This window comes from Collinsella sp. TM05-37 (genome assembly GCF_003436455.1).
GTDB lineage: Bacteria > Actinomycetota > Coriobacteriia > Coriobacteriales > Coriobacteriaceae > Collinsella.
Genome location: NZ_QSPN01000019.1, coordinates 1 through 41,538, shown reverse-complemented (window position 1 = coordinate 41,538; position 41,538 = coordinate 1). Strand labels below are relative to the sequence as shown.

At 59.0% G+C, this 41,538-nt stretch carries 32 protein-coding genes; 28 read left to right on the top strand and 4 right to left on the bottom strand.

The window, feature by feature from the left end; translation table 11 throughout:
* Positions 1 to 174 precede the first annotated feature (174 nt).
* The 3 genes from coaE to uvrB are packed head-to-tail and all read left to right on the top strand — an operon-like array spanning position 175 to position 3,682.
* On the top strand, positions 175 to 816 hold the full coding sequence (coaE, locus tag DXD48_RS08840) for a dephospho-CoA kinase (RefSeq protein ID WP_117564883.1): 642 nt from the start codon (positions 175 to 177) through the stop codon (positions 814 to 816).
* Entirely contained in the window at positions 809 to 1,390 is a 582-nt protein-coding gene (locus DXD48_RS08835) for a lytic transglycosylase domain-containing protein (protein ID WP_089573603.1), read from the top strand. Before coaE ends, DXD48_RS08835 begins: the two co-directional genes overlap by 8 nt.
* A 51-nt stretch (positions 1,391 to 1,441) precedes the next feature.
* Positions 1,442 to 3,682, top strand: coding sequence for an excinuclease ABC subunit UvrB (uvrB, locus tag DXD48_RS08830; RefSeq protein ID WP_089573604.1), 2,241 nt, complete (start codon positions 1,442 to 1,444; stop codon positions 3,680 to 3,682).
* A gap of 65 nt (positions 3,683 to 3,747) precedes the next feature.
* Here uvrB and DXD48_RS08825 read toward each other — a convergent pair whose 3' ends face one another.
* The 4 genes from DXD48_RS08825 to DXD48_RS08810 form a co-directional block, all read right to left on the bottom strand.
* Entirely contained in the window at positions 3,748 to 5,388 is a 1,641-nt protein-coding gene (locus DXD48_RS08825; protein ID WP_117564882.1) for an NAD(P)/FAD-dependent oxidoreductase, read from the bottom strand.
* Positions 5,389 to 5,468: 80 nt separating this feature from the next.
* Positions 5,469 to 6,740, bottom strand: coding sequence for an NAD(P)/FAD-dependent oxidoreductase (locus DXD48_RS08820; RefSeq protein ID WP_117564881.1), 1,272 nt, complete (start codon positions 6,738 to 6,740; stop codon positions 5,469 to 5,471).
* Entirely contained in the window at positions 6,741 to 7,571 is an 831-nt protein-coding gene (locus tag DXD48_RS08815) for an Mrp/NBP35 family ATP-binding protein (RefSeq protein WP_022094864.1), read from the bottom strand.
* A 145-nt stretch (positions 7,572 to 7,716) separates the two neighbouring features.
* Complete coding sequence (locus DXD48_RS08810; RefSeq protein WP_158548973.1) at positions 7,717 to 9,870, bottom strand: LTA synthase family protein; 2,154 nt, start codon at positions 9,868 to 9,870, stop codon at positions 7,717 to 7,719.
* Between the two features lie 193 nt (positions 9,871 to 10,063).
* On the opposite strand from DXD48_RS08810, the gene uvrA reads away from it, so the two are divergent.
* The 25 genes from uvrA (at position 10,064) to DXD48_RS08685 (ending at position 41,415) form a co-directional block, all read left to right on the top strand.
* Entirely contained in the window at positions 10,064 to 12,943 is a 2,880-nt protein-coding gene (gene uvrA / locus DXD48_RS08805) for an excinuclease ABC subunit UvrA (RefSeq protein WP_117564879.1), read from the top strand.
* A 132-nt stretch (positions 12,944 to 13,075) separates the two neighbouring features.
* Entirely contained in the window at positions 13,076 to 13,576 is a 501-nt protein-coding gene (gene ybaK, locus DXD48_RS08800; RefSeq protein ID WP_089573609.1) for a Cys-tRNA(Pro) deacylase, read from the top strand.
* 105 nt (positions 13,577 to 13,681) lie between these two features.
* Positions 13,682 to 15,262 (top strand): murein biosynthesis integral membrane protein MurJ, encoded by a 1,581-nt coding sequence (gene murJ, locus DXD48_RS08795; RefSeq protein ID WP_117564878.1) that lies wholly within the window; start codon positions 13,682 to 13,684, stop codon positions 15,260 to 15,262.
* A 6-nt stretch (positions 15,263 to 15,268) separates the two neighbouring features.
* Entirely contained in the window at positions 15,269 to 17,209 is a 1,941-nt protein-coding gene (gene uvrC, locus DXD48_RS08790) for an excinuclease ABC subunit UvrC (RefSeq protein WP_370446213.1), read from the top strand.
* A gap of 365 nt (positions 17,210 to 17,574) precedes the next feature.
* The gene (locus DXD48_RS08785; protein WP_117564876.1) at positions 17,575 to 19,188 is read left to right on the top strand and encodes an ABC transporter substrate-binding protein; all 1,614 of its coding nucleotides are present in this window, start codon (positions 17,575 to 17,577) and stop codon (positions 19,186 to 19,188) included.
* A gap of 157 nt (positions 19,189 to 19,345) precedes the next feature.
* Positions 19,346 to 20,302, top strand: coding sequence for an ABC transporter permease (locus DXD48_RS08780; RefSeq protein WP_055251823.1), 957 nt, complete (start codon positions 19,346 to 19,348; stop codon positions 20,300 to 20,302).
* 3 nt (positions 20,303 to 20,305) lie between these two features.
* Positions 20,306 to 22,321 (top strand): dipeptide/oligopeptide/nickel ABC transporter permease/ATP-binding protein, encoded by a 2,016-nt coding sequence (locus DXD48_RS08775; protein WP_035138893.1) that lies wholly within the window; start codon positions 20,306 to 20,308, stop codon positions 22,319 to 22,321.
* Entirely contained in the window at positions 22,322 to 23,149 is an 828-nt protein-coding gene (locus tag DXD48_RS08770) for an ABC transporter ATP-binding protein (RefSeq protein ID WP_089573612.1), read from the top strand.
* A gap of 80 nt (positions 23,150 to 23,229) precedes the next feature.
* Positions 23,230 to 24,207, top strand: coding sequence for an acetylxylan esterase (locus tag DXD48_RS08765; protein ID WP_117564875.1), 978 nt, complete (start codon positions 23,230 to 23,232; stop codon positions 24,205 to 24,207).
* Positions 24,200 to 25,051 carry an acetylxylan esterase gene (locus DXD48_RS08760; protein ID WP_117564874.1) on the top strand — a complete coding sequence of 284 codons (852 nt, stop codon included), beginning with the start codon at positions 24,200 to 24,202 and terminating at the stop codon, positions 25,049 to 25,051. The genes DXD48_RS08765 and DXD48_RS08760 overlap by 8 nt, the downstream gene beginning before the upstream one ends.
* A gap of 68 nt (positions 25,052 to 25,119) precedes the next feature.
* Positions 25,120 to 26,040 carry a dihydrodipicolinate synthase family protein gene (locus DXD48_RS08755; RefSeq protein WP_089573615.1) on the top strand — a complete coding sequence of 307 codons (921 nt, stop codon included), beginning with the start codon at positions 25,120 to 25,122 and terminating at the stop codon, positions 26,038 to 26,040.
* A 172-nt stretch (positions 26,041 to 26,212) separates the two neighbouring features.
* On the top strand, positions 26,213 to 27,178 hold the full coding sequence (locus tag DXD48_RS08750; protein ID WP_117564873.1) for an ROK family protein: 966 nt from the start codon (positions 26,213 to 26,215) through the stop codon (positions 27,176 to 27,178).
* A gap of 70 nt (positions 27,179 to 27,248) precedes the next feature.
* On the top strand, positions 27,249 to 27,935 hold the full coding sequence (locus DXD48_RS08745) for an N-acetylmannosamine-6-phosphate 2-epimerase (RefSeq protein ID WP_022094877.1): 687 nt from the start codon (positions 27,249 to 27,251) through the stop codon (positions 27,933 to 27,935).
* Positions 27,936 to 28,036: 101 nt separating this feature from the next.
* Complete coding sequence (gene rapZ / locus DXD48_RS08740) at positions 28,037 to 28,957, top strand: RNase adapter RapZ (RefSeq protein WP_022094878.1); 921 nt, start codon at positions 28,037 to 28,039, stop codon at positions 28,955 to 28,957.
* A 6-nt stretch (positions 28,958 to 28,963) separates the two neighbouring features.
* The gene (gene whiA / locus DXD48_RS08735; protein ID WP_117564872.1) at positions 28,964 to 29,893 is read left to right on the top strand and encodes a DNA-binding protein WhiA; all 930 of its coding nucleotides are present in this window, start codon (positions 28,964 to 28,966) and stop codon (positions 29,891 to 29,893) included.
* 193 nt (positions 29,894 to 30,086) lie between these two features.
* The gene (gene gap / locus DXD48_RS08730) at positions 30,087 to 31,112 is read left to right on the top strand and encodes a type I glyceraldehyde-3-phosphate dehydrogenase (RefSeq protein ID WP_099431436.1); all 1,026 of its coding nucleotides are present in this window, start codon (positions 30,087 to 30,089) and stop codon (positions 31,110 to 31,112) included.
* 140 nt (positions 31,113 to 31,252) lie between these two features.
* Entirely contained in the window at positions 31,253 to 32,443 is a 1,191-nt protein-coding gene (gene pgk, locus DXD48_RS08725) for a phosphoglycerate kinase (protein ID WP_117564871.1), read from the top strand.
* On the top strand, positions 32,436 to 33,203 hold the full coding sequence (tpiA, locus tag DXD48_RS08720) for a triose-phosphate isomerase (RefSeq protein WP_117564870.1): 768 nt from the start codon (positions 32,436 to 32,438) through the stop codon (positions 33,201 to 33,203). Before pgk ends, tpiA begins: the two co-directional genes overlap by 8 nt.
* Positions 33,204 to 33,208: 5 nt before the next feature.
* Positions 33,209 to 34,762, top strand: a complete 1,554-nt coding sequence (gpmI, locus tag DXD48_RS08715) for a 2,3-bisphosphoglycerate-independent phosphoglycerate mutase (protein ID WP_117564869.1) — start codon at positions 33,209 to 33,211, stop codon at positions 34,760 to 34,762.
* A 164-nt stretch (positions 34,763 to 34,926) separates the two neighbouring features.
* Positions 34,927 to 35,181, top strand: a complete 255-nt coding sequence (gene secG / locus DXD48_RS08710; RefSeq protein ID WP_006236144.1) for a preprotein translocase subunit SecG — start codon at positions 34,927 to 34,929, stop codon at positions 35,179 to 35,181.
* A 290-nt stretch (positions 35,182 to 35,471) separates the two neighbouring features.
* On the top strand, positions 35,472 to 37,148 hold the full coding sequence (locus DXD48_RS08705; RefSeq protein WP_117564868.1) for an ABC transporter substrate-binding protein: 1,677 nt from the start codon (positions 35,472 to 35,474) through the stop codon (positions 37,146 to 37,148).
* 156 nt (positions 37,149 to 37,304) lie between these two features.
* On the top strand, positions 37,305 to 38,342 hold the full coding sequence (locus DXD48_RS08700; protein WP_089572952.1) for an ABC transporter permease: 1,038 nt from the start codon (positions 37,305 to 37,307) through the stop codon (positions 38,340 to 38,342).
* 14 nt (positions 38,343 to 38,356) lie between these two features.
* Positions 38,357 to 39,292 (top strand): ABC transporter permease, encoded by a 936-nt coding sequence (locus DXD48_RS08695; RefSeq protein WP_089572954.1) that lies wholly within the window; start codon positions 38,357 to 38,359, stop codon positions 39,290 to 39,292.
* Positions 39,293 to 39,294: 2 nt separating this feature from the next.
* Positions 39,295 to 40,386, top strand: coding sequence for an ABC transporter ATP-binding protein (locus tag DXD48_RS08690; RefSeq protein WP_117564867.1), 1,092 nt, complete (start codon positions 39,295 to 39,297; stop codon positions 40,384 to 40,386).
* On the top strand, positions 40,387 to 41,415 hold the full coding sequence (locus tag DXD48_RS08685) for an ABC transporter ATP-binding protein (protein WP_117564866.1): 1,029 nt from the start codon (positions 40,387 to 40,389) through the stop codon (positions 41,413 to 41,415).
* The last annotated feature ends 123 nt before the right edge of the window (positions 41,416 to 41,538 follow it).

Here is a 41,538-nt window from a genome sequence, read left to right as displayed (position 1 = left end):
TCTGATGACTTGAAGAAGGGGGAGGCCTCGCGGCCTCCCCCTTTTTTGCGTTTTATAAAGAGCTGTAATACAAGAACTCGCCTTCTTTTAGCTTGTCTTACTGTTTGGCTGTATTTTGAGTCCTTCTTTTGTATTTGCGCGATAATAACTCCCATTGGCGTTAGGGAGGACTTGATGTTTACCGTTTTTGTCTTGGGCAATATTGCTTCGGGTAAGTCGACTGCCTGCCGCTATCTCGAATCTCATGGCGCCATGCTTATCGATCTGGACGAGCTTGCCAAATCGCTGTATGTGCCAGGCTCCGATATCGTCAATGCCCTCGCGGAAGAATTTGGCTGGGATATTTTGGATGAGGAGGGCGGCATTCGCCGCAGCATCCTCGCTTCTCGAGCTTTCGCTTCTCCTGATTCGGTCGCACGGCTCAATGGCCTTGTGCACCCCGTTCTCATTGAACAGCTTTCGCTTAGGATTCTCGATCCGGTTTGTTGTACGGTTTCGTCCCCCCGTTATCCCTTTGCGGTTGTCGAGGTTTCTGCCCCGACTGGTTTTGAGGATGCTTTTGGCCTGGCTGATGAAATTCTGGTTATCAGTGCTCCTTTGGCAGTTCGTCGCGAGCGTGCCATTCATCGTGGTATGGAGTCCTCTGATTTTGATGCTCGCTCTGCATGCCAACCTGATGAGGCTTCGCTTTGCAATCTCGCTACGACGGTAATCGATAATGCGGGAGGCGATAATTCGCTCTTTGAACAACTGGACGCATGGCTTGTGCGCCATGGCTTCGGGGATGTAACGGATAAGGAGGAGGCCGATGCCTAAGACACGTTTCTTTACGTGGTATCGCGTTGCGCCACTTGCCGTTGTGCTCGTCTTCGGCTTTATTTCGCTCGTCTACTCGTATGCTCCTGCCGCCTTCTTTAAGCCTTTGTATCCAATTGACTACGAGGCGTATGTAAAGCAATCGAGCATTTCGCACAATCTTGATCCATATCTGGTGTGTGCTGTCATAAAGTCGGAATCGAATTGGGATCCCGAGGCTGAGTCGAATCAAGGCGCTCGGGGATTGATGCAGCTGATGCCCGAGACTGCCCAGGATATGATTGCCAAGGGTCTTGTCGATGGTAGCGAGTATTCCGCCGACAACCTTAACGATCCCGCTACGAACATCGAGTTTGGCTGTGCGTATCTTTCGTATCTTCTAACGTATTTTAACGGGTCGACTGACAGCGCCATTGCCGCCTATAACGCCGGCATGGGCAATGTCGACGGATGGGCGCAGCAGAGCACGTCGCTTCATAATGCAATCACCTTTCCCGAGACGCAGGCGTATCTGATTCGTGTCAATAATGCCTGGGTTCGCTACAAGACCCTCTATCCCGATCGGTTCGTATAGGACTATGCCTGCCGCCTGCGTATACTGCAGATATATGAGTTAGGAGTATCCATGGCGGAATTTGAAGTTGAGCGTGTTGGAGGAGAGCTCAAACGTTTTGGCGTTGAGGGCTCTGAGGTGCCGTTTGAGGTCGTGTCTCCCTATGAGCCTGCAGGTTCTCAGCCTAAGGCCATTGAGTCGCTTGTGCAGGGTGTGAGGGACGGAGATCGCTATCAGGTTTTGCTGGGCGTGACTGGTTCGGGCAAGACCTTCACGATGGCTAAGACTATTGAGGCCCTGGGGAAGCCGACGCTGGTCATGGCTCCCAATAAAACGCTCGCCGCTCAGCTTGCGAGCGAGCTCAAAGAGTTCTTTCCCAACAACGCTGTGGTCTACTTTGTCTCGTACTACGACTACTATCAGCCCGAGGCGTATGTGCCGCAAAGCGATACATATATCGAGAAAGACTCCTCGATTAACGAAGAGGTCGAGATGCTGCGCCATCAGGCGACCGCGTCACTGCTCTCTCGACGCGATGTGATCGTTGTCGCATCGGTCTCGTGTATCTATGGCATTGGCTCTCCTGAGGACTATGCGGGTCTGGCTCCAAACGTCGACAAGAAGGTGCCGCTCGAGCGCGATGACTTTATCCATGCACTTATCGACATTCAATATGATCGCAATGACTATGACCTAGCGCGCGGCACGTTCCGCGTGCGCGGCGATGTTGTCGACGTGTATCCGCCTTATGCCGAGCATCCGTTGCGGTTTGAGTTCTTTGGCGACGAGGTTGAGCTTATTGCCGAGATCGATGAGGTTACCGGTGAGATGCTTCGTGAGTACGAGGCCATCCCCGTATGGCCGGCATCGCACTACGTGACCGAGAAGCCGAAGGTCAAGGCGGCTCTGAAATCAATCAGTGAAGAGTGCGAGAAGCGTGTGGCCGAGCTCAAGGCGACCGACAAGTTGCTCGAGGCACAGCGTCTGCAGCAGCGCACCGACTATGATCTCGAGATGCTCGAGACCATGGGTTTTTGTAACGGTATCGAGAACTACTCGCGTCATCTGGACGGTCGAAAACCGGGCGAGCCGCCGTTTACCCTGATCGATTACTTCCCTAAGGACATGCTCTGCATCATCGATGAGAGCCATGTGACGGTGCCGCAGATTCGCGGCATGCACGAAGGTGACCGCTCGCGTAAGGTGACGCTGGTGGAACACGGTTTTCGCCTTCCTTCGGCACTCGATAACCGCCCGCTTCGTTTCGATGAGTTTGAGGCAAGGATCCCCCAGTTCATCTACGTTTCGGCCACGCCGGGCGACTACGAGCTGCGGGTGAGCCAGAACGATGTTGAGCAGATTATTCGTCCGACCGGCCTGCTCGATCCCAAGATCGATGTGCGTCCGGTTCGCGGTCAGATTGACGATCTTGAGGACGAGATTCGCGAGCGCGTTGCCCGCAAGGAGCGCGTGCTGGTGACCACGTTGACCAAGCGCATGGCCGAGGACCTGACCGACCATCTGCTTGATGCGGGCATTAAGGTCAATTACATGCATTCTGATACGGCGACAATGGACCGTGTCGAGATCCTGCGAACGCTGCGCGAGGGCAAGATCGATGTTCTCGTTGGCATCAACCTGCTTCGCGAGGGCTTGGATCTTCCCGAGGTCTCACTGGTGGCAATTCTCGATGCCGATAAGGAAGGCTTCTTGCGCAACCGCCGTTCGCTGATTCAGACGATTGGCCGCGCGGCCCGTAACGCCGATGGCGAAGTCATCATGTATGCTGACGTTGTGACCGATTCGATGAAAGAGGCCATCGAGGAGACGCAGCGCCGTCGCGAGATTCAGATGGCATATAACGAAGAGCATGGCATTGTGCCCAAGACGGTGCGCAAGGCCATCAACGACATCTCAAGTTTTATTGCCGAGGCCGAAAAAACCGTGGGTTCCAAGGGACGCTCGAAGGGCGACTCTCTTGGCCATGGCGCATTCTATACGCCCGATGAGTCGGGCGAGGGTGGCGTGCCGGAAACGGTGGCGCCCGAGCAGACACTTGCGGAGCAGTTGGAAGAACTGCCGCATGACGAGCTCGTGCGGATCGTCGAAACCATGGAAGAGGATATGCGTAACGCTTCTGCCGCCATGGACTTTGAGGAGGCGGCGCGCCTGCGCGATGCCGTCGTTCAGATTCGGGCGATGCTCGAGGGTGCGTCTGAGGACGAGACGATCGAGCGCTTACGTTCGCAGGCTCGCAAGGGTTCCACGTTCGCATCGGGCAGAAAACGCCAGGGTGCACGGTTTAAGAAATAGCGAACATGCCCCGAGTTCCCTGCGGAGCTCGGGGCATGCGTCTTTTGCGCGCTGGAATTCGTGCGTTAGAGGTCTGCGATCAGGGCTTCGGCACAACGGATGCCGTCGGTGGCGGCGCTCATGATGCCGCCGGCATATCCAGCTCCCTCACCGCAAGGGTAGAGGCCCGGGGTCGACACGGCATGGCATGTTCGGTCTCGGGTGACGGTGACCGGTGAGCTCGAGCGAGTCTCCACGCCGGTAAGGACAGCATCGGAGCGGTCGTAGCCTCGTAGCTTTTTTCCAAGTAGGGGAAGTCCCAGGCGGAGCGACTCGACGATATGCTGCGGCAGGGCTTCGTCAATTGCCGTCCAGGTCACACCGAGCGGATAGGTGGGCTTTACCTTTCCGGGCGCCTTGCTGGCGCGTCCTGCGAGGAAATCTCCGACGAGCTGTGCCGGTGCGTTCCAGTTGGAACCGCCCAGGCGGTAGGCGGCCGCCTCGCAGGCGCGCTGGAGCTCGATGCCGGCGAGTGGGTCATCGTTGGGAAGGTCCTCAGGCGTGACGTTAACGAGCAGGGCGGCATTTGCGTTGCGTCCGTCGCGGGCATTGAGACTGGCGCCGTTGACGCACAAGTGGCCCTGCTCGGAAGAGGCGGCGACAACCTGCCCGCCGGGACACATGCAAAACGAGAACACGCTGCGGCCGTTGGGAAGATGGGCGACGAGCTTGTAGGGGGCTGCTCCGAGGGCAGGATGTCCCGCCGAGGCTCCGAATTGGGCTCGGTCGATGTCGCGCTGCGGATGCTCGATGCGAACGCCCATGGCAAAGGTCTTTTGTGCGAGGACCACGTTGTGGTCCTTAAGGAGCTCAAAAATATCGCGAGCAGAATGCCCGCAGGCGAGGATGAGGTGCTTTGTCTCGATTGGCTCGCAAGCGGTGTCTTGGGACGATTGGACATCAATACCGGTGATGGCGCCAGACGCGTCGATGCGAATGTCGACGAGCTTCGTTCGATAACGGACGACACCTCCGAGCTGCTCGATGCGCTGGGATATAGCGGTGACGACCGTGGGAAGGATGTCGGAGCCAATGTGCGGCTTGGCATCCCACAGAATATCGCGGGGCGCACCCGCCTCGACGAAGGTTTCGAGGATAAGGCGATGGGCGGGATTTTTGGTTCCCGTATTGAGCTTGCCGTCCGAGAAGGTCCCCGCGCCGCCCAGGCCAAACTGGATATTGCTCTCGGGGTCGAGGATGCGCTCCTTTAGAAAGAGGTCGATCGCCTGCGAGCGGCGAAATGCCGGGTCGCCGCGCTCGATGAGCAAGGGCTTAAGACCTGCTTCGGCGAGCGTAAGCGCAGCGAAAAGGCCGGCGCATCCGGCGCCGACAACGACAGGGCGTTCTTGAGGTACGTCGGAGGCGGAGGAGGGGAATGAAGGCTCATCGTCTTCTATCGCGCGTACGCGCGAGCGGTCACGCTCGGCAACGCTGTCGACCGCTTCTCGCTCGAGGTGGGGACTAGTCAGCTCAACACGAAAGCTCAGGATAAAATGGACGTCTCGTTTTTTGCGAGCGTCGATTGACTTGCGGTGGAGCTCGATGGACTTGATCTCGGAGTCCTTGCAACGTAGGACGCGCTTGGCGACTCGCTTGCCAACAATGAGACAGGCATTTTCATCGTCGGCTTCATCGAGCGACGCGTTGACTTGGGTGATTTCGATCATCGAGGTCTCCTTAGAGGCAAGAAAGAGGCCGTCCGGTATCCCAGACGGCCCGAATGCGTTTTTGATTATAGACTGCGCGGCTACAGGCTGCTTGCAGCGCGAATGCCCGAGATCCAGGCCCACGCAAGGTTAAAGCCTCCGCAATCGGCGTCGATGTCGAGCGCTTCACCGCAGACGTAAAGCGGGGCGTCGACAACGCTGCGCGCGCGTAGGCTGGGTGTTGAGATGCTCTCGACAGATACGCCACCACGCGTGACCTGCGCTGAGCGCTCCTCGGCTGTTCCCTTGACGAGCAACTTAAAGTGCTTGAGGATCGAGACCAGGTGGATGACATCGTTGGAGCCTGGATGGCACTGCTCGAACGCTGTGCAGACGACGCGGGAGAGTTGCGGGGCGAGCATGCCGTCGAGCCAACGGGGATCGCGGGGCGAAAAGCCGCCGAGCAGCTCAACGCGCCGGTTGAGCGTATCGAGCAACTCGTCTTTGGAGAGGTCGGGGAAAACGTCGAGCAGGATCGTATCGCCGTGCTGGATACGACGAGAGAGGTTGAAGACAGCGACGCCCGAGATACCGAAGGTTCGAAACAGCACTTCACCGTCTTCGTGCCAGAGCTCATTATGATTGCGGGCGAGCGTCAAGCGGGCGCGGACGCGCAGGCCATCCAACGTCTTGAGCGCCGCCCGATCGCCAAAGACCGTTGCCGATACGGGGCAGAGGATGGGGCGCAGCGAAGTGAGGGGGAGGCGAAACGTATCGGCGATACCGGTGGGGTTGCCGCCCGTGGCGATAATTACGGCATGTGCCTGCAGGGCCACGTTCTTGCGAGGGACATCAGCGAGCGCTTTCCGAAGCGAGCGGAGCTCCGATTTTCGGTCGTCGTGCTTTTTTGCCTTGAGCGCCCGCGCTGGACGGTCTATTTGGAGTGCCCAGCCTTCGGAAGCTTTGTGCGCCGAGGCAACGTAGGCTCCGCAGATTAAGGTGATACCTAGGCGGTCGCAAACGTTGAGAAGCGCGTCGCGCACCGATTCGGCGCGAAGGGAGCGCGGGTACAGCCGGCCTTCCTCGGAGGTTGTCATGATACCCAGCGAGGAGAAGAAACCCATAAGCTCTTGTTCGGGCTGGGGGCCCATGACGGATGTGACGAATGCTGGGTGGTTATACCGCTGAGGATCGATCGATTCGTTGGAGAGGTTGCAGCGGCCGTTACCGGTCGCAAGGAGCTTAAGGCCGCAGGCGACATCGCGCTCAACGATGCAGACGCTTTTGCCAACGCGTGCGGCCGTAATGGCGGCGGCGAGGCCTGAAGCCCCGCCGCCGATTACCAGGACGTCATAGAAGGCGCTCGCGTTCACTTAGGCCTCGTCGGTCTCGTGCGGGGTAATAGCCTCGACGGCAGAGACTGCCTTGGGCAACATGCCATCGGGCAGCGCGGTCTCGACCTCGCCCTTATCGCAGGCCTCGGCGAGTGCCGGATTAATGGGAAGCTGCCCCAAGATGTCGAGGTTATAGCGCTCTGCGACCTCGGGGAGCTTGCTCTTGCCAAAGACCTCGATCTTCTTGCCGCAGTCGGGGCACTCAATATAGCTCATGTTCTCGACAATGCCCAGAATGGGGACGTTCATCTTCTCGGCCATGTTGACCGCCTTGGCGACGATCATCGAGACCAGATCCTGCGGGCTCGTGACGATGACGATGCCGTCGACGGGCAGCGACTGGAAGACGGTGAGCGCGACGTCGCCTGTTCCCGGAGGCATGTCGACCAGCAGGTAGTCGATGGGGCCCCACGAGGTCTCGCTCCAGAACTGCCTAATGGCGCCTGCGATGACCGGACCGCGCCAAAGGACGGGGTCGGTCTCGTTTTGGAGCAGCAGGTTGGAGCTCATGACCTTGACGCCGTGCTCGGAGATTTCGGGCAGCATAAGGTTGCCAAGGGCATGGACGTGGCGTCCACTCATACCGAACATCTTGGGGATAGAGGGACCGGTGATGTCGGCATCGAGGACGCCGACCTTGTGGCCGTGACGGGCAAGCTCGGTGGCGATGGCACCGGTGACAAATGACTTGCCGACACCGCCCTTGCCGGAAAGCACGGCGATGACGCGCTTGACCTCGGACAGCGTGTTCTCCTCAAATTGCGACGGCGACGTTTGTCCGCCGGCGGCCTGTGCGTGTTCGCAACCCATGTATGACTCCTTTGTATATGCTGGGGCCGGGGCCCCGCGATGTGACACGAGCGTCATTGTACCCTCGTTTGCGAGCGGGAGTCATTTGCGATGCGTTTGGGCCGAGCGTGCTTGCAATACGATGGGCCCAAGCGAATGGGCGGGCTTACTGAACTTTGCTGGCGAACTCGAGGTATTGCATGCGCTGCAGCTTGTCGATCGTCGAGGCGTAGGGGCTGTCTTCCGATTCCAAGTCGTAGCGCAGCCCGTCGGCACCGAGATAGCCGGCGACATTGATGGTGGGCACATCTGACCTTGTCGCAAGCAGGGCCTTTTGGTAATTGGTGAGCGGGGCGCCGATCTTATTAAGGGTAATGGCTGCAATCTCGTTTGCCCCGACGGTGTCGTAGACGTTGAGCTCGGTATTGCCGGCGATCTCATAGTTAGCCCAGACGAGATATGTCGACTGATAGATACGGAAAGCGTGGCTTGCCGTATCTTCCTGAGGGTACAGCCCGTCGTTGAGAGTCGTTGCGGCGCTCGGCTGATGGTCGCCAAAAAAGACAAGAACAACCGGTCTGCCGATGTTGCGGAGCTCGTTGATAAAGTACTCGAGGTCCCGGTCGGATGCGTTGATGCAGGTGAGATAGGTGTTGAGCGCGCTGTTGGCGCCTTCGCTGGCTCCCTCGACCCAATAGTTTGTCAGCTCTTCGGCGGGAACGGTGCCATCGTCGTAGCCGCCGTGATTTTGCATCGTGACGTCAAAGATGAACTGCGGCGCTTCGTCGGTTCTAAGCAGGTCGAGTATCTTGTCGTAGGTGGCGTAGTCGCATACGCCGGCATGGTAATAGGGCGCACCTTCGAAATCGCCGATTGAAAGAAAGTCTCCAAAGCCCAGCTGCTGATAGATTTTATCTCGATGGTAGTTGACGGGGTTTTGCGGGTGCATAGCGGTAGTGGTATACCCAAGCTCTTTAAGGTCCTTTGCCAGGCTGTTTACGCCATTCATCTGATACAGCTGATAGGGGATCTTGCCTAATCCGACAAAGGCCGTTGTCGCTCCGGTCAAAAATTCGAATTCGGAGTTCGCCGTTCCGCCACCGGCGACCGAAGCGAGCATGGTGCCGCGAACAAGTGTGTCGGGAAGCGAGTTGTAGAATGCGGGGCCGAAGTACCCGGCCGCCTGGAGCTGCTCAAAGCACGAAAGGTCGCTAAAACTCTCGTTCATGACGGCAACAATCGTCGGCTTGATTTCATTGAACTGGGCAACGGCCGCCGCGCGCTGTTCGCTCGAGCCATATGTGCTGTCGTAGACGGCGGCGAGCTCCTGCTCGATGCTCTGCGCCTCATCGGGCGTATAGTCTTCGGGCTTCTCAATGGGCAACTCGTTGACCATTTCGGTGAACGAAGTGATAAAACCCTGAGACGCATACGTGGTGATGGGCTGCCAACGGTCAAATCCAAAATCCAGCGCCTGCTCCAAGTCGATGTTGGAAAAGCCTGAGAGCCCCACAACGGTCACTAGCAGAAAAGCACAGAGGTTAGCGGCGATAGCGGGGAAGACATGGGTGGGCGTACGGAGCTTTCGCGGTCGGATGAGCGAAAGAAGCCCCAGGGAAATCTCCAGCAGGGCGAGAGAGGTTACGATTCCGGCGGTAAAGGTAAACTCGTATCCCTCGCTCACTTCCATTGCGGTGCCAAGGGCCAAGATATCGCTTGGCAGGATGGCTTCGCCTTTAAACGTTATGACGAAGTGCTCGGCAATGCCAAGGACGCAACAGACGACGGGCACGAGGACCATGACGCCTCCATGACGCTGTCCCAGCAAATAAAGGGAGAGCAGAACCGTCGCGAGCAACCCGACGGAAAACCCGAATGAGTTGGCGGGAATGCGATAGAACGTTTCGTTGCAGGCAATTTCGATTGAAACGAACGAGAGCGCTGAAACAGCGGCGATGACAAGGATGTCGCGGCAAATACAGGCAACCGTTCCCGTCGCAAGGTCGGTTTGGTCGATAAGTCCCGAAACCAAGGGCTCGACAAGAAGCATGACGGCGGCAGCACCGAGCGCCGAATAAGAAAGGACCCATAGGGAGCTGCCCTCATTTACGAGCGATTGATTCGTAATCCATGCAGCTACCACGCCGAGCGGGATGAGGAGCGTCGCGCACCAAAAGACGCGGGCAATGGGTGGCTTTTCGTTGCGTTTGATTGAAAAATACACGCGCACGACGACGGCGGCCACGATAAGGACGGCGATGAATATGGGCAGATTGGCCATGTCGCTCGAAGTGATTTCAAGGGGGATATCTTCGGTCATGGACGTTCCTCTGGTACAGCAAATTAAGTTCAGTATTAGATTACTGTAACCTTTCCACGGCATTTCGAGAAACAAAGCGCCCGATACGCAAAGCTAAAGGTCTGCGAATCTTGTATTACGAACATCTGTGCGCGTCGAGTGCGCTAAACTCATCGGCAGTATGATTCGATGCAATAGGAGGCAAGGAGCTTCCATGTCTGATTCCTCTATCGTTATTCGCGGCGCTCGTGAGCACAACCTCCGTGATATCGATGTTTCCATTCCGCGTGACCAACTCGTGGTCATTACCGGTCTTTCTGGCTCGGGCAAGAGTTCGCTGGCATTCGACACTATCTATGCCGAGGGCCAGCGTCGATACGTCGAGAGCCTTTCGAGTTATGCGCGCCAGTTCTTGGGCCAGATGGACAAACCCGACTTGGATTCAATCGACGGCCTTTCGCCGGCGGTGTCGATCGACCAAAAGACGACATCTAAAAACCCTCGCTCGACGGTTGGCACCGTAACCGAGATTTATGACTATCTGCGTCTGCTGTTCGCCCGTGTGGGCACCCCGCACTGTCCCGAATGCGGCCGCGTCATTGAGCGCCAGACGACCGACCAGGTCGCCGATAAGGTCCTGGCGGCGGGGGAGGGCCGCCGCGCGTTTGTGCTGGCACCGGTGGTGCGCGGGCGAAAAGGCGAGTACACCAAGCTGTTTGAGGACCTTCGCGCCGAGGGCTTTAGCCGCGTGCGTGTCGACGGCGAGGTTCGCTCGCTTGATGCCCCTATCGATTTGGATAAGAAATTCAAGCACGATATCGAGGTCGTGGTCGACCGCATCGTGATTCGCGAGAACTCGCTGGGCCGTATTGCCGAGTCCGTTGAACAGGCGACTGCGCTGGCGCACGGCAATGTGAACGTATACTTGCTGCCCGACCGCGACGCTCCCGAGGGGACCGAAGGCGAGTTGCTGGAGTATTCGCTGGCGTTAGCGTGCCCGGAGCATGGACACTCCATCGATGACCTGCAGCCGCGTGATTTCTCGTTCAACGCGCCCTATGGCGCGTGCCCCGAGTGCGATGGCCTGGGCTTTAAGAAGACGGTCGATGCCGAGGCCCTAATCGAAGACCCCTCGAAGTCGATCGCCGACGGGGTCTTTGGCAGCCTGTTTGGCAACTCTAACTACTATCCGCAGATTTTCGCTGCGGTCTGCAAACACTTTAAGGTGAGCGTCGATACGCCGTGGGAGGATCTGCCTCCGCGGGTGTGTCGTGCGTTTTTAGACGGCATGGGCGACCAGAAGATTTCGGTCGACTATCAAAAGCTCGATGGGCGCCGCAGCCAGTGGGACACCAAGTTCTCGGGTGTGCGCAATATCCTGTACGAGCGCTATACCGAGACGACGAATGAGAACACCAAGGCGCGCTTGGAGAAGTACATCCGCGAGGAGCCGTGCTCGAGCTGCCACGGCGCTCGTTTGCGCCCCGAGATGCTCGCCGTCACCGTGGGCGGCAAGTCCATTTACGAGGTTTGTTGTCTGTCGTGCCGTGAGTCGCTCGAGTTTTTTGAGGGCCTGGAACTCACCGAGCGCCAACAGTTTATCGGCGGACGCATCGTCAAGGAAATCCTGGAGCGCCTGCGTTTTCTGGTCGATGTCGGACTCGACTATCTGACCCTCGATCGTGCCTCGGCGACGCTTTCCGGAGGCGAGGCCCAGCGCATTCGCCTGGCAACGCAGATCGGCGCCGGCCTCATGGGTGTCCTGTACATTTTGGACGAGCCATCGATTGGCCTCCATCAGCGCGATAACGAGCGCCTGATCAAGACGCTTGAGCGCCTACGCGATATCGGCAATACCGTCATCGTCGTCGAGCATGATGAGGATACGATTCGTGCTGCCGACTATGTGATCGACATGGGCCCCGGCGCGGGCGTGAACGGCGGACACGTAGTCGCGGCGGGAACGCCTGCCGATATCATGGCGTGTCCCGAGTCGATGACGGGCGCTTATCTGACCGGCAAACGAATGATCCGGGTTCCCGATGAGCGCCGCAAGCCCGGTCGCGGCTGCCTTAAGATCACGGGCGCCCGCGCCAACAACCTCAAAAACGTTACCGCCAAGATCGAGTTTGGTACGCTTACGGTCGTTACCGGCGTGTCGGGATCGGGTAAGAGCTCCCTGGTTACCGACACTATCGCACCTGCCCTTACGAATGCCATTCACCGTTCGACGCGCCCTGTGGGTCCGTATAAGAAAATCGAGTGCATCGAGTGTATCGATAAGGTTATCGATATCGACCAGTCGCCGATTGGCCGCACGCCGCGTTCCAACCCTGCTACGTACATTGGCCTGTGGGATGATCTTCGCGCGCTGTTTGCGAGTACGCCGGAGTCGAAGGCGCGCGGCTACTCGCCGGGACGTTTCTCCTTTAACGTGAGCGGCGGTCGCTGCGAAGCATGCAAGGGCGACGGACAAATTAAGATCGAGATGCACTTCCTTCCCGATATCTATGTCCCCTGTGAGGTCTGCGGCGGCAAACGCTATAACCGCGAGACGCTTGAGGTCACCTACCGTGGTAAGACCATCTCGGACGTGCTCGACATGAGCGTCACCGAGGCACTGGCCTTCTTTGGGAATATCCCGCAGATTAAGCGCAAGCTCCAGACGCTGTACGATGTAGGCTTGGGCTACGTGAGCCTGGGCCAGCCCGCTACGACGCTCTCGGGCGGCGAGGCGCAGCGTGTGAAGCTCGCCAAGGAGCTTCATCGACGCCAGACGGGCAAGACGTTCTATATTTTGGATGAGCCGACGACCGGCCTTCATTTTGAGGACGTCCGCCAGCTGCTCGATGTGCTGCAGCGCTTGGTCGATGCGGGCAACACGGTGCTGGTGATTGAACACAACCTTGATGTCATCAAGGTTGCCGACCGCCTGATCGATATGGGCCCCGAGGGCGGTAACGGCGGCGGAACCGTCGTGGTTTCGGGCACACCGGAGCAGGTTGCGGACTGTCCGCAGAGTTATACGGGCAAGTTTTTGGCGCCGTTGCTCAGGCGTGACCGGGAGCGTCAGGCTCAACTTGATGCTCAATAAATAGGCGATTCAGTTTATGGGCGCCATCGACTCCTTGTGATTCGATGGCGCTTGCTGTGTCGAAGTGACGTATGCAGCCGAATTGGACATATACTTAATCCTTGCGTCCGAATGCGAGGGAAAGGATATGCCATGGCAAAGGCTGTAAAGACGCCAAAAACCAATGCGATGCGCGAGCTGGAAAGCGCCGGCATTTCCTATGTTCTACATACGTACGAAGACGATGGTGATGAGTCGGCGGGCCTGGGGGTCGCGATTTCGGAGCAGCTTGGCGAGGAGCCCGGACAAGGATTTAAGACCTTGGTCTGCGTGACGCCGTCCAACGACCACGTCGTGTGCTGCATCCCTGTTGCCGACGAGCTCGATCTAAAGTCCGCCGCGCGTGCCGCGGGGGAGAAGTCCTTGGCCATGATGCATGTGAAGGATTTGCTTGCGGCGACTGGCTACGTTCGCGGCGGCTGCAGTCCGGTCGGTATGAAAAAACGCTACCGGACGCTCATTGATGAGACATGTGTCCTTTGGGATACCATTTTTATTTCGGGAGGCAAGCGTGGTTATCAGCTTGAGCTTGCACCTGATGATTTAATTGCATTTTGCGGGGCGACGGTCGCCCCGATTACGAGAGAGGACTGAGCGATGCCGCAGGAAGAATTGAAGTGCGGAGCTCATTTTGCAAAAGAATCTGCGCCTCAGACACCCTCATCCGAAGCTTCTTCGTCGCGAGACGACACTGACGACATGGGCTCGTCGGACTACTCCACGGTTGGTCGTTCCGCCGGGCTTATGACCATCCTGACCATCGTGTCTCGCGTCACCGGTTTTATCCGCACGTGGGCAATGGCGGCCGCTATCGGCATGTCGCTGCTCTCGTCTTCCTATCAGGTCGCCAACAACCTGCCCAATATGCTCTACGAACTCGTGATGGGCGGCATGCTCGTGACGGCGTTTTTGCCCGTGTACATGGGCGTGAGGCGTGAGCAGGGTCGCGAGGCCTCTAACGAGTACGTGGGCAACCTGCTCGGTATTCTGCTATTGGTGCTGGGTGGCATTTCGTTGCTGGGGACCGTGTTCGCCCCGGGCTTTATCTGGACGCAATCGTTCCTTTCGGGTGACGGCGGCAGCATGGATACCGCTGCGTTCATGTTCCGTTTCTTTGCCATCCAGATTCTGTTTTATGGTTTGGGCTCGGTGTTTTCGGGCGTCCTCAACGCACACCGCGACTACTTCTGGTCGACGTTTGCCCCGGTCCTCAACAATGTGATCGTCATTGCGAGCTTTATGGGCTTTGCGCCCGTGTCCGCACAGTTTGGCGAACGTGCCGGCATCATCTTGATTGCGGCCGGTACGACCCTCGGTGTCTTTGTTCAGATGGCATGTCAGATCCCCGCGCTTGGCAAGCACGGCGTGCATCCCCATATCCATATCGACTTTAAGGACCCCGCACTGCGCCAGACGATTGCGCTCGGTATCCCGACGCTGCTCGCCACGGTGTGCATGTTTGTCTCGACTTCTATCACCAACGCTGCTGCGCTGGTGGTCCAGCCCGAGACTGGTCCTTCCGTCATCGCCTATGCGCGCCTGTGGTACACGCTGCCCTACGCGCTGATTGCCGCCTCGCTTTCGACGGCGCTCTATACCGAGCTCTCTCACGACGCACAGGAGAAGGATTACGACAGCGTCCGCACGGGCATTTCGCGTGGCGTCGCCCAGATGCTGTTCTTCCTGATTCCATTCGCGCTGTACCTGATTGTCTTCGCGCGTCCGCTCAACATGATCTACTGCGCTGGCAAGTTCGATGAGTCCGGTGTGGCGCTGGTGTCGGAGTTCCTTATCTACCTGGCACTTTCCCTGCCGCTCTACGGCGTGGTCGTGCTGATGCAGAAGAGCTTCTCTGCCTTGCTCGACATGAAGCCCTATAGCCGCTATTGTCTGTATTCCGCCATCGGCCAGGCCGGCTCGGTTCTGCTGTTTGGCGTTGTGCTGGGCTTCGGTATGCCGGCAATCGCGCTTTCGTATGTCGTCGACTACGTGATCTTGGTCGGTTGCTCGCTGTGGTGGCTGCGTCGTCGTCTGCGTGGTCTTCAGGTTAAATCTATCCTGCATGGCGGTTTCTTTGGCCTTTTGCTCGGTGGCCTGGGTGCTGCCGCAGGCGCCGGCGTCATGTGGGCGCTTGAGCACTTTGTCGGGGCACTTGGCGGCTCGATTCTGATTACTCTTGGCTACGTTTGCGTTGCGGGTGTCGTCTCGCTTGCTGTTACCTTTGGCCTTGCCGTCGTCCTTAAGATGCCCGAGGTCTCGGCGCTGATTCGTCGCAAGTAGGTGCGCGTGGCCGGTCACGACAACATTCCAACGCTTGCCGAGCAGGTTTCGCGCGTTCCCACGCAGCCCGGCTGCTACCTTTGGAAAGACGCCAAGGGCGATGTCATCTACGTGGGCAAGGCGAAAAACCTGCGCGCCCGTATGCGTCAGTACGTGACGCTGCAGGACGAGCGCCAGAAGATCCCGCTGATGATGCAGCTGGTGGCGAGCTTTGACTATATCGTGGTGGAGACCGAGCACGAGGCGTTGGTGCTCGAGCGCAATTTGATTGGTCAGTACCATCCGTACTTTAACGTCGACCTCAAGGATGACAAGAGCTACCCCTTTATCGCCATTACAAAGGGCGACCTGTATCCCGCTATCAAATACACGCGTGAGCGTCATAAGCCGGGAACGCGCTATTTTGGACCTTATACCGATAGCCGCGCGGCACGTGAGACGATAGATACGCTGCGCAAGGTTATCCCCATCTGCTCCGCATCCTGTGCGGAGTGGCGTCGTTGTCGCCGTATCGTCGAGTCCCACAAGGGCGAGGAAGACATCGTCAATATGATTTGCGCGCAAAACGGGCGCCCCTGCTTTGACTACCATGTCGGGCGCGGCCCGGGTGCGTGTGTCGGCGTGATTTCCCCGGCAGACTATGCCAAGAACGTCAAGCGTGTCGAGCGCTTTTTGTCGGGCCATCGCAAGGATGTCGTCGATGAGCTGACCTCCGAGATGACGGATGCCGCTGAGGCGCTCGACTTTGAGCGCGCGGCACGCGTCAAACGTCGTTTGGAGGTCATCAGGGGTCTGGACGATCGTCAGCAAGTCGTTTTTCCCTCCAGTGTCGATATAGATGTCATCGGTTTCTATCGCGAGGAGACCATCTCCGCCGCTTGCGTCTTCGTCGTTCGCGAGGGCCGAACAGTTCGCACCTGCGAGTTCATTCTCGACAAGGGTCTTGATGTTGACGAGGAAGAGCTCCAGTCGGGCTTTCTTAAGCGCTATTACGACGAGACGGCTGATATTCCAGCTGAGGTCAACCTTTCCGTCGAGCTTGAGGATGCGGAGGCGCTGGGGGAGTGGCTTGCGGGCAAGCGTGAGCGTTCCTGCCATCTCCATAGGCCGCAGCGTGGCGAAAAGCACCGTCTGCTCGATATGGCATCCAAAAATGCGCGCCATGCTCTCATGCGCTACATGATGCGAACGGGGTACGCTGACGACCGCACCAATCAAGCGCTCCTGGAGCTCGAAAGTGCGTTGGCGCTGCCATCGCCGCCGTTGCGTATCGAGTGCTTCGATATCTCTACACTGCATGGCACCTTCACGGTCGCCTCGATGGTGGTGTTTACCAACGGGCGCGCCGACAAGAGTCAGTATCGTCGTTTTAAAATTCAGGCCGAATTGGACGAGGCAAACGACTTCGTGTCGATGTCCGAGGTTTTGGGACGACGTTATGCTCCCGAGCGTATGACCGACGAGCGCTTTGGCTCGCGCCCCGATTTGCTCGTTGTCGATGGCGGTAAGCCGCAATTGACCGCTGCGATCAAGCAACTTGAGGCTCTTGGGCTCGATATACCAGTTTGTGGCTTGGCAAAGGCCGATGAGGAGGTTTTCGTGCCTTGGGACGAGACTCCAGTCGTGCTGCCGACCGGGTCCGCGTCGCTCTATCTAATTAAACAGGTGCGCGATGAATCGCACCGTTTTGCCATCACGTTCCATCGCGAATTGCGCGATAAAGCCATGACGGTTTCGGTACTCGATGACGTTCCAGGCGTGGGACCCACCAGAAAACGTGCCCTTATGCGCCATTTTGGCTCGATGAAGCGTTTGCGCGCGGCGAGCGAGCAAGAGATCGCGGAAGTTCGAGGCATTCCTGCCGATGTCGCCAAAGCGGTTCACGAGGCGCTCGTTGCATGGAATGCCGAGCGCGCCGAGGCGGCGGCAAAGCAATCCGAAAACTAAACACGCCTCTAAACAACTGATATACATGATTGCGTGATTTTCAATCATTTATTTCACGGCGATTACCAGCCGATTTCGGGTTTAATTAACGCTAAAACGTTTGACTAGCCATGGTGAACAACCCTGCTATCCTGCGGGTTGATGAAGACTGATATCTCACCTCGTCGATACATACTGTCTGGCGAATCGTTTGTCAATGAATTCGGTGAACGGTAGTAAATACCGTTCAAGCGTATGTATGTATCGGTCGCCGAGCGCGGCACCTCAGTTGGGTTCGTCGGTAGGTAAGGTATATATCGTCCGCAAGTTGCGCGGGGGCACGTCTAGGTGCTCCCGGGTAAGATTCTCTATTGATAGGAGAAGACATGGCCATCATCAACAAGGGTATGTCCAGGCGTTCGTTCCTCGGCCTCACCGGCAGCGTCGCTGCTGTCGCAGGGCTTGGTCTCACCGGCTGCGGTGGCAGCTCCAACGACGAGGGTTCCGCTTCCGGTTCCACCGATTCCGCCAACCGTGGCGGCGGCGTGATCACCGCTGGTTCCGCTTACGCTCCGTCCAGCTTCGATCCCGCCAGCACCGGCTCCGCTGTGGGCCTGGGTGCTAACTGGCACGTCGTCGAGGGCCTCTACGGCATCGATTACCACGACTACAGCACCTTCAACGAGCTCGCCACCGACGATCCCAAGTCTGTGGACGACACCACTTTCGAGGTCACCATCCGCAAGGGCGCCAAGTTTTCCGATGGCACCGAGGTCACCGCTGACGATGTCGTTGCCTCCTACACCGCTTGCGCCGCTTCCGCTACCTATGCTCCGTTCTTCCAGCCCTTCGAGTCCATCGAGGCCAAGGACGCCAGCACCGTGACGGTCAAGACCAAGGTCCCCAACTTCTCCCTGCTCAAGGATCGTCTGGCCATCGTCCGCGTTACCCCGGCCACCCAGACCGAGGAGGATCGCGCCAAGCAGCCGATCGGCTCCGGCCCCTGGATGTACGACTCTATCTCCGATACCGAGATCACCCTGGTTCCCAACCCCGAGTACAACGGTGAGTATGCTGCTGAGGATAAGAAGATCCAGTACAGCATCCTGACCGACCCCACCGCTCGCGTTACCGCTCAGCAGGAGGGCTCCACGCTCGTTATGGAGCTCGTTACCGCTGACGCCGTCGACCAGCTCGAGAGCGCCGGCTGCAAGATCGATAACGTTCAGGGTTTCGGCACCCGCTTCATCATGTTCAACGTCGCCAAGGAGCCTTGGAACAACGTCAAGGTCCGTCAGGCTGTCATGTATGCGCTCGACACCGAGAAGATGGTCAGCAACACCTTCGCCGGCCTTGCCACCGCTGCCAGCTGCTACCTGCCCAAGAGCTTCACCAACTATCATGAGGCTTCCACGGTGTACAAGACCGACGCCAAGAAGGCTAAGAAGCTCATCGAGGAGTCTGGCATCACCCCGGGTGCCATCACCCTGCGCACCACCGACAACGAGCAGATTAAGGGCATGGCCGCCCAGGTCAAGAACGACCTCGACGCTCTCGGCTTCGATGTGACCATCCAGACCGATACCTCGCCGGCCACCTACGCTGCCATCGACGGCGGCGAGGCCTACGATATCCTCCTTGCCCCTGGCGATCCTTCCTGCTTCGGCGCCGACCCCGACCTGCTGCTCAACTGGTGGTACGGCGACAACGTCTGGATGCAGACCCGTTGCCCGTGGAAGGAGTCCGCTGAGTGGCAGAAGCTCCACAGTCTCATGGACGAGGCTCTTGCCGCCGAGGGCGACGAGCAGCAGAAGAAGTGGAACGAGTGCTTCGACATCATTGCCGACAACGCCGTTCTGTACCCCGTTGTCCACGTCAAGACCGTCTCCGCTTCCTGGGACGATCCGTCCACTGCGCCCAACGGCGAGGCCCTCGATGGCTTCAAGGGCATCGGCACGACGAGCATGTCCTTCAGGGGCGTTGCGACCGTCAAGGCGTAAGACTCGCTTGAGTCTGTATGCAGGATGTCGGTCGTTGGGACCGTATCCTCATAGTTGAAACAAAGACCCGGGCGACCTCGATGTCGCTCGGGTCTTGTAATGAGTATCCGTACTCATATACCAGTTGGTCCTACCGACAAAAGAAAGGGGAGAGAACGTGAACAACTTGCTACGTTTGATTGGAAGGCGTCTTGTGGCGCTGCCGATCATGGCATTGGGCGTCACCGTCCTGGTGTTCTTCCTTATGTCGTTCTCCAAGACCGACCCCGCCTACACGGCGTTGGGTGACGGTGCCTCGCCCGAGGCGGTTGCCGAGTACCATGAGAAGTATGGTCTGGACGACCCCTGGCCCGTGCGCTACGTGCGCTATATGGGCGATTTGATCCATGGCGACATGGGCACCTATGGTGCTGCTCGCAACTCCGTTGCCAAGCGCATCTCCACGGCCCTGCCCGTCACGATGCAGCTGACCTTCATCGGCCTTGCCATCGGTGCGGTCGTTTCGTTTTTGCTCGGCGTCATCGCGGCACTGTATCGCGACAAATGGCCGGACCAAGTGATCCGCGTCTTTTCCATCGCCGGCTTGGCAACCCCGTCGTTCTGGCTTGCCGTTCTGTTGATCCTGCTGTTCTCTTCCTACCTTAAGGTGCTCCCGGCATCGGGTGCTCTGCCTCACTTCACCACGAATCCGGCTGGTTATCTGGGCCGCATGATTATGCCCGCCATCGCCTTGGCATTTCCGCTGACGGGCCAGATGACTCGTATCGTGCGTACCGCCATGGTCGAGGAGCTCGACAAGGACTATGTCCGTATGGCTCGCGGTGCCGGCGTTCCCGAGAAGGTCGTCGTCGGTATCAACGTTCTTCGCAATGCGCTGATCACCCCGGTCACCACCCTCGGTCTTAAGATCGGTTACCTCATGGGCGGCGCCGTCGTCATCGAGGTTATCTTCAACCTCCCCGGCATGGGCACCGCGATTCTGCAGGGCGTTCAGGGCAACGAGGCGAACCTGGTTCAGGGCGTCGTTATCGTCGTTGCTCTTGCCTTCATCATCATCAACATCGTGGTTGACATGCTCTACCTGCTCATCAACCCGCGCATCAGGACGGTGTAGATTATGGTAAAGATTCGAGAGAAGCAAACCGAGCAGCTCGAGAAGGCTGCCTCCAAGGGGCTCAAGCTCGGTGGCTGGAAGAAGATGACGCTGTCTTCTAAGATTGCCGCCGTCGTGCTGGTGCTGGTCGCCCTGACTGCGATTCTGGCGCCCCTTCTTGCCCCCTATAGCCCGGTCGAGATCTTTACGGCTCGCCAGGCTCCCGGCAACGGATTTATCTTCGGTACCGACGATAAGGGTCGCGATATTCTGTCGCGTATGCTCTACGGTGGTCGTTACTCGCTGATTATCGGCTTTGGCGCCACTGCCATGGCTCTGGTCTGCGGCTCGGTCGTGGGCGCCCTTGCAGCGGTTTCGCGCAAGGCCGTCTCCGAGACGATCATGCGTATCTTGGACATCATCATGTCCATCCCGGGCATCGCCCTCGCGGCCGTCTTCGTCTCCATCCTGGGCAACTCCGTGCCGTCGATCATCTTCGCCATCGGCTTTATGTACACTCCGCAGATTGCCCGTATCGTGCGCGCCAACATCGTGTCCGAGTACGGCGAGGACTATGTCCGCGCGGTCATCGTTTCCGGCGCCAAGGCTCCGTGGATTTTAATCAAGCATGTTCTGCGTAACTGCATCGCCCCGATCATGGTCTTCACCGTTACCCTAGTCGCCGACGCCATCATCTTCGAGGCTTCGCTGACCTTCATCGGCGCTGGTATCCAGGAGCCCACCGCTACCTGGGGCAACATCCTCGCCGACGCCCGCGGCGGCGTGCTCGCCGGCCGTTGGTGGCAGGCGTTGTTCCCGGGCCTGGCCATCATGATCACCTGCCTGGCGCTCAACATCCTCTCCGAGGGCATTACCGACGCCATGGCCGCTGCTCCCTCCGCCGCCCTGGATCCGACCGATTCCTCCAAGCGCCGCGAGGCCGACCTGCTGGTCTCCGACCCCGTTCGCGCCTACAAGGAGCAGGCCCAGTCCCTCTCCGCTCGCCTTGGCGCCCTGCGCGATGTCGAGCTCAAGCGTGACGATCGCCATGTGCCCGACGAGTCTGTCGAACCGATTCTCTCGGTCCGTGACTTCTGCATTCAGTTTGAGCATCACGGTGATATCAACGTCGTCGACCATGTCAACTTTGACGTCCGTCCTGGTCAGACCATGGGCCTGGTGGGCGAGTCCGGTTGCGGTAAGTCCATCACCACGCTGGCCATCATGGGCCTGACCGACGACGATGAGCACCTTTCCGGCGAGGTCCTCTGGGAGGGCCGCGACCTGCTCAAGATGAGTAAGAAGGAGTGGTTCGGCCTGCGCGGTACCGATATCGCTATGGTCTATCAGGACGCCCTGTCCTCGCTCAATCCCTCCATGCTCATCTCTGCCCAGATGAAGCAGCTCACCAAGCGTGGCGGCACCCGTAGCGCCGAGGAGCTCCTGGAGCTCGTGGGCCTCGACCCCAAGCGTACGCTCGAGAGCTATCCGCACGAGCTTTCCGGTGGTCAGCGTCAGCGCGTTCTGATTGCTATGGCCCTTACCCGCGACCCCAAGCTGGTCATCTGCGACGAGCCCACGACCGCCCTGGACGTTACCGTCCAGAAGCAGGTCATCAAGCTGCTCAACGATCTTCAGGCCAAGCTCGGCTTTGCCATGATCTTCGTCTCGCATGACCTGGCGCTGGTCGCCGAGGTCGCCCATAACATCACGGTGATGTACGCCGGTCAGGTTATCGAGCAGGCGCCCACCAAGGAGCTGCTCACCAACCCGATCCACGAGTACACCCGCGGTCTTCTGGGTTCCGTCCTGTCCATCGAGAGCGGTTCGGGCCGCCTGCACCAGGTGCCCGGCGCCGTTCCGAGCCCGCGCGATTTCCCCAAGGGCGATCGCTTCGCGCCCCGCTCGAGCCATCCGCGTATTGGCCTGGACACCCGTCCGGTCTTCAAGCGCGTGCCCGGCACCGAGCACTTCTATTCCGAGCTCCCCGACGAGGTGCTCAAGGCAAATGGTTTGACCCCTCACGCGGAGGTGATGTAGATGAGCGAGACCGCAGTCAACGGCGTCGAGCCGATCATCTTCCTTGATGACGTCCACGTCACCTTTAGGACCCGTACCGGCTCGATTCTGCACCCTAACCTGGTTCACGCCGTCCAGGGTGTAACGATTAGGCTCATGCCCGGTCAGACGATCGGCATCGTCGGCGAGTCCGGTTGCGGTAAGTCCACCACCGCCAACGTCATGTGCGGCCTGCAGGCCCCCACGAGCGGCAAGGTCTACTTTAAGGGCAAGGACGTTACCAAGCGTACCGCCGAGGACCGTCGCCACATGGGTCGCGTCATCTCGGTCGTGTTCCAGAACCCGGCCACGGCACTCAACCCCCGCATGGTCGTTCGCGAGCAACTGCTCGACCCCATGCGCGTCCACAACCTGGGTACCGAGGCCGAGCAGGAGAAGCGCGTCAAGGAGCTCTTGGAGCTCACCGGTCTGCCCAGCTCCGCCGCCGAGGTTCTTCCCGGCCAGCTTTCGGGCGGCCAGCGCCAGCGCGTCGCAATTGCCCGTGCCCTGTCGCTGAACCCCGATGCCATCATCGCCGACGAGCCCACCTCGGCTCTGGACGTTTCGGTCCGCGCGCAGATTCTGAACCTGCTGACCGACCTTAAGAAGGAGCTCGGCCTGGCCATGGTGTTCATCAGCCATGACATCCAAACGGTCCGCTATATCTCTGACGACATCATCGTTATGAATGGCGGCAAGATCGTCGAGCAGGGCGAGGCCAAGCAGGTCTTCCAGCACCCCCAGGACCCCTACACCAAGATGCTGCTCGGCGCTGCGCCGTCGCTGCTGCATCCCAAGCTCGGCGAGTAGCCTCGCTTTCCCTCCCGTGCGCCCGGTTCCCTTGCCGGGCGCACCTCCGTTGCGATTTCGAAAGGTTGGGTTCACGAGCCATGCCAAGTGCTCAGGAGCTACAACATCAATTTGGTGAATATCGAGGCGCCATGCCCCGTCCATCAGATTTCGATCTCTTTTGGAAGGATCGCATGGCCGAGGCCGACGCGGTCGGGCTTGACTATGCGATCGAGACGGCATCGGTCACAGATGCCGTGACCTGCCAGCTTTTCGACCTCTGGTATACCGGCATGTGTGGCGCTCGCCTGCATGCCAAGTACCTTAAACCCGTCTCGGACGAGCCCGTGCCATTGGTACTTCAGTTCCATGGATATCCGGGTGCAAGCCGCAGCTGGTTTGAGCAGGCGTCGTTTGCGGGCATGGGCATGGCACTCATCGCCCTCGACTGCCCCGGTCAAGGAGGTCCCTCCGAGGACATTGGTGGATTTGAGGGCACAACGGTCGCGGGCCATATCGTCGCCGGTATCGACGGCGACCCGGCCAACCTCTACTATGTCCGCTTGCACCAAGATATTCGCATCCTGTGTCGCATCGTTCGCGAGCTCGAGGGCATCAATCTTGCCCGTGTGTTTGTGAACGGCGCGTCGCAGGGCGGCGGTTTGGGCATTGCGACCTGTGCACTTAACAGCGAGCTTATCAATCGCGCCGCCATCCTCTATCCCTTCCTGTCGGATTTCCGCCTGGTCTGGGATTTGGATGCCGACGACATTGCCTACGAGGGCCTGCGCTATTGGTCTCGCTGGTTTGACGAGGACTCGACTCGTATCGACGAAGCCTATGCCAAGCTGGCGTACTTCGATTCCAAGAACTTTGCCCCTATGGTCAAATGCCCCGTGCTGTTTGGCACCGGCACAGCCGATACCGTCTGTCCGCCAGCGACGCAGTTTGCGGTCTATAACAACCTGACCTGTGAAAAGCGTCATGAGTTCTTTGAAGGCTTTGGCCACGAGGAGATTCAGGATTTTGACGATCTGATCATTCCGTTTTTCTGCAAGGGAGGGGAGGCTCATGTCTAAGTGCGAGAGCAATGTCGGCGAGCTGATTGTCCCCGACCTTGTGGGGATTCCCGGGACGGTTTCGTCAAGGCTCGCTGAATATCGGGACTGGCACGGTGATGTTCAGGCAGATGTTTCTGATTTGGAGACATGTGCTATGGATCTTGAGATTCAAAGCCTGACCATTACGGCGATCGATTTCGCCAATCCGTATGCCCGCTACTCTGAGGTTTCCTTTGAGCTTGGTGGCGATGTGGTCCACGCACGTTTGATCGAGCCTGCCGGTCGCGCCCGAGCATCCGAGCTTGTGCCGCTATGTCTGATGTTTCACGACATCGACCGACCCGTGCGGGGATGGCATCACATGACGAGGTTTGCGGCCATGGGATATGCCGTGCTTGCGCTGGACGATGAGGCGATTGGACCCAGCGATCTGCGGCAGGGGATTACCTCGCCTGCTTTTGTCAGGCGCGTCCGTTGGGGCTGCGCGTTGGCGGAGGTCGCGCGCAATCTTGATGGCATGGACCCCGACCGCATCTTTGCATGGGGCGAGGGTCTTGGCGGCGGAGTCGCGCTGGCGGTTTCTGCTCTGGACGAGCGGGGCCTCGCCCGCACGGCGGTTGCCAATCCGCTTCCTGGCGGCCTCGAGGTGCTGTCGTCTCGGGTGCGCGGATCGGTGCTCATGGACACATCGCTTATGGATACCGTGAGCGATCCCAAGGATCAGTTTGCCGTATTCAACGGTCTTGAGTGTGACCGGAGGCATATCATCTATGCAAAATACGCTCACGAGCGCATCAATGCGTTCGAAAACGAAGTCGTAGACTTTTTTAACCAAACGTTCCACTCGTGTTCTTTGGCCTAGACGGCCTGGACACTGCCAACAAGAGTGGGTGGCATAGGGCCGCCCGCCAGACAACTAAGGAGATTCTTGTGGCAACTCAGAAATTCACCGGCGTTATCCCTCCCGTCGTTGTTCCCGATACCGAAGATCACCAGCTCGATGTTGCCTCCTTTGAGCGCAGCATCAACCGCATGATCGATGCCGGCGTCGATGGCCTGTTCTTCTTGGGCTCTTCGGGTGAGGTCGTTTTCTCCACCGACGAGCGTCGTCGCCAGATCATCGCCGAGGCCGTCCGCATCGTCGACCACCGCGTGCCTGTTCTGGTCGGCATCATCGATACCGAGACCGAGCGCATGATTGAGCACGGCAAGGTCGCTCAGGAGCTGGGCGCCGATGCCCTCGTCGCCACCTGCCCGTTCTATGCCCTGCAGGGCATGACCGAGGTCGAGGAGCACTTCCGCATCCTGCACGAGGAGCTTGACCTGCCCATCTTTGCCTATGACATCCCCGTCTGCGTTCACACCAAGCTCCCCTGGAAGCTCCTTGCCAAGCTCGGCGCCGAGGGCGTCCTTGCTGGCGTCAAGGATTCCTCGGGTGATGACATCTCGTTCCGCTACCTCGTTCAGGAGAACGAGAAGAACGGCCATCCGATGAGCATCCTCACCGGCCACGAGGTTGTTGTCGACGGCGCTTACCTCGGTGGCGCCGACGGCTCTGTCCCGGGTCTCGCCAACGTTGAGCCCGAGGGCTACGTTCGTCAGTGGAAGGCCGCTCAGGCTGGTGACTGGGCTACCGTCAAGGCCGAGCAGGATCGCCTCAATGAGATTTCGCACATCTGGGATGTCACCTCGGGCGTCCAGGGCTATGCCGGTGGCGTCGGCGCCTTCAAGACCGCTATGAACCTCATGGGTATCTTCGACAGCCCGACCATGCCGCGCCCGGTGAAGGCCATGACCGGCGAGAACGTCGAGGCTATTAGGAAGGTCCTCCAGGACAACGGCCTCCTGTAAAGCTTTCCCAGGCACCCGACCTCGCCGTTCAACCGTGTGGCCATGACTATTAGGTCAATGGCCACACGGTTTCTCGGCGATCTTGGGCACCAGGAAAACCTTTACTGCGCTGTGACGGCTAGCCTGACGGCGCATTTCCTATAGTTGTTTTTTATCTCCGAAGGAGAGCGACATGGAGAACAAGTACGTCTGCTCTGTCGATATCGGCGGAACTAAGATTGCGACTGCCATTATGGAGTATCCGGCTGATGGCAGCGTGCCCCATCCGGTCTTTGAAGCTGAGGTTCCCACCGAGGCCCAAGAGGGCGGTGAGGCCGTCTTCCAGCGTATCGAGGCGTCCATCAAGGCTGCTCTCGAGGCGAATCCCGATGTCGAGGTCCTTGGCGTCGGTATCGGTGCCGCCGGCGTCGTCGATCCCAAGACGGGCGCCATCGCGTATGCCAATGAGATCATGCCCGGCTGGTCCGGCGTTCAGTTGGGGCCGCGTCTGCGCGAGGATCTCGGTCTTCCCGTTGCCGTTGTAGGCGACGTGCAAGCTCATGCTCTGGGCGAGGCCCGCTGGGGCGTCGGCAAGGGCAAGTTCTCCGTCTTGTGTCTTGGCATCGGTACGGGCATCGGCGGCGCATATGTCGAGAACGGCCGCGTGATGCAGGGCTTCCATGGTGCTGCTGGCCATATGGGCCACATCGAGTGCTCGGCTGCCGCCGGCATTCCCTGCGCCTGCGGGCGTTCCGGCCATCTGGAGTCGGTTGCTTCGGGCACTTCCATTGGTCGTATGTACGATGAGCGCTTTGGCCGTGTCGACCCCAGCCGTCCTTCGGTCGGTCGCGATGTGAACGACCTGTGCCGTGCAGGCGACGCAAAGGCGACCGAGGTCATCCATGATGCCGGCTTTGCGTTGGGTGCCAGCTTGGGCTCGCTCGCTAACATCCTGGACCCTGAGGTCATCGTGCTTTCGGGCGGCGTGATTCACCAAGGTCCCGATTGGCGTTCGCAGACGTGGAAGGATTCGGTGCACGAGGGCTATGCCAGCCAGGCGCTCGATCCGCTTCAGGACACGCCGATCCTCATCGGTTCTCTGGAGGGCGATGCTCCGCTCATCGGTGCCGCTGAGCATCTTCTTGCCTCGTTGAAGTAAACGTATCTGCTGTAGGAGCCTCCCGAGACAACACGCCTCGGGAGGCTGTTCTGAGAAAGGTTGCAGCCTTATGACCGTCGATCCTTTGATTCAATCCCTGAAGGGCAAGCTCGTCGTGAGCGTTCAGGCGTATATGGGCGAGCCGCTTCGTACGCCCGAGACCATGGCTCAAATGTCTCGCGCTTGCGAGCTTGGCGGCGCCGCCGCCATTCGCTGTCAGGGCCTTGCCGACATTGCCGCCATTAAGGGTCGCTGTGAGGTTCCTGTTATCGGCCTGTGGAAGGATGGGCACGAGGGCGTTTACATCACGCCGACGCTGCGTCACGCTCGCGCCTGCGTTGCCGCGGGTGCCGATATCGTGGCGATCGATGCCACCGATCGTCCGCGCCCCGATGGCAAGACGGTCGAGGATACCTTCCGTCCGCTGCACGAGGAGGGTGTGCTCCTGATGGCGGATTGTGCCACCATCGAGGACATTCGCCGTGCGGTTGATATGGGCTTCGACCTGGTATCTACCACGCTCTCTCACGGTGTCGCCGCCATCGACTGCACCATGGCCGATGGCCCCGACCTGCCGCTCCTGCGTCAGGCGACCGAGGAATTCCCCGGCCTTCCCATCATTTGCGAGGGTCGCGTGCATACGCCCGAGGAGGCTCGCGCCGCGATCGATGCTGGCGCCTGGGCCGTTGTCGTCGGCACCGCCATCACGCACCCCACGAGTATTACAAGTTGGTTCAAGGCTGCGCTTGAGGCGTAAGACAGGCCTCGTATCCGCTCGGGGCGGTATACTCAATAAAGGCAATTGACCGCGCGGGATCCGGGTTGCTGGGTCCCGCGCTTGTTTTCGGGAGGCAGCACATGCAAAAGGGAGATGCCATGGATGCGGCGGAGCGCTCGGAGCGCATCCCCGATATCGTCATCATCACCGGAATGTCCGGATCGGGCCGCACGCAGGCCATGCACGTGTTCGAGGACATGGGCTATTTTTGCATCGATAACCTGCCTCCGCGTCTGATCGCCCAGCTTGCCGAGCTCGTCGGCATTAATACGGGCGTGGGCAGGCATCTCGCCGTCACCTGCGATTTGCGTAGCCAGGGCTTGTTCGATGAGCTGCTCGATGCGGTCGCCGCGCTCGAAGAGCGCGAGATGAGCTGCGACATCGTGTTCCTGGAGGCTTCTGACGAGGTGCTGATTCGTCGCTACAGCGAAAATCGCCGCCGTCATCCCATTGCCAAGCCGGGGGAGACTACGGCCGATGCCATTCAGCGCGAGCGCCTTCAGCTGCAGGGCGTGCGCGATCGAGCCGATATGATTATCGACACGAGTCGTCTGCGCACCTCTGCGCTGCGCAACAAGCTACGTATGGCATTTTCCGAGCTGTCCGACCAACAGCTCATGGACGTCCATGTGTTCTCGTTTGGCTTTAAGCACGGCATGCCCGTCGAGGCGGACATTATGATCGACGTCCGCTTCCTGCCCAATCCGTTTTACGATCCCGAGATGCGCACGATGACCGGTCTCGATAAAAAGGTCTCCGATTTTGTTCTGGACCACCCCAAGACGCAGGAGTTTTGGAAGGCTTGGACACAGCTGCTCGATACGGTGATGCCGGGCTATATCGCGGAGGGTAAGCCGCAGCTTTCTATCGCCATCGGCTGCACGGGCGGACAGCACCGTAGCGTCGCCATTGCCGAGGCCACGGCCCGTTACCTGGAAGGCGCCCAGTATCACGTGAGCATCTCCCACCGCGACCTGTCGCGCGCCAACACGAAGGCATAGGCCTGCATGTCGTTTACCGCTGAGGTGCGCGACGAGCTTGCGCGCTGCGAACCCGAATGTGAATACTGCGATTTGTCGACGCTTGCCGCCCTGACGCGTGTGAGCGGTACGCTTTCGTTGGCCGGCTCCGGGCGGTATCGTTTGACGGTCGCGACCGAGACGGGAGCCGTCGCGCGCACGATGATCACGCTGACGCATCGCATCCTTAAGCTCAAAACGGAATTCACCGTTCGTAAATCGGTCTTGCATAAGGTCCGTAACTATCTCATTACCCTGCCCGATCAACCCGACTTGGACAAGGCTCTGGTGCTGCTGGGCATTCTAGACCGCAGAGGAGGGCTCGTCGCTGGTGTTCCCCGACACATCGTTGCCCGTCCCTGCTGCAGGCTTGCCTACATCCGCGGCGCGCTCATCGCGGGCGGCTTCGTGGCCGATCCACGCGGCGATTTCCATTTGGAGATCGCGGTGCAGGGCGAGCAGTATGCCCGGGGACTTTGCGACCTGTTGGGGCAGATTGGGGTCCATGCTCGTGTTAATGCGCGGCGGGGGTCATATGCCGTGTACATTAAGAGCGCCGAGGAAATCGAGCATCTATTAAAGCTGATTGGTGCCAAGCGCAGCGTTGCCGAGATTGAGGAGGCGCGCGCGGTCAAGTTGGTTAAGAACGATGTGAACCGTCGCGTGAACGCCGAGCTCGCCAACCAGACCAGAAGCGCCGGTGCTGCCCAACATCAGCTTGCGCTTATCGATGAGCTCGAGCAGCGCGGCCTTCGCGATGCGCTTCCGGATGCCTTGGCGGTCTTTTGCGACCTGCGCGAGCGCTATCCCGATCTGTCGCTGCGTGATTTAGGGGAGATGGCTGACCCTCCCTTGTCGAAGTCGGCCCTCTACCATCGAGTTTTGAGGCTTGAAAAGCTCATTGAAGCAAACAGGTAGTTTATAGTATCGACTTATATACGGATTTAGCTGCTATTTTATTCTTTAAAACGTTTTAACGTAAATTTGATTTTCAATTTCGACTATTCTCGTGAAATTCAAGTCAAAAAAAAGGTATATTAGGCGAGTGGTTAGTTTGTGGGCCTCAACGGCGGGCGCTGTAGCTTGCGGGGGCCTTACGAAAGGAGACACAATGGCAGTAAAGGTTGCTATTAACGGCTTCGGTCGCATCGGTCGTCTGGCTTTCCGTCAGATGTTCGGTCATGAGGGCTCCGAGATCGTCGCTATCAACGACCTCACCTCTCCCGACATGCTCGCTTACCTGCTGAAGTACGACTCCACGCAGGGCAACTACGCTCGCGATCACGAGGTCGTTGCTGGCGAGGATTCCATCACCGTTGACGGCAAGGAGATCAAGATCTACAAGGAGGCCGACGCCAACAACCTGCCTTGGGGCGACCTCGACGTCGACGTCGTTCTCGAGTGCACCGGCTTCTATACCAGCAAGGCTAAGGCTCAGGCCCACATCAACGCTGGCGCCAAGAAGGTCGTCATCTCCGCTCCGGCCGGCAGCGATCTGCCCACCATCGTGTACAACGTCAACCACGAGACGCTGACCGCTGAGGACAACATCATCTCCGCTGCTTCCTGCACCACCAACTGCCTCGCCCCGATGGCCAAGGGTCTGAACGACTTCGCTCCCATCGTGTCCGGCATCATGACCACCATTCACGCCTGGACCGGCGACCAGATGCCGCTCGACGGCCCGCAGCGCAAGGGCAACAAGCGTCGTAGCCGCGCCTGCGCCGTCAACATCGTCCCCAACACCACCGGTGCTGCCAAGGCTATCGGCCTGGTTCTCCCCGAGCTCAACGGTAAGCTCATCGGTGCCGCCCAGCGCGTCCCGACGCCGACCGGCTCCATCACCAACCTCTACGCTGTTGTTGACAAGAAGGTCACCGTCGACGAGGTCAACGCCGCTATGAAGGCCTACGCTTCCACCATCTCCGAGACCTTCGGTTACAACGAGGACGACATCGTCTCCACCGACATCATCGGCGAGACCCACGGCTCCATCTTCGACGCCACTCAGACCATGTGCTCTGACCTCGGCAACGGCCAGACCCTCGTTCAGGTCACCTCTTGGTACGACAACGAGAACTCCTACACCTCTCAGATGGTCCGCACCATCAAGTACTTCGAGAAGTTCGTTGCTTAATTTAGCTTTTAGCGAATAGCTCGTTGAGCGTCTAAAGAAGGGCGCGGCCTCATAGGGCTTACACCCTAGGGTCGCGCCCTTTTTATAGGAAATCGTCTGCCGTAATGGGAGGCAGACACGTACGAAAGGTAGAAGCAAACATGGCCTTTACCAAGAAGACCGTCCGCGACATCGATGTCGACGGCAAGCGCGTTCTCGTCCGCGTTGACTTCAACGTGCCTATCAAGGATGGCGTCGTTGGCGATACCACCCGCATCAAGGCTGCCCTGCCCACCATCAACTACCTCGTTGAGCACAACGCTCGCGTCATCCTCATGAGCCACCTCGGCCGTCCCGATGGCACCGGCTTCCAGCCCGAGCTCTCCCTTGAGCCTGTCGCCAAGAAGCTCGCTGAGCTCTCTGGTCTCGATGTTGCCTTTGTCGCCGACACCTACGGCGAGAAGGCTGCTGAGGCTGTTGCCGCCGTCGAGCCGGGCAAGGTCCTCGTTCTCGAGAACGTCCGTTTTGACAAGCGCGAGAAGAAGAACGATCCCGAGATCGCCAAGAAGCTCGCTTCCTATGGTGACGTCTTCGTTCTCGATGCTTTCGGTACCGCTCACCGCGCCCAGGGTTCCGTCGTGGGTCCCGCCGCTTACCTGCCTGCCGTCGCCGGCTTCCTGCTCGAGAAGGAGGTCGACACGCTGACCGGCATCTTCGCCGAGCCCGAGCGCCCCTTCGTTGCTATCGTCGGCGGTTCCAAGGTTTCCTCCAAGATCGGCGTTCTCGATCACCTCATCGACTCCGCTGACACCCTGATCATCGGTGGCGGCATGGCCTACACCTTCTTCCTGGCTCAGGGCCTGACCGTCGGTCAGTCCCTCAAGGAAGAGGACTGGGTCGAGCGCGCCGGCGAGATGCTCAAGAAGGCCGAGGAGAAGGGCGTCAAGATCCTGCTCCCCATCGACAACCGCGTTGCCGATCACTTTGGCGAGGACGCTGTCCCCGAGGTTGTCGCTTCCGACGCTATCCCCGACGATCGTGAGGGCATGGACATCGGCCCCAAGACCGAGGAGCTCTACGCCGAGGCCGTCAAGGGCGCCAAGACCGTGTTCTGGAACGGCCCCATGGGTGTATTCGAGTTCGACAACTTCGCTCACGGCACCCAGGCTATCGCCGAGGCCGTCGCCGAGGCCGACTGCACCTCGATCATCGGCGGTGGCGACTCTGTCGCGGCTGTCAACAAGTTCAACCTGGCCGACAAGATGAGCTGGATCTCCACCGGTGGTGGCGCTTCCATGGAGCTCGTCGAGGGTAAGGCCCTGCCCGGAGTGGAGGCGCTTCTCGATGCCTAATCGTACCCTTCTTATCGCTGGTAACTGGAAGATGAACAACGACGTCGCCGAGGCCGCCAAGCTCGCCGATGAGCTGGCTCAGGCTCTGCCCGAGGTTCCGGCTGGCGTCGAGGTGCTCGTCTGCCCTCCGAACATTGACATCACCACGGTTCATGACCGCATTCAGGCTGCCCCCATCGCCCTCGGTGCACAGAACGTGTACTGGGAGGCCAAGGGTGCCTTCACCGGTGAGTCCTCTTGCGACATGCTCAAGTCCGCTGGCTGCACCTACTGCATCATCGGTCACTCCGAGCGTCGCGACTACTTCCACGAGACCGACGAGGATCAGAACAAGAAGGCCAAGGCCCTCGTTGCCGCCGGTCTTGTTCCCGTCTTCTGCTGCGGCGAGTCCCTCGAGGTCCGCGAGGCTGGCACCTATGTCGAGCACGTCGTGAACCAGGTCAAGGCTGGCCTTGCCGGTCTTGAGATCACCTGCCCCAAGCAGGTCGTCGTCGCCTACGAGCCCATCTGGGCCATCGGCACCGGCAAGACCGCTACCGCTGAGGACGCCCAGGAGGTCTGCGGCGCTATCCGTGAGACCCTCAAGGAGATGTTTGGCGAGGAGCTCGCTAACGGCATCCGCGTTCTCTATGGTGGCTCTGCCAAGCCCGGCAACATCGCCGAGCTCGTCGCTAAGCCTGACGTTGACGGCGCCCTCGTGGGCGGCGCTTCGCTCAAGGCTGCCGACTTCGCCTCTATGGTCGTCAAGGCAGGCGAGTAGGACATATGGCACAGCGTCATCTTCCTGCACTCCTGATCATCATGGATGGCTGCGGCCTTGCTCCGGCCGATGGCGAGAACGCCGTCGCCGCTGCCAAGACGCCCTTCCTTGATAGCCTGTACGAGAAGTATCCTCACACCACGCTCGGTGCTTCGGGCGAGGACGTGGGCCTTCCCGACGGTCAGATGGGCAACTCCGAGGTAGGCCACCTCAACATCGGTGCCGGCCGCATCGTGTTCCAGGAGCTTTCGCGCATCAACAACGCCATCAAGGACGGCTCCATCGCCAAGAACGAGGTTTTCGTCAAAGCTATGGACGACGTCAAGGCCGAAGGCAAGACCCTGCACCTCATGGGCCTTATGAGCCCTGGCGGTGTTCATTCTCACATGAACCACGTCGAGGCTCTGGTCAAGATGGCTGCCCAGCATGGCGTCAAGACCGTTCGCGTCCACGCCTTCATGGATGGCCGCGACGTCGACCCGCAGTCCGGTGCCGGCTACATGAGCGAGTTCTGCGCTTTCCTGGCTAAGATCTCCGAGGAGACCGGTTGCGACGCTCGCGTTGCCACCGTTTCGGGCCGCTATTGGGCCATGGACCGCGACAACCGTTGGGAGCGCATCCAGCGCGCCTACGACGTCATGGTCAACGCGTCCGATGCCGATACCGACCCCGTTGCCGGTATCAAGGCCTACTACGAGAAGGATCCGCGCGGCGACGAGTTCGTCGAGCCTTTCGCGGCCCACAACGAGGGCATCCACGAGGGCGACGCGGCCATCTTCTTCAACTTCCGTCCCGACCGCGCTCGTCAGATGACCCGCGTGTTCACGGACAAGGAGTTCGATGGCTTTGAGCGCGAGCAGATTAAGCTCTCGCACTTTGTGACGATGACCGAGTACGATCCGACGTTTGACGTCGAGGTCGCCTTCCCCAAGACGTTCCCCGAGAACGTCCTGGCCGACGTTATCGCCGCCAATGGCCTGAAGCAGCTGCACACCGCCGAGACCGAGAAGTACGCTCACGTGACGTTCTTCCTCAACGGCGGCATCGAGGAGCCCAAGGAGGGCGAGGAGCGCGTGCTCGTCGCTTCCCCCAAGGTCGCTACCTACGATCTGCAGCCCGAGATGAGCGCTCCCGAGGTTACCGAGAAGCTTGTCGCCGCTATCAACGAGGATCGCGCTGATTTCTACATCGTGAACTTCGCAAATTGCGACATGGTTGGTCACACCGGTGTCTTCGACGCCGCCGTTAAGGCCGTCGAGGCTGTTGACGATGCTCTGTCCAAGGTTGTCCCGGCGATTCTCGCCAAGGGCGGCTTTGCGCTGATTACCGCCGACCATGGCAACGCCGATCACATGTTTGACGTTGCTTCCGACGGTTCCAAGCATCCGTTTACGGCTCACACCACCAACCGCGTGCCGTTCATCATCGTTGATGATAAGGCCAAGCTCACCGGTATCGAGGACGGCCGTCTTTCCGATATCGCTCCGACCATGCTCATCATGGCTGGTATTGAGCCTTCCGCCGAGATGACGGGTCGCGTGCTCGCCACCGAGGCCTAATAGAAAACAAATACCGTTTTCTAGTAAGGGGGTTGTCCACAACCGGACGACCCCCTTTTTGGTATTTCTGCCATTTCTGCCCCGTCCCTAAATGGCAGGTGGGGGAGTGTTGGAGGTTGTGGTACAGTACTGGAGTTTGAATCGTTCTATTAAGGAGCTTATCTATGGGTCCGTTTCAGATTCTTCTGTTTGTCGTTTGGGCTGTTTCTGCCGTGGCGCTGACGATTCTCGTTCTGATGCATTCCGGTAAGGGCACCGGCGTTTCGGATATGATCGCTAGCTCGCTGTATAACTCCAGCTCTGCCACGGGCGTCATGGAGCAGAACCTCGATCGCCTGACGGTAATTATGGCCGTCGTTTTTGCCGTGTGTGTCGTTCTGTGCATGTTCTTCTTCCCGCAGGGCATCGTCGGCTACTAAGCATCGGCGTATATACGTTTGTAAAGGGTCCCGCATGTGCGGGGCCCTTTTTGTTTACAGACTTGTAACAGAGCCAAAATATCCCCACATACTTCGCCCAACTAAAGAAATTCTCGACCGTTAACCGGAATCAGCGCCAAATTGTGCATAAAATGCGCTACTGTATTGCAAAACGTTGGCCCGCATTGCATAACCAGCCATAACAGCGGACCGCGTTTGAATGGTTCGATTGGGCTGTCTCGACGTTGCCCGGCCGAATTCACTTTGTCCTATCTCATAAGGAGGATGGCATGGCTGATTCTATGTTCCACCAGCCCGTTATGGGTCGTCGCGCCTTTGTTGGCGGCACCCTCGCTGCGAGCTCCATGGCTTTTCTTGCCGCATGCGGCAAGAAGGGCGGCGACGCTTCCGGTTCTGAGTCCGGTTCGACGCTGAACTTCTACATCAACAACCCGGTCTGCATCGACCCCTACAACGTCCAGGAGGATCAGGGCACTCAGGTCGAATACCAGCTCTTCGACGCTCTGACGGAGTACGATAACGAGAAGGGCGAGATCGTTCCGCTGGCTTGCGAGTCCTTTGAGGCTAACGACGACGCCACCGAGTTCACCTTCAAGATCAAGAAGGCCAAGTTCCATAACGGTGACGACGTTACCTCCAAGTCCTTCAAGCTCGGTTGGGAGCGCCTGGTCAACACCAAGTCGGCCATCGCTACCGAGTATGGTCCTTCCGAGGTCTCCTATCACCTTTCCATGGTCGAGGGCTATGACGATCTGGTTGCCGGTAAGGCTACCGAGCTGACCGGTGTCACCTGCCCGGATGACGAGACCCTCGTCGTCAAGCTGACTTCTGCCTACGCCGACTTCCCCTTCGTCGCCTCTCACCCGGCTCTGTCCCCGGTTCCCGAGTGCGCCGAGACCGATGTCAAGAGCTTCTATCTTGCCCCGGTCGGCAACGGCCCGTTCATGATGGACGGTAAGTGGGAGGATGGTCAGGAGATCAACCTCAAGAAGTTCGACGATTATTATGGCGACAAGGCCAAGATCGACGCCATCCACTTCCAGGTCATCAAGGACGTGGAGACCGCTTACAAGGAGTTCCAGGCCGGTAACCTTGATGTCTGCGACGTTCCCGTTGCTCAGATCGACGCCGCCAAGAAGGACCGCGGCGAGTCCAAGGATGGCTACACCATGAGTGATGGTGCGCGCATGCTACTCGGTTCCGAGCCTTCCACGTACTATCTGACGTGCAACACCACGGCCGAGCCGTTCAACAACGCTGACCTGCGCAGGGGCATTTCCTTGGCTATCAACCGTGAGGCCATCTGCAAGACCATCTTCAAGGGTACCCGTACCCCCGCTGACGGCATCGTTCCTCCGGGAATCGCCGGCTACAAGGAGGGTGCATGGGAGTTCTGCGAGTACAACGTTGATAAGGCCAATGAGTACCTCGACAAGGTCGCTCCTGCCGGCGCTAACGGCGACCGCGGTATCAACGTGACCCTTTCCTACAACCAGGACGGTGGTCACAAGGAGATCATGGAGTCCATCATCGGCGACCTCGCCAAGGTGGGCGTCACCGCCGTCTCCGATACCCCTGAGTGGTCTGCCCTGCTCGAGCAGTATCAGAACTTCAACTATCAGTTCGGCCGTCTGGGCTGGATCGCCGATTACCCGATCATGGACAACTTCCTGTATCCGCTGTTCCACTCCGACTCCCTGGGTGGCGACAACCGCTCCGGTTACAGCAACCCCGACTTTGACGCCAAGGTTGACGAGGCCCGTGCCACGGTTGACGACGACGAGCGTATCGCCAAGATGCAGGAGGCCGACGCCATGGTCGCCGCCGACTGCCCGGTCATCCCGGTGATGTTCTACACGCACACCATCGCTGGCTCCGACCGCGTCAAGTACCTCTACGTTGATCCGCAGAAGCACGCCGATCTGGGTACCGCTGAGCTCGCCTAAGAGTTTGCAGCTTCCGTGAGGGTCAAGTATTTACGTAGACCTCATGGGAAACATACAGTTCCCCCTAACCTGGGGTAAACTGGCTGATGGTAATTTTGGGATGCCGGTCTGGCGATCGGCATCCCATTTAGGTTAATCCCTAGATAGGGGAGTGGTATGGGTAAGTACATCGTTAAACGTGTGCTTCAGTTCATCCCGGTGTTTTTGGGCGTCACGCTGATTCTGTTCGCCCTCCAGAATATCGTGCCGGGAGATCCGATCAAGCTGATCGGTGGAGACAAGGCTCTGTCCCCCGAGGTAGAGCTTCAGCTTCGCGTACGCTATCACCTGGTCCAGACGGACGAGGACGGTAACGCGATCCTTGACGAGAACGGCGATCCCGTTCAGACGTCGCTTGTAGACCGTTATCTGTATTACATGAACGGTCTGCTTCATGGCGATCTGGGTAATTCGTACCAGCGCAAGCTGCCGGTTACGGAAATCTTTGCCCAGAAGTATCCGTATACGGTCAAACTCGCCGCGTGCGCCATCGTGCTCGAGGCGATCATGGGTATCGGTGCGGGTATCATTTCGGCGGTAAAGCGTTATTCCTTCTGGGATATTTTGGTAACGCTGACCACGTCGATCCTCGTTGCCGTTCCCGCCTTCTGGCTCGGCATGCTGCTGCAGCTGTTCTTCGGCGTCATCCTTAAGGACCTCACCGGCGGCGCATTCTCCATGCCGATTTCGGGTGCCGGCGGTTCCAGCTCTCAGTATCAGGATTGGATGCACTATGTGCTTCCGACCATTACGCTGGCTTCGGTTTCGACCGCTTATGCTGCCCGCATTATGCGTTCGCAGCTGCTTGACGTCATGAACCAAGATTACATCCGTACGGCAAAGGCCAAGGGTCTCTCCAATCGCGCGATCATCATCAAGCATGCGCTTAAGAATGCACTCATCCCCGTCGTTACCTATATTGGTGTCGACTTTGGCGGCATGCTTTCGGGTGCCATCCTGACCGAAACGGTCTTTAACTGGCCCGGTATCGGCTATGAGGTCTATCGCGCCATTAGCATGCGTGACTGGCCCATCGTTATGGGCGGCGTTACGCTCATCGTCGTCGTCGTCATGGTGATCAACCTGCTCGTCGACATTAGCTATGCATTCCTCGACCCGCGCATCCGCCTTGGCGGTCCGTCGGATAAGGCCTAAGGGAGGTACGTCTCATGCAGGAAACTGATTCTCAGTCTCAGGAGCAGGCTACCGCCACCAAGGCCGCATCTGCTCCCGCCAAGTCCCGCACGCTGTGGGGCGACGCTTTTAAGCGTCTTCGCAAGAACAAGCTCGCCGTTATCGGTGTCTGCTGGATCATCGTCGTCGTTTTGGTTGCCCTGACCGCAGATCTGTGGGCTAAGCCCTGGCTCGGTTCGCCGACGGCTTCCGACTCGACCACCATGGCCGAGACGTCGCTGCTGGCTCCGTGTGCCGAGCACCCGTTTGGCACCGACGCCCTTGGCCGCGACATTCTCGTTCGTGTTATCTACGGTGCACGTGTTTCGCTTTCCGTCGGTATTATGGCCACCGCCATCTCCACGGTGATCGGTCTGGTCATGGGCGCCCTTGCCGGTTTCTATGGCGGCATCTGGGATACGATTATCATGCGCTGCGCGGACATCTTCCTGGCGTTCCCGTACGTGCTGTTCGTCGTCGCCATGATCGCCGTTATCGGCCGTGGTCTTCAGAACGTCTTTATCGCCATCGGTATTCTCGGCTGGCCTTCGATTGCGCGCGTCTTCCGATCCGCGATCCTGACGGTCAAGGAAAACGACTATGTTGACGCTGCGCGCGCGATGGGCGCATCCGATGCTCGTATCGTCGTGCGTCACATCTTCCCGAACTCCGTCGCCTCCATCGTGGTCTACGCGACCATGAACATTGGTGGTGCCATTTTGACCGAGTCCGCTCTGTCCTTCCTCGGCATGGGCGTTATCCCGCCTACGCCTTCGTGGGGCTCCATGATTCAGGACGGTCAGCAGTATCTTCTGACTGCTCCCTGGATGATGATCATGCCCGGTCTGGCAATTCTCTCGACGGTGCTCGCCTTCACCCTGCTGGGTGACGGTCTGCGCGACGCCCTCGACGTCAAGATGAAGGACGCATAAGGATGAAGAAGAACAAGAACTATGTGGACCTGAAGGACCAGCCGGTTCCCGAGGGCCAGCATTTGCTCGAGGTCGATGACCTTAAGATGTATTTCCACACCGAGGATGGCGTCGTTCGCGCTGTCGACGGTGTCTCCTACACGCTCGATCGCGGCGAGACCTTGGGCGTCGTCGGTGAGTCCGGCTCCGGTAAGTCCGTGACCGCCATGACCATCATGGGCCTCATTTCGATGCCTCCGGGAAAGATCGAGGGCGGCGACGTTCGCTATCGCGGTCGTTCTATCCTCGAAATGACCGAGGAAGAGATGCAGCACATTCGCGGTAACGATATCGCGATGATCTTCCAGGATCCTATGACCTCCTTGAACCCGGTCTATAAGATCGGCAAGCAGGTGGGCGAGGGCCTTCGTCTGCACCGTGGCTATTCCAAGCAGGAGGCGCTCAAGCGTGCTACCGAGCTTTTGGACCTCGTGGGTATCCCCGAGCCCGAGAAGCGCGTCAATGAATATCCGCACCAGTTCTCCGGCGGAATGCGTCAGCGTGTCATGATCGCTATGGCTCTTGCCTGCGACCCCGATATCCTGATTGCCGACGAGCCCACGACTGCCCTGGACGTTACCATTCAGGCTCAGATTATTGAGCTTATGCAGGAGATGCAGGAGAAGAACGGCAACGCCATTATCATGATTACCCATGACCTGGGCGTTGTCGCCGATATGGCCGACAAAATCATGGTTATGTACGCCGGCCGTCCCGTCGAGTTCGGTACTGCTGAGGAAATCTTCTACGAGAGCCGCCATCCCTACACCTGGGGTCTTATTCGCTCCATCCCGGAGCAGGCCATCGATGAGAAGAAGCCGCTGACGCCGATTCACGGCAACCCGCCTTCGCTCATGAACCTGCCCGAGGGCTGCGTCTTCTCTCCTCGCTGCCCCTATGCGACGGACAAGTGCCGCAAGCAGCGCCCCGAGCGCGTTGTTACCGAGTCCGGCCACTATTCTGCGTGCCATTATTCCGGTGACCCCGAGTTCCTCAAGAACGCCCCTGAGACGTCCCGCACGCGCAAGGATTCCAAGAAGGGAGGCGAGGCGTAAATGACAGACAATAACGAGCGCACTCCGCTGCTGAAGGTCGAGCATCTTTCTAAGGAGTTCCCCGCAGAGTCCGGCATGTTCGCCAAGCGTTTTTCCAAGCGCGTCGTCTCTGCTGTGAATGACATTTCGTTCGAGATTTATCCGGGCGAGACCTTTGGCCTGGTCGGCGAGTCTGGTTGCGGTAAGTCCACCACGGGCCGCACCATCATGCGCCTGACGAAGCCGACGGCAGGTAAGGTGTTCTTCCAGGGCAAAGATGTTGCCGAGATGAGCAAGCACGAGATCAAGGATATGCGTCGCGAGATGCAGTTTATCTTTCAGGATCCCTATGCTTCGCTGAACCCTCGTATGACGATTGGTGAGATCGTCTCCGAGCCCATGACCATTCATGGTGTGGGCACCAAGGAAGAGCGTATCGAGCGTGTCCGCGAGCTGCTGGATGTCGTCGGTCTGAACCCCGAGCACATCAACCGCTATCCGCACGAGTTCTCGGGCGGCCAGCGTCAGCGTGTCGGCATCGCCCGCGCTTTTGCGCTGAAGCCCAAGCTGATTATCTGTGACGAGCCGGTATCCGCTTTGGATGTTTCCATTCAGGCCCAGGTTCTGAACCTGCTTAAGGAACTGCAGGACAAGTTTGGTACGGCGTATCTCTTTATCGCCCACGACCTGTCCGTCGTGCAGCACATCTCCGATCGCGTTGCCGTTATGTATCTGGGTAAGATGGTCGAGGTTTCGGATTGGAAGACGCTCTATAGCGAGCCTCACCACCCGTACACGCAGTCGCTGCTGTCTGCCGTGCCGGTGCCCGATCCGGATATCCAGAAGACCCGCAAGCGCATCATTCTCGCTGGCGATCCGCCGTCGCCGCTGGATCCGCCGACCGGTTGCCGTTTCCACACGCGCTGCCCGATCGCGCAGGGCATCTGCTCCGAGAAGCTTCCCGAGTTTAAGGAAGTCGCACCGGGTCACTGCTGCGCCTGCCACTTCGCCGAGCCGTTCCCGATCAAGGAATCGCACATCGACCTGTAGTCGGTGTTCTCGTTCGGGCCCGCCCTGGTGTTGCTTTTCAGAATGTCCTCGGACATGTCGGAAGCCCCGCTGCGCGCTACGCGCTGCGGGGCTTCCTCCGTCCTGCGGGACGTTCTGAAAAGC

Bases quoted from the DNA above. Each gene is read 5' to 3' on its own strand.
- coaE (WP_117564883.1), top strand. From the start codon at position 175: ATGTTTACCGTTTTTGTCTTGGGCAATATTGCTTCGGGTAAGTCGACT.
- DXD48_RS08835 (WP_089573603.1), top strand. From the start codon at position 809: ATGCCTAAGACACGTTTCTTTACGTGGTATCGCGTTGCGCCACTTGCC.
- uvrB (WP_089573604.1), top strand. From the start codon at position 1,442: ATGGCGGAATTTGAAGTTGAGCGTGTTGGAGGAGAGCTCAAACGTTTT.
- DXD48_RS08825 (WP_117564882.1), bottom strand. From the start codon at position 5,388: ATGATCGAAATCACCCAAGTCAACGCGTCGCTCGATGAAGCCGACGAT.
- DXD48_RS08815 (WP_022094864.1), bottom strand. From the start codon at position 7,571: ATGGGTTGCGAACACGCACAGGCCGCCGGCGGACAAACGTCGCCGTCG.
- DXD48_RS08810 (WP_158548973.1), bottom strand. From the start codon at position 9,870: ATGACCGAAGATATCCCCCTTGAAATCACTTCGAGCGACATGGCCAAT.
- uvrA (WP_117564879.1), top strand. From the start codon at position 10,064: ATGTCTGATTCCTCTATCGTTATTCGCGGCGCTCGTGAGCACAACCTC.
- ybaK (WP_089573609.1), top strand. From the start codon at position 13,076: ATGGCAAAGGCTGTAAAGACGCCAAAAACCAATGCGATGCGCGAGCTG.
- murJ (WP_117564878.1), top strand. From the start codon at position 13,682: ATGGGCTCGTCGGACTACTCCACGGTTGGTCGTTCCGCCGGGCTTATG.
- DXD48_RS08785 (WP_117564876.1), top strand. From the start codon at position 17,575: ATGGCCATCATCAACAAGGGTATGTCCAGGCGTTCGTTCCTCGGCCTC.
- DXD48_RS08775 (WP_035138893.1), top strand. From the start codon at position 20,306: ATGGTAAAGATTCGAGAGAAGCAAACCGAGCAGCTCGAGAAGGCTGCC.
- DXD48_RS08770 (WP_089573612.1), top strand. From the start codon at position 22,322: ATGAGCGAGACCGCAGTCAACGGCGTCGAGCCGATCATCTTCCTTGAT.
- DXD48_RS08765 (WP_117564875.1), top strand. From the start codon at position 23,230: ATGCCAAGTGCTCAGGAGCTACAACATCAATTTGGTGAATATCGAGGC.
- DXD48_RS08760 (WP_117564874.1), top strand. From the start codon at position 24,200: ATGTCTAAGTGCGAGAGCAATGTCGGCGAGCTGATTGTCCCCGACCTT.
- DXD48_RS08750 (WP_117564873.1), top strand. From the start codon at position 26,213: ATGGAGAACAAGTACGTCTGCTCTGTCGATATCGGCGGAACTAAGATT.
- DXD48_RS08745 (WP_022094877.1), top strand. From the start codon at position 27,249: ATGACCGTCGATCCTTTGATTCAATCCCTGAAGGGCAAGCTCGTCGTG.
- rapZ (WP_022094878.1), top strand. From the start codon at position 28,037: ATGCAAAAGGGAGATGCCATGGATGCGGCGGAGCGCTCGGAGCGCATC.
- whiA (WP_117564872.1), top strand. From the start codon at position 28,964: ATGTCGTTTACCGCTGAGGTGCGCGACGAGCTTGCGCGCTGCGAACCC.
- gap (WP_099431436.1), top strand. From the start codon at position 30,087: ATGGCAGTAAAGGTTGCTATTAACGGCTTCGGTCGCATCGGTCGTCTG.
- pgk (WP_117564871.1), top strand. From the start codon at position 31,253: ATGGCCTTTACCAAGAAGACCGTCCGCGACATCGATGTCGACGGCAAG.
- tpiA (WP_117564870.1), top strand. From the start codon at position 32,436: ATGCCTAATCGTACCCTTCTTATCGCTGGTAACTGGAAGATGAACAAC.
- gpmI (WP_117564869.1), top strand. From the start codon at position 33,209: ATGGCACAGCGTCATCTTCCTGCACTCCTGATCATCATGGATGGCTGC.
- secG (WP_006236144.1), top strand. From the start codon at position 34,927: ATGGGTCCGTTTCAGATTCTTCTGTTTGTCGTTTGGGCTGTTTCTGCC.
- DXD48_RS08705 (WP_117564868.1), top strand. From the start codon at position 35,472: ATGGCTGATTCTATGTTCCACCAGCCCGTTATGGGTCGTCGCGCCTTT.
- DXD48_RS08700 (WP_089572952.1), top strand. From the start codon at position 37,305: ATGGGTAAGTACATCGTTAAACGTGTGCTTCAGTTCATCCCGGTGTTT.
- DXD48_RS08695 (WP_089572954.1), top strand. From the start codon at position 38,357: ATGCAGGAAACTGATTCTCAGTCTCAGGAGCAGGCTACCGCCACCAAG.
- DXD48_RS08690 (WP_117564867.1), top strand. From the start codon at position 39,295: ATGAAGAAGAACAAGAACTATGTGGACCTGAAGGACCAGCCGGTTCCC.
- DXD48_RS08685 (WP_117564866.1), top strand. From the start codon at position 40,387: ATGACAGACAATAACGAGCGCACTCCGCTGCTGAAGGTCGAGCATCTT.